The sequence below is a fragment of the Aeromonas sp. QDB30 genome (genome assembly GCF_027707645.1).
GTDB lineage: Bacteria > Pseudomonadota > Gammaproteobacteria > Enterobacterales > Aeromonadaceae > Aeromonas > Aeromonas caviae.
Genome location: NZ_JAPCIY010000009.1, coordinates 1 through 54,607 on the forward strand (window position 1 = coordinate 1; position 54,607 = coordinate 54,607).

A 54,607-nucleotide genomic window follows, 5' to 3' on the forward strand; every position below is an offset into this window, starting at 1 on the left:
GGCAAGCGATTGGGCCGCTGCCCACAGGAGTGGTTGAGGGCCGTGGTCAGGGCGTGCATCGAGAAGACAGATTATCCCATCCCGGCAGAACTGATGCCGTCAACCCCGTCCTGGTGAATAGATACTCGTCCAGGCTCTCCCTGATCAACGCCAGCGCCGTCGTCTTGTCGAGGGGAGCCGGCCCGAGCGACACCAGACGCCCGTTGACCTTGAGGGTCGGGGGGGCATCGACCGTGATGAAGAGATCCGAGCCCTTTTGTTCAACCAGTGCGGCGAGCAGAACATCCATGTTCATGGCGATTCCTTGGGTGTGCGAGCTTAAATGGTATTGGGATCGACAGCCTTGGCCTTGGCATCAAGGGAGGCGACGACCCCCCGGTTGACCAGCTGCTTGAGGCTCTGGTCCATGGTCTGCATGCCGTGGGTCATCCCGGTCTGGATGACGGAATAGAGCTGGGCCACCTTGTCTTCCCGGATGAGGTTTCGCACCGCCGGGATCCCCAGCATGATCTCGTGGGCCGCCACCCGGCCGCCACCGATACGCTTGAGCAGGGTCTGGGAGATGACCGCCCGCAGGGATTCGGAGAGCATGGATCGCACCATGTCCTTCTCCGAGCCGGGGAAGACGTCGATGATGCGGTCGATGGTCTTGGCGGCCGAGGAGGTGTGCAGGGTGCCAAACACCAGGTGACCGGTTTCGGCGGCGGTCATGGCGAGGCGGATGGTTTCGAGGTCCCGCATTTCACCTACCAGGATGATATCCGGGTCTTCCCGCAGGGCCGAGCGTAGGGCGTTGCTGAAGCTCTTGGTGTCGCGGTGTACTTCCCGCTGGTTCACCAGGCAGCGCTTGTTCTCGTGCACAAATTCGATGGGATCCTCGATGGTGAGGATGTGGTGGTGGAAGTTGTCATTGATGTAATCGACCATGGCGGCCAGGGTGGTGGATTTGCCCGAGCCGGTGGGCCCAGTCACCAGCACCAGGCCGCGAGGGTACTCCGCTATCTTGCGAAATATCTCCGGCGCCCCCAGATCGTCCAGGGTCAGAACGGTGCTCGGGATGGTACGAAACACCGCGCCCGAGCCGCGCGCCTGCTGGAAGGCGTTGACCCGAAAGCGTGCCATGCCGGGTACTTCGAAGGAGAAGTCCACCTCGAAGTTCTCCTCCAGCTCCTTGCGCTGGTGGTCATTCATGATGTCGTAAATGAGAGCATGGACTTCCCGGTGATCCAGGGCGGGCAAATTGATCTTGCGAACCTCCCCATCAACCCTGATCATCGGGGGGACCCCGGCCGAGAGGTGTAGATCCGAGGCCTTATGCTTTACACTGAATGCCAATAACTCTGTGATATCCATAGATTTGTTATTCTCCCATCACAAGATTACGAACGAAATATGAGCCAGATTGCCCAGCACCTGCTTCAGGTAAAGGAACGTATTGTAGAGGCTGCCCGGCGTGTTGGCCGCAGCCCAGATCACATCCAGTTGCTTGCTGTCAGCAAAACCAAGCCGCTGGGGGACATTCAGGCTGCCTATGCCGCCGGTCAGCGGCGCTTTGGCGAATCCTACGCCCAGGAGGCCGCGCTCAAGATTGATGCCTTGCGCGAGCAGAACGCCTGTACAGACATAGAGTGGCACTTTATCGGCCCGCTGCAATCGAACAAGTCCAAGCTGGTGGCGGAGCGGTTCGACTGGGTTCAAAGTGTCGATCGCGACAAGCTCATCGAACGCCTCAACAACCAGAGACCGAGTGGGCTCGCGCCGCTAAATATCTGTCTGCAAATCAATATTAGCGGAGAGAGCAGCAAATCCGGTACGTCGGAGCAAGAGATTTTCCGCCTGGCCTCCCTGGTGGCCCAAAGCGAGCGGCTGCGGTTGCGCGGTCTGATGGCCATCCCCGAGCATACCCGCGACGAGGGGGTGCTGGCGGCCCAGATGGCGCGCATGCAGGCTCTGTTCACCGAACTTGCGCAACAATACCCGAGCGTCGACACCCTTTCGATGGGGATGACCGAGGATCTCGAGCCGGCCATTGCCCATGGCAGCACCATGGTGCGGGTCGGGACCGCCATCTTCGGGGCCCGTGACTATTCATGAGCAAGAGCCGGGGCGAGAAACATCCCGGTCGTGCTTTTTTCAGGTAAACAGGCGCGTGTGATGCTGTCAGCCCGCACAGGCTGGGTCGGCATCCGCTGCGATGTCAGTAACAGGAGTGTTTGATGCAGCAGAGAACCCTCGCCTTCATCGGGGCAGGCAACATGAGCCGCAGTATCATTGCCGGCCTCATCCAGGCGGGTTACCCGGCAGAGCGTATCATCGCCGCCAATCCCAGCCGTCCCAAGCTGGACGAACTGGCCAGCCAGTTCGGCATCCGTATCACCCAGGACAACGCCGAGGCGGCCCGGGAGGCCGAGGTGATCGTGCTGGCGGTCAAGCCCCAGCTGATGGCGGGCATGCTGACGGCACTGGTGGCCGAGCTTGGCTCGCTGGATGGCAAGTTGCTCATCTCCATCGCTGCCGGCATTCGCGTCGCGCGCTTGCAGGAGATGGCAGGCGGTCACGATCGCATCATTCGCACCATGCCCAACACCCCCTCCTTGCTGGGGCTGGGGATGACCGGGCTCTATGCACCGCCCGCCATCGGGCAGGCCGATAGGGCGGTGGCCGAACAGATGATGCAATCCGTGGGCAAGACCCTCTGGGTGGAGCAGGAGGCCGGCATCAATGGCGTCATTGCGGCGGCGGGCAGTGCCCCGGCCTACTTCTTCCTGTTCATGCAGGCGATTGCCGAGGAGGCCGAGGCCATGGGCTTTACGCCGGAGCAGGCTCGTCTGCTGGTGCAGCAAACCGCCCTGGGGGCGGCCGCCATGGTGGAACAAAATCCCGATCTGTCGCTGCAGACCCTGCGCGAGCAGGTGACCAGCAAGGGCGGGACCACGGCCGAGGCCGTCAAGACATTCCAGGAGCAGGGGCTGATGCCGCTGACCGCAAGAGCCATGCAGGCGGCCGTTACCCGGGCCGGCGAAATGGAAACCCTTTTCTGAATCCCTTTTAGCAAGGAGCCCGGATGAACACGGCTTACTTTTTGATTAACACTGTCTTTGATCTCTACCTCATGGTGGTGCTGCTGCGGGTCTGGCTGCAGTGGGCGCGGGCCGACTTCTACAACCCCATGAGCCAGATGGTGGTCAAGCTGACCAACCCGCTGGTGGTGCCCCTGCGCCGCGTCATCCCGGGTTTTGGCGGGCTGGACATGGCCTCTGTGCTGCTGGCGCTGCTGATCGCCTTTGGCAAGTTGGTCCTGCTCAAGAGCATGAATGTGCTGCAGGCGGACTGGCTCACTCTCTGTCTGTTTGCGACGCTCACCGTGTTGAAGAAGGCGGGTTCCATGATCTTCTGGATCCTGCTGATCCGCGCCATCCTGAGCTGGGTCAGCCAGGGTCGCAACCCCATTGAATACGTGATGCACCAGCTCACTGAACCCTTCCTGGCCCCCATTCGCCGCATCCTGCCTGCACTGGGCGGGCTGGATCTCTCCGTGCTGGTCGCCTTCATCGCGCTGCAGGCCATCAACTACCTGATGGGGGATCTGTTCGGCCAGTTGTGGTGGATGATCTGATGCCCGCTGTCCTGCTGGAAGGGGACGAGCTGGTGTTGCATCTGATGATCCAGCCCAAGGCGAGCCGGGATCAGATCATCGGATTGCACGGTGACGAGTTGAAAGTGGCCATCACGGCACCGCCGGTGGATGGTCAGGCCAACAGTCACCTGATCAAGTACCTGGCCAAGCAGTGCAAGGTGGCCAAGGGGCAGGTTCGCATCCTGCGGGGGGAGCTGGGTCGGCACAAGACGGTCGCCATCGACGCGCCAAAACAGATCCCCGCCGAGATTGCCGCTCTGCTCGATAATCAGGGTTGATACGAGAGGGATGACATCATGAAAACAGCCTGGATGAGTTGCCTGCTGGCACTCCTGATGACGCTGCCGCTGCGGGCTGAGCAGATGCAGGAGCTGGGCCCCTGGAAAGTGCACTACAGCGCGTTCAACTCCAGCTTCCTCACCCCCGAGGTAGCCAGGACCTATGGCCTGGAGCGCAGCCGCTATAACGGCATCGTCAATATCGCGGTGCAGAACAAGCAGGGGGTGGCACAGGCGGTGGGGATCAGCGGCGAAGCCCGCAATCTGACCGGCACCCTTCGCCCCCTGAATTTTCAGGAGGTGAAAGAGGGGAATGCCATCTATTACCTGGCAGTGCTGCCCTATCGCAATGAGGACACCTACCAGTTCACCCTGAAGATCATGGGGGAGGGGCAGCAGCAGACGCTGACCTTCCAGCAGACCTTCTACGTCGACTAGATTGCAGGGTGAATGCAGATGCCCTGCCCCCACGGGGGCGGGGCATTTTTTTGCCCGGTGAACCTGTGCTCGACGTCAGTGGCTGGCCAGGGGATAGGTAAACAGGGCCAGGTGGGCGAAGTTGAACAGGAAGTGGAGCAGGATGGCGACACTGAGGCGCCCGCTCAGCTGGAACGCCAGGCCATAGCAGGCCCCCGCCAGCGCGGCGAACAACACCAGCAACGGGCCACCGGCAAGATGGGCTGCGCCGAACAGCAGGCTGGCGACCAGGAGACCTGCCCAGGGCGTGCTTCGGCTTGCCACCCCTTGCTGGATGCATCCCCGGAACAGCGCTTCTTCCGCCACGCAGGTGAACAGCAGGTTGTTGAACGCGAACAGCCACCACCAGTGGGGCAGTCCCGCTTCGGGTTTGAGGGCGCCCAGTTGCCAGGCGGTGATGAGCAGGGCAGCGAGCGGCAGGATGAGCAGGGCCAGCGGCCGCCAGCGCATCGTTCCACCCGGGCCGAGCAGGCCGGGGATGGCCAGCAGCAGGGCGAAGAAAATGAGCGGCTTGTCCAGATTGAGGTAGAGGGTGAAGGGCACGCTGGCCGGGCCCGCCTGTACCTTGTCGAGCACCCTGAGATTGTCAAAGCCTGGCACCAGATGCAGCGTCAGGGCGAGGGACCACAGCAGTACCAGCGTCAGTGCGACGCCGCGCCAGGGTGGGGGCAGGGTGGGGGTACGCCAGGCCAGCAGCAGACCGGCGAGGCTGACAAGAGCGGCGAGGGGCGCGAGTCGCTCAAGCCAGAGGGCGGTAAGCAGGGCTAGTCCCAGCAGGAGCATGCCGGGCCTGGTCCGGCGGGCGAGGCAGCAGAGTACGGCCAGCCCCAGGACGAGCCAGATGAGGATATCGGGGAGTGGTAACATCGAGTCTCCTTGTATGAATGAAGGGCGCACCTTAACGATCCCCATGGTCTGGTTCAAGGAAAAGGGGGTGGCCGAGACTGGCCGGCAGAAGACGCGCAATGAAAAGCCGGAGCTGGGCTCCGGCTTGGACGGCGGCAAGATGCCACCGAGAGAGGCGATGGCCTTCCCGTATCAGCGACCGGACTCGGCGATGACCCGGGCGATGATGTCGGCGCGTTTGCTGGCTTCCAGCTCGCCCAGGGCGATGAGACCGGCCTTGAAGATGACGTTCTTCGGCAGACTGACGTCATCCAGGGTGGTGATGGCCTCGACGTGCATGCCGTTCAGGCGGCTGGCATCGCGCGGGCTCAGGTTGACCTGGGTGTTCAGCACCTGCTTGCCCTTCTTCTTGGGCTGGGCGGGTTTCTTCGGTTGATCCAGCTCGTCTTCCGGCAGTTCGTCATCAAAATCGTAAATGGACATAGTCAATCCTGTTGGGTTGCAAGGGGCATGCTCGCCCGAATGGGGGTAATCAGCCCATATCCTCGTTGCGGATAAAGGCGCGCCAGGAGCCGAGTACCTGGGCAAAATCTTCCAGCCCGCACATGGCCAGCTGTTCATCATCGTAGTAGGCGAGATCGTCGAGATCCTCGTCCTGCTCGATATTGAGGACATTGGCCTTCACCTCGGCTTCCTCGTGGGTCAGCAGCAGGGAGTAGTCGCCCCCCAGCAGCCGGTATTCGGTGCGGGTCCGGCTGGAGAGCTGGTCGATGATGGCGAACAGCTCGTCGAGCTTCTCCTCGTCCTTGCCCACCTCGTCGATCAACCACTGGCCGATGGCTTCATGGCCCATGGAGAACCGGGCGCGATAGCCACCGAACGGGTCGCGGCGAAATTCATAATCCATAGCGGAGTCCATATCGGAGGGTGAAACCACCACGGCGCAAAGCGGCATGATGCCGGATCCTTGATCCATGGTGGGGCACTGATAGCGTAAAGTGGCCTATTCTAGCGATCCCCCCCGCGCTTGTCTTGATGATGTGGGATCTTTAACGGGTGATCCCGGTGATGGCGCACGCCGGGGACCCTGTCAACGAATGGTATGGAGAGGTAATGCAGCTCAACGACGCGCTCGCGCATCAGATAGTCAGCCGGGCGATGAAGATCCTCTCGTTCTCGGTCAACGTCATGGATGAACGGGGACTCATCATTGCGTCCGGCAATCCGGAGCGGCTGCACCAGCGCCACGAGGGGGCCGTGCTGGCCCTGACCGAGAACCGGGTGGTGGAGATAAGCGAGGCCACCGCCCGGGAGCTCAAGGGGGTGAGGCCCGGCATCAACCTGCCCATCGCCTATCAGGGGGAGCTGCTCGGTGTCATCGGCATCTCTGGGGATCCGGACATCGTGCGTGCTTACGCCGAGCTGGTGCGCATGACCGCCGAGCTCATCCTGGAACAGGCGGCGCTCACCGAGCAGTTGCAGTGGGACAAGCGCCACAAGGAGGAGCTGGTGTTGCAGCTCATTCGCGACGAAGGGCGGGCCGATCAATTGCAACAGGTGGCCCGCTTCCTCGAGCTGGATCTCGCCCAGCCCCGGGTGGTGGCCGTGCTGGCGCTGGAGGAGGCCGAGCCCGCCCAGGTGAGGGAGCTGGTTCACCTGCTGGAAAACCCGGAGCGGGACAACCTGGTGGCCATCAACGGCCTGGACGAGATAGTGGTGCTCAAACCCGCCCAGCTCAGCGACGGCGTCTGGCAGTCGGCGCAGGAGCGCAGCCGGATCCGGCAGCTGCTCTCCCGTATTCCCCATTTCAAGGTTCGCATCGGGGTGGGTGATTACTTCGCCGGCATCCCCGGGCTGGCGCTCTCCTACCAGACGGCGCGAGACACCTTGCGCCGTGGCATGCGCCAGTCGCCCCGCAAGCAGGTCTATTTCTTCGAGGATTACCGGCTCTCAGTGCTGCTCGGCACCCTGGCGGACTCTTGGCAGGCGGATCAGCTGCGGGCTCCGCTGCAAAAGCTGGCGCAGGAGGACACAAAGGGAACGCTGCAAAAGACGCTGCGCCAATATTTCTTGCAGGATTGTGATCTGCATCCCTGTGCCGAAGCCCTGTTCATTCACCCCAACACCCTGCGTTATCGACTGACCCGGATAGAGCAGATAACCGGTTTGAATTTCAACAAGTTAGATGACAAATTTCTGCTCTATCTCGGGCTCAGTCTCGATAGCTGATTTGTCTTTTCCAACAAAAATACAAGGCCGGTAAATGCTTTTTTTGGTTTTATGGCCAAAGCATTCCAGGCGGGGATCCCCATAATGGCGCCACTCATTACAACAACAAGGTGCCCGTCATGATCCCAGTCTCCGCGCTCGGCGCGCTCGCCGCGCTCTCCATCGCCATCTTCCTCATCCTGAAGAAGGTGCCGCCCGCTTACGGCATGATTGTCGGTGCCCTGGCCGGTGGCCTGATCGGTGGCGCCGACCTGACCCAGACCGTCGCCCTGATGATCGGCGGCGCCCAGGGGATCACCACGGCAGTGATGCGGATCCTGGCGGCGGGTGTGCTGGCCGGGGTGCTCATCGAATCGGGCGCCGCCACCACCATCGCCGAGACCATCGTCAAGAAACTCGGCGAAACCCGCGCCCTGCTGGCCCTGGCGCTGGCCACCCTGATCCTGACCGCGGTCGGCGTCTTCGTGGACGTGGCCGTCATCACGGTCGCCCCCATTGCGCTGGCCATCGCCCGCCGTGCCGATCTCTCCAAGGCGGCCATCCTGCTGGCGATGATCGGCGGTGGCAAGGCGGGCAACGTCATGTCTCCCAACCCCAACGCCATCGCGGCAGCCGATGCCTTCCACCTGCCTCTCACCTCGGTGATGGCGGCGGGCATCATTCCCGGCCTGTTCGGTCTGGTGATGGCCTACTGGCTCGCCAAGCGCCTCAACAACCGGGGCAGCAAGGTGGCCGCCGACGAGGTGGTGAGCTTTGACGGTGCCAAGTTGCCCGGCTTTGCCGCCGCCATCAGTGCGCCCCTGGTCGCCATCCTGCTGCTGGCCCTGCGTCCCATCGCCGGCATCGTGGTGGACCCGCTCATTGCGCTGCCTCTCGGCGGCCTGGTCGGTGCCCTGATGATGGGCAAGTTCACCAAGGTGAACCAGTTTGCCGTCTCGGGCCTGGCCCGCATGGCGCCGGTGGCCATCATGCTGCTGGGGACGGGTACCCTGGCGGGCATCATCGCCAACTCCGGCCTGAAAGATGTGCTCATCAGCGGCCTGACCGCTTCCGGTCTGCCCTCCTATCTGCTGGCCCCCATCTCCGGTGCCCTGATGTCGCTGGCGACCGCCTCGACCACGGCCGGGACTGTGGTGGCCTCCAACGTGTTCAGCGCCACTCTGATTGAACTGGGGATCAGCAGCCTGGCAGGGGCCGCCATGATCCACGCCGGCGCCACCGTGTTTGACCACATGCCCCACGGCTCCTTCTTCCATGCCACCGGCGGCAGCGTCCACATGGGCGTCGGCGAGCGGCTCAAGCTCATCCCCTACGAAACCGCGGTCGGTCTGACCATCGCCGTTGTCTCCACCCTGATGTTTGGCGTGTTTGGCCTCGCCTAAGGAACTGATATGAAAATTGTGATCGCCCCCGATTCATTCAAGGAGAGCCTGAGCGCCATGGCGGTGGCCGATGCCATCGAGGCCGGTTTCAAGCAGGTGCTGCCGGATGCCACCTACGTCAAGCTGCCCATGGCCGATGGCGGCGAGGGGACGGTGCAGTCTCTGGTGGATGCCACCGGTGGTCGCATCCTGCCGGTCGAGGTGACCGCCCCCCTCGGCAACAGGGTGCAGGGCTTCGTGGGCCTGCTGGAGGATGGCAAGCGCGCCGTCATCGAGATGGCGGCGGCCTCCGGCCTTCATCTGGTGGCGCCCGAGCTGCGCAATCCGCGGCTCACCTCCAGTGTCGGCACCGGGGAGCTGATCCTGGCCGCGCTGGAGATGGGGGTGAACCACCTCATCCTCGGCATCGGCGGCAGCGCCACCAATGACGGCGGTGCTGGCATGATCCAGGCACTCGGCGGCAAGCTCCTGAAAGCAGATGGTACCCCCATCGCGCCGGGCGGTGCCGGTCTGGCCGAGCTGGCCACCATCGACCTGAGCGGGCTGGATCCCCGTCTGACCGGACTCACCATCGAGGTGGCCTGCGACGTGGACAATCCGCTGTGCGGCCCGAAAGGGGCGTCCGCCGTGTTCGGTCCGCAGAAGGGGGCAACTCCCGAGATGGTGGCCGAGCTGGATGCCAATCTGGCCCGTTACGCGGACTGCATCGAGCAGGCGCTTGGCAAGCAGGTGAAGGAGATCCCGGGAACGGGGGCCGCAGGCGGCATGGGGGCAGCCCTGGTGGGGCTGCTCGGCGCCGAGCTCAAACCCGGCATCCGGATCGTCATCGAGGCGCTGAACCTGGCCGAGGCGGTGGCCGATGCGGATCTGGTCATCACCGGCGAGGGCCGCATCGACAGCCAGACCATCCACGGCAAGACGCCCATCGGGGTGGCTCGCTGTGCCAAGCAGTTCGGCAAGCCGGTGATCGGCATCGCCGGATGCCTCACCGATGACTGCGGCGTGGTGCACGAGCACGGGCTGGATGCGGTGTTCGCCGTGGTCAATCGGGCCATGTCCCTGCCGGAGGCGCTGGCCACCGCCACCACCAACCTGCAGCTCACGGCCCGCAACGTGGCGGCTCTCTACCTGCTGCGCAAATGACCCTCTCTCCTGGCCGATGCGGTGCATCGGCCTGACCCTGCCCCGTGCAGCAGAGTGAGCGGCCCGGCGTGGCACCTCTGACGCACTTGCCGATCCTTGGGTCGGCTTTTTTTATTATCCTGCTGTCTTTCATATGGTTTTTGTATTCTGACAAGGGGCTTTGCGGCATAGTGATCTCCCGACAGTGAGGGAGCCACGAGAAACAAGGCCCGCCTGAGGGAGGGCTTCCCATTCCGGGGGGCAATATGCGAGGAGCGAGCCATGATCCTGCTGACCCTGGGGGTGGTGTTGTTCACCCTGACTCATCTTTACCCCTGTTTCGCGGCACAGCACCGCGCCCGTCTGCGGGAGCGGCTGGGGGAGAACCGCTACAAGGGGCTCTTCTCGCTGCTGGTGTTCGTCGCCATCGGCGGCATCCTCGCAGGCTGGCGCAGTGCCAGCCCCATGCCCCTCTATTTTCTGCCTGTCTGGGGGCCCACCCTGGTGATGGGGATCATGCCGATCGCCCTTGTCCTGCTGTGTGCGGGGCAGGGGGCGAACCATTTCCGTCGTTGGCTGGTGCACCCCCAGCTGCTCGGGGTGCTGCTCTGGTCGGGGGCCCATCTGGCGGTGAACAGCGAGGCGCGTTCCCTGGTGCTGTTTGGCGGGCTCGGTCTCTGGGCTCTCATCAGCATCGCCTGGATTTCGATGCGGGAGTGGGGCCGTCACCCCCGTGCCGCCGCCACCTGGCAGGGGACGGGGATCAGTCTGGGGGCGGGGCTGGCCCTCACGGCTCTGCTTATCTTCTGGGGACACGGCTGGCTGACCGGGATCCCCCTGCACTGATCCCTGAACCAGATTCCGGGGTCTTGCGTATGATGGACAAAACAATGGGAGTCACGTCGATGAAATGGTTCACCCTGCTGCTGATGCTCGGCTCGGGTGCGGTCTCCGCCGCCTGCCCCGATTACTTCAACGTGGAGATGCGGGAGCTCAACAGCACCCAGCGCCACAACCTCTGCCAGTTGACCGAGGGCAAGGTGGTGCTGGTGGTCAACACCGCCTCCTACTGCGGTTACAGCGGTCAGTTCCGGGATCTGGAAGCCCTCTATCAGGGCTACAAGGAGAAGGGGCTGATGGTGCTGGGCTTCCCTTCCAACGATTTCTGGCAGGAGGCGGGCAACGAGAACAAGACCGCCGAGGTGTGCCGCCGGGACTACGGGGTGACCTTCCCCATGTTCAACCGGGTGGCGGTGCGGGGTTCGGATGCGGTGCCGCTGTTCAAGGGGCTGGCCGCTGCTGCCGACGGTGATGCGCCCAACTGGAACTTCCACAAGTACCTGGTCGGGCGGGACGGCAAGCTGATTGCGAGCTATGGCGCCAACCAGAATCCGTCGGATGATCCTCTCAAACAGCAGATCATCGATGCCCTGGGGCACTGACCCTACCCCATGGCGAGCCGCTCTGGAATAATGCGGCCCCGCCATCCACTCCGGTGACTCCGTGCTGCAACGTCTTCCCCAAATGGTGATCTTCGATGCCCTGGTTCGTGAACAGGGCATCTCGGCGGCTGCGCGCCGCCTCGGGGTCTCCAAATCCCACATCAGCAAGCAGCTCGCCCTGCTGGAAACCGCGCTCGGCGCCCAGCTGGTACAGCGCACTACCCGCCGTTTCGGGCTCACCGAACTGGGTCAGGAGTATGCCCGCCACTGCCGCGCTCTGGTGGCGGTGGCACTGGAGGCGGAGTCCATGGTGGCGGAGCGCCGTGGCAAGGTGAGCGGCGTGCTCCATCTGGGGGTTGGTCAATCCTTCGGGAGGTTGCACGTGATCCCGCGCCTCAAGGCGTTTCAGGCACGTTATCCGGATCTGGAGCTGGAGGTGTCCCTGTTCGATCACCGCACCAATCTGGTGGATGAGGGGCTGGATCTCTGGATCACCACCTACGAGGACAAACCCGAGTCCCTGGTAGGGCAGCGACTGGCAGACATCGGCTTCGTGCTGGTGGCCTCGCCGGATTATCTGCTGAGTCACGGCACGCCACTGCACCCCAGGGATCTGGCCCATCACAATTGCATCACCTACCAAAGCCGGGAGCGGCGCTACCACGAGTGGTCATTTCGCCAGGGCAAGGAGCGCCAGACGGTGCAGGTGGCGGGCAACTATCGGGTGGATCTGGCGGAAGCGGTGCGGGACGCCGCCCTGGCCGGGCTCGGCATCGCCTATGTGGCCAACTACCTGCTGGACAAGGAGCTGCAATCTGGTCAGCTCATCCCTCTGCTGCCCCAGTGGCAACCGAACCAGAAGATGGCGGTGCACGCCGTCTATGCAAGGCGAGAGCATCTGGATCCCAAGATCCGCCTCTTCATCGACTTCCTCAAGGAGAGCTTCGGACCCGGGCCCTACTGGGCGCAGCGACTCGCACCCTGGCTCGGGGGGAAATTGTCCTGCACCGAGGAATAATCGTTTCCATACAAGAACACTGGCGTGAGTGCGGTTTCAAAGTTGTGTCAAATCAGTCAGTTGGCGCAACCGATATCGTGCAAACGTTTTTGCTAACAGGGTTGTAACCCGGCGGGGTTGCGGCGGTGAGGGGAGGGGAGCAGAATCCGCGCCCATCTTCAGCCTCACTGGATGGAATCCCCATGATTGCCCTGCTTGGTATCCTGAGCATCCTGGCCCTGGCCGCACTCTGCTCTGATAATCGTCGTCGTATCCCGTTGCGAACAGTGGGCTTTGCCCTCTGCCTGCAAGTGCTCTTCGCCGCCCTGGTGCTCTGGCTGCCCGCCGGTCAGCAGGTCTTGAACGGTGTCAGCGAGAGCGTCAGCAGCGTCATCGGCTACGGCCAGGAGGGGATTGCCTTCCTGTTCGGGGATCTGGCCAAGTTCAAGCTGGGCTTCATCTTCGCCTTCAACGTGCTGCCGGTGATCATCTTCTTCTCCGCGCTGATCGCCATCCTCTATCACATCGGCCTGATGCCCAAAGTGATCGCCCTGCTCGGCGGCGGCCTGCAGAAATTGCTGGGCACCGGCCGCGCCGAGAGCCTCTCTGCCACCGCCAACATCTTTGTCGGCATGGTGGAAGCGCCGCTGGTGGTCAAACCCTATCTCTCCAGGATGTCCGATTCCCAGTTCTTTGCGGTGATGAGCTGCGGGCTGGCCTCGGTAGCTGGCGGCACCCTGGTGGGCTACGCCAGCATCGGGGTCGAGCTGAAATACCTGATTGCGGCGGCCTTCATGTCCGCCCCTGCCGGGCTTGCCATGGCCAAGATCCTGGTGCCGCCCGCCGCGCAAGAGGAAGATCACCACGAAGACGTGGAGATCCCCCGCGCCACCAACGTCATTGAAGCGGCCGCCGATGGTGCCATGGCGGGTCTCAACATCGCCGTCGCCGTGGGGGCGACCCTGCTGGCCTTCGTCGGCGTGATCGCCCTGCTCAACGGCCTGCTGGGCTGGGCCGGCGACCTGGTGGGGCTGGAGCTGAGCTTCCAGATCATCCTGGGCTGGCTGTTTGCCCCCGTCTCCTGGCTCATCGGCGTTCCCTGGGATCAGGCCCAGGCGGCTGGTGCCCTGATCGGCACCAAGATCGTCATCAACGAGTTCGTCGCCTTCATCGCCCTGGTGCAGGATCAGACCCTGAACGAGTCGAGCAAGGCCATCGTCACCTTCGCCCTGTGCGGTTTCGCCAATATCTCTTCCATGGCGATCCTCATCGGCGGCCTGGGGGCCATGGTGCCGGAGCGCAAGTCCTTCATCGCCCGCTATGGCATGCGCGCCATCCTGGCGGGGGTGCTGGCAAACCTGATGAGCGCCTCCCTGGCAGGCTTGTTCCTCGCCCTCTGATAGACCCTGGAAGTCAGCACCTTCCAATCATTGCCCGCTTCGGCGGGCTTTTTTGCACCCGCTTGCAGGCAAAAAAAAGCGCCTCTGGGGAGGCGCGGGGAAAAGACAGATTGGAAGCGTCACATGGGTGCCACCTGAATGAGGGATGAGCCGTCCCATCCAAGTGTGAAGCCATGATGCCTGATGCTCTCTGAAGCGCTTCTGAGGCGATTCTTCATACTGTGTTCATTTTCAAAATGCTGCTGCAATGTGATTTTTAAATGTTTGATGCTGAAATAAAATAAATAATCGGTGATTTATTTTGTTGTGCGGCTCAAAGGAAAGATGAATCGGGGCGGTGGGCACGCTCCTGCCATGGGGCGGATCCGGCGACAGATTATCCCGGTGCCGGCTCAACGCATCATGTAACCATGCTGCCAGATGGCAAGCAACCAGCATGTGATTGGGGTGTTTCCCGTCATGGGCAGTGCAACGCCGCCTGCGGTCTGTTGTTGGGACCAGCAACTCGTATGTGATGGAGATGCCGCTCGTCAGAGGATCCGCGCGAGTGGCCTGTGGTCTGTGGTGCCTGCACCCGCAATCCGCATTTGACAGGAGGCGCGCCCTTTCATGGGGTCAGCGCGAAGTGGTCTGCGGTCTCCTGCTCCAGTGCCAGCAACCAGCGCTTGATGGGGATGCCTCCTCCGTAGCCGATCAGTTCACCGCTGCGCCCTATGACCCTGTGGCAGGGCACTATGATGCTGAGGGGATTGCGGCCGTTGGCGGCGCCCACCGCCCGCACCGCCCTGGGGTTGCCGATGGCCTCTGCAATCTGGAGGTAGCTGACGGTCTCGCCGTAGGGGATGTCGCACAGCGCCTGCCACACGGCCTGCTGGAATGGTGTGCCCGTGGCGGCCAGGGGGAGATCGAAGCGCCGCAGGCGGCCGGCAAAGTAGGCGGCAAACTGCTCGACGAAGGGGGCCAGGGCGGCATCATCCCGCTGCCACTCCGGTTGCGGCAGGACGGGGCGCTCCCCTTGCATGAATTCCACGTGGCGCAGCCCGGCTCCATCGATGGCGATGAGCAGGGGCCCCTTGGCGCACTCACAAAAGCTGTACTGCATTCTCTTGTCCTCGGGGTTGTGGCAGGTCACTCCAGCACGGGCTTGCCGCGGGTGGATTTGATCTCTCCCTTGCGTTTCTTGGCATCGACCCGCTTGCGCTGGGAGCTGCGGGTCGGCTTGGTGGCGTGGCGGGCCTTGGGGCGCCACGCGGCTTTTTTCAGCAGCTCGGTCAGGCGGCTCATGGCCTCCTTGCGATTCATGTCCTGGCTGCGATGGGTCTCGACCCTGATCTGGATGAAGCCGTCGTGAACCCGGCTGTCGCTGAGCCGCTCCAGTCCCTCCTTGTAGAGCGGCGGCAGGCTGGGGGAGTCGCGATAATCGAAGCGCAGCCAGACGGCGGAGTCGGTCTTGTTGACGTGCTGGCCGCCATTGCCCTGGGCCCGCATGGTCTGGAATTGCAGTTCATGCCAGGGGATGATCACGCTGTTGGAGATGACTAACATGGGGTGATGCTCTCATTTGGTGCATCAAGGGAGTCTGGTGCAGCTTGGTGCCTCATTATGGGGCGAGATGCGCTTCCTTGGTGATCCTGAGCCTTTCTGGCTCAGAATGTCATATCTATCTATATGAAAATAAACGATAAAAATACTTGGCACAAGAATTGATGACCCATTCGTGACATACCATGGATTGGGAGCAACCAGATGAAGCTGATTACTGCGATTATCAAACCTTTCAAGTTGGACGACGTGCGCGAGGCCATCGCCAACCTGGGGGTGGAAGGCCTGACCGTCTCCGAAGTGAAGGGTTTTGGTCGCCAGAAGGGGCACACCGAATTATATCGGGGGGCCGAGTACCAGGTCGACTTTCTGCCGAAGGTGAAGCTGGAGATCGCCACCGCAGACGAGAACGTCGAAGGGGTGATCGAGGCCATCTGCAAGGCGGCCTATACCGGCAAGATCGGTGACGGCAAGATTTTCGTCTATGACCTGCTGCAAGCGGTGCGTATTCGTACTGGTGAGAGCGACGACGAGGCGCTCTGAGTACGCTCCTTTGCCCGGCCGGGTCGGGCAAAGGTCCGGGCAGGTTCTGCCGACAGTGTAAATGGGTGGTCGTCGAAAGACCGGATGGGATTCCATCCGGTCTTTTTGTTTGGCCGCTGATTAAATAGATCGTTCCAACCCAGCAAACCGCCTTGATCCTCTCCTCCCGATTCATGCAGAATACAAACGAAAATGGTTATCACTCTTTACGCAGACAAGGAACGGATGATGAAAATGAAGATGTTGGCACTGGCTTTCTCCACGCTTGTCGCCCAGTCGGCGTTCGCCGCCCAGGAGGTAAACGTCTATTCGAACCGTCAGGATGAGCTGATCAAGCCCATCATCCAGCAGTTCGAGAAGGAGACCGGGATCAAGGTCAATGTGGTGTTTGCCAAAGAGGGGCTGAACGAGCGTCTGGAACGGGAAGGCAAGCTCTCTCCGGCCGATCTGATGCTGACCGTGGACATCAGCCGTCTGACCGAGCTGGTGGACAAGGACCTGGTGCAGCCGGTGGACAGCAAGACGCTGCAGGAGAACATCCCCGCCATCTATCGCGATCCGGACAACCGCTGGTTCGCCCTGACCACCCGGGTGCGTGCCATCTACTCCAGCAAGGAGCGTCTCGGCAAGCTCGACACCATCCGCTACGAAGATCTGGTCAAGCCTGAATTCAAAGGAAAAATTTGTACCCGTAGCGGCAAGCACGAGTACAATGTGGCGCTGGTTTCGTCCATGATTGCCCATCACGGCATGGCGGATACCAAGACCTGGCTGGAAGGGGTCAAGGCCAACCTGGCGCGCAAGCCCCAGGGCAACGACCGTGATCAGGTCAAGGCGATCAAGGACGGCATCTGTGATGTCTCCCTGGGCAACAGCTACTACCTGGGGGCCATGTTGAAGGACCCGGCGCAGAAGTCCTGGGCCGACGCGGTGGAAATCAACTTCCCGAACCAGGGTGATCGCGGTGCCCACGTCAACGTGAGCGGCGTGGCCATGACCAAGTATGCCAAGAACAAGGAAGCAGCACAGAAGCTGATGGAGTTCCTCTCCGGGGATACCGCCCAGCACATGTATGCGGATGTGAATGCCGAGTACCCGGTCAAGGCGGGGGTCGAGCCTTCTGCCATGGTCAAGTCCTGGGGCACGTTCAAGTCTGACCCCATGCCGGTCAGCGATTATGCCAAGCACCGCAAGGACGCCTTGCAACTGCTGGATGAAGTGAAATTCGACTTGTAATCAGATGGGGCCAACGGCCCCATCAACTTCTGTGGACTCATGAAACATTTTGGATGGATTGCCGGCAGTTGGGCCACCGCCCTGCTGCTGGGTTTGCCGGTACTCGCCCTGGTCTTCTCCGCCTTCTCGGCTGATGGGGAACTGTTTGCCCACCTCGCCGATACCGTACTGCCCGACTATCTGCGAAACACGTCCGGCCTGGTGCTGGGGGTGGTCTGCCTCAGCCTGCTGTTCGGAGTGCCCACCGCCTGGCTGGTGGCCATGTGCGAGGTGCCGGGGCGCCGCGCCCTGCAATGGGCGCTGATGCTGCCCATGGCGATGCCCTCCTATATCGTTGCCTACGTCTATACCGACCTGCTCGACTACTCGGGCCCGCTGCAGGCGGGGCTGCGTGCCCTGTTTGGCTGGCAGGGACCGACCGACTACTGGTTCCCGGCCATTCGCTCCCTCGGGGGCGCCGCCTGGGTGCTGGCGCTGGTGCTCTTCCCCTATGTCTATCTGCTGGCACGGGCCTCCTTCCTGGAGCAGTCGGTCAGCCTCATTCACTCCAGCCGTCTGCTCGGCTGCACCCCCTGGCAGAGCTTTCGCCGCCTGAGCCTCCCCCTGGCCCGCCCGGCCATCATGGTGGGGGCATCTCTGGTCGCGATGGAAACTCTGGCGGACTTTGCCACCGTCCACTTCTTTGCCATCAACACCCTGACCACCGCCATCTACGACACCTGGCTCGGCTACGGCAGCCTGGCGACCGCCGCCAAGCTCTCCTGTCTGATGCTGCTGGCGGTGGTGCTGCTCATCGCGCTGGAGCGCCGCTCCCGCCAGCGCCAGCAGGTGTTCCAGAAGTCCATGGGCTTCGAGCAGCCCCTGCGTTACCCCCTCGGGGGCCTGAGGGGCGTGCTGGCCGGGCTCTGGTGCTGGGGCCTGGTGCTGGCGGGGTTCGCCCTGCCGTTCGTCATCCTGCTCGATTACGGGGTGCGTTACTTCGCGCTGTCGTGGACGCCCGAATTCGTGCGCTTTGCGGGCAACAGCCTCGCCATCTCGGCCCTGACCGCCCTGCTGGCCATGGCCATTGCCCTGCTGCTCGGCTTCTTCCGTCGCCTCGATGGGGGGACTCGCAGCCTGCTGCCCCTGCGCCTCGCCGCCATGGGCTATGCCATGCCGGGGACCGTGCTGGCCATCGGCGTGCTGGTGCCGCTCACGGCCCTGGATTTTGGCATCAACGATCTGGCCGAGTGGCTCGGGATGCCGGGCCCCGGTCTGCTCCTGACCGGCACCCTCACCGCCATCGTGTTCGGCTATCTGGTGCGCTTCGTCGCCATCGCCATCGGGTCGGTGGAGAGCAGCATGAGCAAGATCTCCCCCAGCCTCGACATGGCGGCCCGCTCTCTGGGGCAGGGGGCGGGCGGCATGCTGCGTCGCATTCACCTGCCGCTGGTACGCCGCGGCCTCTTTGCCGGCGCCATGCTGGTGTTCATCGAATCCATGAAGGAGCTGCCCGCCGCCCTGCTGCTGCGGCCGTTCAACTTCGAAACCCTGGCGACCCACGTCTATCAGTTCGTCTCGGACGAGATGCTGGAGCGGGGGGCGCTCGGTGCCATCGTCATCGTGCTGGTGGGGCTGATTCCCCTGCTGTGGATAAACCGTACCCTGGATGGTCCAGGCCATTGAGCGGCCCCGTCCGGCATCACTACGCGAGAGGAAAAGAACCTTGTCCTGCCTGAATATCGAGAAGGTCAGCTGTCACTACAATGGCCGCCCCGTGCTGGAGCAGCTCTCCCTGCAGGTGGCCGACAACGAGATCGTCTGTCTGCTGGGGGCCAGCGGCTGTGGCAAGACCACGCTGCTCAAGGCGGTGGCCGGTCTGCTGCCCCTGGCCCAGGGGGAGATCCGGCTGGGAGAGACCCTGCTCGATGCCCCCGGCGTGAGTGTGCCGCCGGAGGCCCGCCATATCGGCATGATCTTCCAGGATTACGCTCTCTTTCCTCACCTGACGGTGGCCGAGAACGTCGGCTTCGGCCTGACCGGGCAGGATCGCGGCAGCCGCCTGCAGCAGGTGGAAGAGGCGCTGGCGCTGGTCAACCTGCAGGGATTGGGGGAGCGCTATCCCCATCAGCTCTCCGGCGGCCAGCAGCAGCGGGTGGCCATCGCCCGCGCCCTGGTGTGCAAGCCGCGCCTGATGCTGCTGGACGAGCCCTTCTCCAACATCGACACCCAGGTGCGGATGAAGCTGATCCTCGAGATCCGCACCCTGCTCAAACAGCAGGGCATTGGCGCCATCTTCGTCAGCCACAGCAAGGAAGAGGCCTTCGCCTTCGCCGATCGGCTGGCCCTGTTTCGCGCCGGTCGCATCGAGCAGGTGGGGGAGCCGGAGCAGCTCTATCGCCGCCCCGGGAACCGCTTCGTGGCGGAGTTTCTCGGCGGGGTCAACTATCTGGCGGCCGAGGTGGTGGACAGCCACTGCGTGCAGACCCTCCTTGGAACCATCTGCGGTCAGGAGCCCCATGGCCGCGCGGTGGGGGAGCGGCTGCAGCTCATGCTCAGACCCCAGCAGTTGGCGCTGACGGCGGCGGATGACGGTGAGCTCCGGGTGCGTGAGCAACAGTTCCTGGGCCATCACTGCCGGGTACTGGTGGAGTGTGGCGGCCAGCAACTGGAAGCCAGCATCGGTGAGCCCCTGGAAGGGGAGCGCGCGCGGGTGACCGTGGCGCCTCATGCCCTGGTGTTGTTTGACCCCTTGCCCTGAGTGCGTGGTATTGTCATGAAATCAATGAACTGGAAGCGCGCTGGTTTATAATCGCGCCACGCCCATAGCCAACGCACTTGGAGAGAGACATGAAAGCCCAAGCCGGGATCTGCGCAGAGCCGAATCTGCACGCCCTCTATCTGATGTTCAATCGCACCGGTGACGCCGCTGCCCTGACCTCCCGCCTTGCCAGCCTGCCAGCACTCTGGGAGGCGGTGAGCGCCGACTTCCCCGATGCGGCTTTCAGCGGTCTGGTCGCCGTCGGGGCCGACGCCTGGGATGATCTCTATCCTGCCGCCCGGCCGCCCCAGTTCCGCGGTTTCATGGCGCAATCCGCCAACGGTCAGGAGGCCCCCAATACCCCGTTCGATCTCTTCGTACAATTGCGTGCTGATCGGGTGGACGTGCTGCATCATGCCGGTCATCGCGTCATGGCCCTGCTGGCCGGGCTTGTTGAATTGGCCGAGGAAGTCCGCGGTTTTCGCAACCAGGATTGCCGGGATCTGACCGGTTTCGTCGACGGCACCGAGAACCCGCAGGATGAGCACCGAGCCGAGGTGGCGTTGCTGGACGGCGGCGAGTTCGCCGGTGGCTCCTACATCCACGTGCAGCGCTGGGTCCACGCCATGAGCGACTGGGAGAAGCTGGCCCTGAAGGAGCAGGAAGACATCATAGGCCGCACCAAGGTCGACAACATCGAATACGAGTCCGCCGACAAGCCGCTCACCTCCCACATCAAGCGGGTCAACCTCAAGACCCCGAAGGGGGAGTCCATGGAGATCCTGCGCCAGAGCATGCCCTGGGGCACCATGAGCGAGCAGGGGCTCTACTTCATCTCCTGCTGCCGCACGCCGCTGCACTTCAACGCCATGCTGGCCAGCATGTACAAAGGGGAAGGCAGCCACTTCGACCACCTGCTGCGCTTCACCCGGACGGTGACCGGCGCGGCCTTCTTCGCCCCTTCCGTCGATTTTCTGGTGGCCGAGGGCAAATAAACCCGGCCTGCCGACCGCTCAAAACAAAAAATCCCGGCCAAGGCCGGGATTTTTGTGCGGATCGCCCAAGGCGATCGGATCAGGGCGTCTGCTCGAACAGCTCGAGGGCGGAGAGGTAGAGCTCCTCGATGTCGGTATCGCTGGTCGGGGTGATGAAGATGGTGTCATCACCGGCGATGGTGCCGAGGATCCCTTCGGCCTTGCCGAGGGAGTCAAGCAGGCGGGCGATCAGCTGGGCTGCGCCGGGACTGGTGTGGATCACCACCAGAGCGCCGTTGTGGTCGACATCCAGCACCAGGTTCTTGAGGGGGCTGGAGGTGGTGGGCACGCCCAGTTCCACCGGCAGACAGTAGACCATCTCCATCTTGGCATTGCGGGTGCGAACGGCGCCGAAGCGGCTCAGCATGCGCGAGACCTTGGATTGGTTGATGTTCTCGAAGCCCATCTCTTGCAGGGCAGTCACTATCTCTGCCTGGGAGCCGAAACGCTCCTCTTTCAGCAAGGCTTTAAAGGCCTTGGCCAGTTTTTCTTGCTTGTCGTTATGTTTCATCTTGGACTCACGAATGAGGGGAGTGACCGCCTGTCACGCTCAGGCGGTAGATACGAACAGCGCTGCTATTTTGCATTCATATGCCTGTTTTGGCAAGGAAGCGGCGCTTGTTCTGCATATTGATTCAAATATAGCTTGCATCAACTTATGCTGGCGCTAGAATCAGGACGAAATTTTGAAAACTTATTCAATTGGGCTGTATGGGTATCGAATTAATCGGCATCGAAAAATCCTGGCACAAGGTGCCGGTACTGCAGCAGGTGAGCTTTCGGACTGCTCCCGGCGAGACCTTGGTATTGCTGGGCCCGAGCGGGGCAGGCAAGAGCTCTCTGCTGCGCATGATGAACTTGCTGGACACGCCGGATGCCGGTGTGTTGCGCATCGCAGACTGTGAATTTTCTTTCCCGTCCAGCCTCTCAACTGCCGAATTCAACCGTCAGGCACAGGCGCTGCGCCGCAAGGTGGGCATGGTGTTCCAGCAGTACAATCTGTGGCCGCACCTCACCGTGATGGAGAATCTGATTGAAGCGCCCGTCAAGGTGCTCGGCATGAGCCGCGACGCGGCCATCGAGAAAGGGGCCTATTTGCTGGCCCAGCTGCAACTGGCCGACAAACGGGACGCCTGGCCCGCACGGCTTTCCGGTGGCCAGCAGCAGCGGGTCGCCATTGCCCGGACCCTGATGATGGATCCCCAGGTGCTGCTGTTTGACGAACCGACGGCTGCCCTGGATCCCGAAATTACCAAAGAGGTGGCGGAGATCATCCGCACTCTGAGCCAGACCGGCATCACCCAGGTGGTGGTGACCCACGAGGTGGAGTTCGCCCGCAAGGTGGCCAGTCAGGTGATCTATCTGGAGAAGGGGCGGATCATCGAATCCGGCACCGCCGCCATCTTCCAGTCCCCGCAAACCAGCCGGTTTGCCGAATTCTTGATGCATTGATATTGAGTCGATAAGGAAGCTGTCATGAAAAAGAGTCTGTTGCTGATCGCCGCCATGGGTCTGCTGAGCACTTCTGTGCTGGCCAAAGAGATCAAGTTCGCCACCGAGGCAACCTATGCGCCGTTCGAATACCTGGATGACAAGAACGAGTTCCAGGGGTTTGACATCGATCTGGCCCGCGCTGTCTGCGAGCAGGCCAAGCTGGAGTGCAGCTTCCACAACCAGGCCTTCGACAGCCTGATCCCCAGCCTCAAGTTCCGTCGCTATGACGCCGTCATCGCCGCCATGGACGTGACCCCGGAGCGGGCTGCCCAGGTCGACTTCTCCGACATCTATTACGAGAACTCCGCGGTGTTCGTCGCCAAGAAAGAGACCTTCAAGGGGCCGGACGATCTGGTGGACAAGACAGTTGGCGTGCAGAACGGCACTTCTCACCAGTCCTATCTGGTGGACAACTGGGTGAGCAAGGGTCTGCTGACCGTGCCCTACGCCAGCTACCAGAGCGCCTTCCTCGACATGATGAATGGCCGCACTGACGGAGTGTTTGCCGATACGGCGGTGGCCGCCGACTGGCTCAAGCAGCACAAGGAATACGCCGTGGTCGGTACCCCGGTGACCGACGCCAAGTACTTCGGTACCGGTTTTGGCATCGCGGTGGCCAAGGGCAACCAGGAACTGCTGACCCAGCTGAACAAGGGGCTGGCCGAGATCAAGGCCAACGGCACCTATCAGAAGATCTATGACAAGTACTTCGCGCAGTAAGCCATGTTGAGCCTGTTGTTGGATGCAGCCTGGATGACCCTCGGGCTGGCCCTGGCATCCCTGGTCGGTGGCATGGTGCTGGCACTGGCATTCAGTGCGGCTGAGTTGAGCAAGCAGCGTGCGTTGGTGTGGCCCGTGGCCACCCTGACCACCTTGATCCGTGGTCTGCCCGAGTTGCTGGTGGTGCTCTTCATCTACTTCGGCTCGACCCAGGTGCTGTTCCTCATCACCGGGGAGTATGTGGAGTTCAGCCCGTTCGCCTGCGGTGTGCTGGCGCTCTCCCTGCTGTTTGCGAGCTACGCCACCCAGACCCTGCGTGCCGCCCTCAATGCGGTGCCCACGGGGCAGCGGCTGGCGGCGCAGGCGCTCGGCCTGGGCAAGGGGCACACCTTCTTTCGCATCGTGCTGCCCCAGGCCTGGCGTCACGCCCTGCCGGGGCTGGGCAACCAGTGGCTGGTGCTGCTCAAAGACACCGCTCTGGTCTCCCTCATCGGGGTAAACGAGATGATGCGTCAGGCACAGATGGCGTCGGCCAGCACCTATCAACCCTTCACCTGGTACGCCGCTGCCGCCCTCATCTATCTGGCCATCAGTCTGGTGAGTGAATTCGGCTTGAAGCAGGCGTCCCGCTATACCCGCCGTTACGGAGGCTGACCATGCAGGATTACCTGATGACCCTGCTGGGAGGGCTGGCGATCACCTTGCAGCTCACCGCATTCAGCTTGCTCCTGGGCGTGCTGATGGCGGCCGGCATGACCTGGGTGCTGGAGCGTCGCATTCCGGTGGCGACCCAGCTGGTGCAGCTCTGGGTACTGGTCTTTACCGGTACGCCGTTGCTCATCCAGATCTTCCTCATCTACTACGGGCCTGGTCAGTTTGAATGGCTCAAGGCGGGGCCGCTCTGGCCGCTGCTCAAGCAACCCTGGTTCTGCGCCGTGCTGGCGCTCGGTTTCAATACCGCAGCCTACTCCACCCGGCTGTTTAAGGGGGCGCTCGACGCCATCCCCGCCGGTGAAGTGGAGGCCTGCCGTGCGCTCGGCTTCTCCGTCGGACAGACCCTGTGGATGAAGGCCCGCCATGCCGCCCGTCGGCTGGTCCCCGCCTATTCCAACGAGGTGATCCTGGTGCTCAAGGGGAGTTCGCTCGCCAGTACCATCACCATCATGGACATCATGGGGCTGGCCCAGCGTCTCAACGCCCAGACCTATGACACCCTGGCGGTGTTCACCGTGGCCGGAGCGCTCTATCTGACCATGAATGGATTGTTAACAATTGGTTTCCGCTGGTGTGAGCGTCGGGCACTGGCTTTCCAGTCCTGAAGCAGTCACATTTACCTCTTAATGGTGAGGGGGGCACAGGAAATCTGTGTCTTTCCTCCCATTTATCGCATATTCCTCTCCGCTTTCATCGCCGCTTGTTCCCTGGCTCACAGAACCCGTGATTACAACTGTTATCAGATTGTTTTTTAGGAGGGGATCCTTTAAGGTGAGGCGCACAATAAGAATCAGCATTAACCCAACTAGAAACAACCTTAAACCTACGCTTAGACATGGAGTTGATCATGAAAGTTGCCGTTCTGGGTGCCGCCGGTGGCATCGGCCAAGCCCTCGCTCTGCTGTTGAAAAACCGCCTGCCTGCCGGTTCCGAACTGAGCCTGTATGACATTGCCCCGGTCACTCCGGGCGTGGCGGCGGACCTGAGCCACATCCCGACTGACGTGAAAGTAAAAGGTTTCTGCGGTGAAGATCCGAGCCCGGCTCTGGTCGGCGCCAATGTCGTGCTGATCTCTGCCGGCGTGGCGCGCAAGCCCGGCATGGACCGTTCCGACCTGTTCAACATCAACGCCGGGATCGTCAAGAACCTGGTGGAAAAGTGTGCTGCTTCCTGCCCGAAAGCACTGATCGGCATCATCACCAACCCGGTCAACACCACGGTCGCCATCGCCGCCGAAGTGCTAAAGAAAGCCGGTGTCTATGACAAGCGTCGCCTGTTCGGCGTGACCACCCTGGATGTGATCCGTGGCGAGACCTTCGTGGCCGAAGCCAAGGGCCTGAACGTTGACAAGGTACGTGTCAACGTCATCGGCGGTCACAGTGGCGTGACCATTCTGCCGCTGCTCTCCCAGGTTGAAGGCGCCAGCTTCACCGCTGAGGAAGTGGCTGCCATGACCAAGCGCATTCAGAATGCCGGTACCGAAGTGGTGGAAGCCAAGGCCGGTGGCGGTTCCGCCACTCTCTCCATGGGTCAGGCAGCCTGCCGTTTCGGTCTGTCGCTCATCAAGGGTCTGCAAGGGGAAGCCAACGTCATCGAGTGTGCCTATGTGGAAGGCAACGGTGAGCACGCCACCTTCTTCGCGCAGCCGGTGCTGCTCGGCAAGAACGGTGTCGAAACCGTGCTGGACTACGGCAAGCTGAGCGCCTTCGAGCAGGAAGCGATGGACAGCATGCTGGCCACCCTGAAGGCTGACATCCAGCTGGGCGTCGACTTCGTCAAGTAAGTTGCTACGTCGACCGCAAGGGGAGCCCAGGCTCCCCTTTGTCATTTTCGGGGTTGGGTGTAGCGGGCTAAGGAGATGGCCCTGGCTGCCGATAACAGAAGGCAGCAGGAGATCCCTATGATAAAACCAAGAACCCTCATCGCCATTATCGGTGTGTGCAGCTTCCCTTTGCAGGGTGCGGAGCCCACCTCGGCCGCTGCGCAACCCCAGTCGGCGGCGGTCACGGCCGCTCCCGTCCCGACGCCCTCGGCGGCCTTGCCATCGACCGCCCCGGTCCCAACACCGGTTGCGGAGCCCTCGGCCAGTCCGGCCACAGCACCGACGCCCTCGGCGGCCTTGCCATCGACCGCCCCGGTCCCAGCACCGGTTGCGGAGTCCTCGGCCAGTGTGGCCACAGCTCCCATGCCGTCAACCGCGGTGCCGGCCGCTGTCGCCCCCGTGGCATCTGCCCCGGCCCCGGCGCCGCTGCCCAGGGCGACGACGCAGGCATCCGCTGCTGCGGGAGAGTTGCAGGCCGTGCCGCTCTATCGCCAGGACGAACTGCTCAACTGGATAGAGCAGGGGCGCCATCTGGCCCGGGTGAAGCAGGACAGGTGCCAGCTCACCCAGGATATCGAGGCGAGGGCCTCGGTGATGAAGATCCCTGCCTATCAGTTCCTCTGGGGAGACATGCTGGCCTGGGGAGTTTGCACCAAGCCGGATGCCCAGATCGGGGTGCAGTACATGTGGGAGGCCGCCAACCAGGGGCTGGCGCCGGCGCTGGAACAGCTTGGCCGCTATTACTGGAAGGGGATCCTGGTCCAGAAGGATCTGGTGCGGGCCGAGACCCTGATGCGGGAAGCCGCGAGCCTCGGCTTCTTGCGGGCACAGATGGAGTGGGTGGAGATGTTGCTGCAGGGCATGGGGAGTCCCCTGGATTATGAGGAGGCGTATCACTGGCTGCACGGCGCCGTCATCGGCGACAAGGCCATGCACCAGAAGGCGGCGAGCCTGCTCAGCCGGCTCGGCAACCGGATGCCCGCCAATGCCATCGCCCGTGCCAAGGCGATGCACTGAGTTCTGGTAGCCCGCTTTGATATTACAAGGCCCACGAAGCTGTGCTTGTGGGCCTTGTGCATTTTCCCGGTCAGGGGAGGGATCAGAGGCCCTGATGGGGGCCGAAGACCTCGTAGTGCATCCGCTCGGCAGGCACGCCCACATTCTCCAACTGAGCTTTGACTGCCTTCATGAACGGGACAGGGCCGCAGAAATAGTAGTGGGCGTCGGCCGGAATGAGGTCGGTGACCTGCTCCAGTGCCAGAGTGCCGCTGAAGTCGTAATCCTCTCCTTTGACATCCTGCTCCCCCGGCTCCCGATACCAGATCCGGCTCTCCAGTTTCCCGTGTTGCCTGCTCTTTGCCCGGATCTCGTCCCTGAACGCGTGGTGGGCGCCGTGTTCGCAGGCGTGAAGCCAGCGAATATCCACATCCGGGCCCTCGGCCAGCAAGTGGTTGAGCATGCTCAGCATGGGGGTGAGGCCGACCCCGGCGGAGATCAGCACCACGGGCGTGTCTGTCTCCTCTTGCAGGAAGAAGTCGCCGGCCGGCGGCATGATGTCGACCGTGTCACCGATGTGAAGATGATCATGCAACAGGTTGGAGGCCTGACCCCTGGGTTCGCGCTTGACGCTGATGCGGTAGTCGCGGCCATTGGGGGCGTCCGAGAGGGAATACTGGCGGATCTCCTGATGCTCGAGGGCGGGATGAACCAGCTTGATACTGAGATATTGCCCCGGTTTGAAACGCAACACGGGGTTGCCATCGAGGGGGGCCAGGACGAAAGAGGTGATGAGTTCACTCTCCTGACGCTTCTCCTTGATGATGAAAGGACGGGTTCCCTGCCAACCACCGTCCTGGCTTGTCTTCTCCCGATAGAGCTCGCTCTCCCGGCCGATAAAGATGTCGGCCAGCACACCGTACGCCTTGCCCCAGGCGGTAAGTACCTCCTCCGTGACAGCGTTGCCACCCATTTCTTTGAGCGTGGCCAAGAGATGACTACCCACAATGTGATATTGTTCCGGCTGGATCAGGAAACCCGTGTGTTTGTGGGCGATGCGTTCAACGGCTCCGGCCAGGGCCCCCAGATTGTCGATGTTTCTGGCATAGGCCGCCACCGCACTGAACAGTGCCAAGGGCTGTCCCCCGCTACGCTGGTGAGCCAGGTTGAAGAGATCCTTCAACTCGGGATTGTGGCTGAACATGCGCTGATAAAAGTGCCGTGTGAGGTCAGGGCCCGCCGATTCGAGCAAAGGAATGGTGCTCTTGATGACGGCGATGGTGGCTTGGTCTAACATAGGAGGTCCTTTCTAATTGAACATCTGGAATGTCACTTATTAAGTTGCATCCTAAATGTTTAATTGATCTGGATCAATCATCAATTCTTCGCGCTAGGCGCTACAGGCACTATGAGACTAACGAGCTATACCGATTTTGGATTGAGAGCCCTGCTCTATCTGGCCACCCTGCCGGAGGGGGAACTGTCGAGCGTGGCCAAGGTATCCGCCTTGTACGACGTATCCCGCAACCACATGGTGAAGGTGGTGAACCAGTTGGTAAAACTGGGCTATCTGCAGTCCCAGCGTGGCAAGAATGGTGGCATCCGCATGGCGCGCTCCCCCGACGAGATCAATATCGGGCAAGTGATCCGGGCATTGGAAGGCAATCTGGACGGGATCGACTGCAGCTCCCCGGTCTGCCATATCGTCTCCGTCTGTCTGCTCAAGAGTGCCTTGAAGGAGGCGATGAACGCCTTCCTCGCGGTGATGGATGGCTATACGCTGCAGGATTTGCTGGCAAACCGTGACGAGTTGCAGCAGGTGTTCGGTGAGCTCATCCCCACTCTGGTGCTGGAGCCGGATGACGAGAGCGAGTGAAACAAAAAGGCTGCCATCGGCAGCCTTTTTTCAATCCTCGTACTCTGAATCGTCCCGGTACAGGTGCGGCATGATCCTCGCCATCTTCACCATGTTGTTCTCCACTTCGAGAATCTCGATAGGGTAGCCCGCCAGCCTGACACTGATGTTGGGTTGGGGGATCTCCTCAAGGTACTCCAGGATGGCGCCATTGAGGGTCCGTGGGCCGTCCATGGGCAGGTGCCAGTCCATCTCCTTGTTCAGCTCGCGGATGCTGGCGGAGCCTTCGACCAGGAAGGAGCCGTCCGGCTGGGGATGGATCTCGTCACTCGGGGTCGGTGTCATGGAGGTGGTGAAGTCACCGACAATCTCTTCCAGGATGTCGTCCAGGGTGATCAGCCCCTGAATATCGCCATATTCGTCGACGATAAGGCCAATTCGCTCCTTGTTGCGCTGGAACTTGGCCAACTGCACGTTGAGGGGGGTCCCCTGGGGGATGAAATAGATGGGGTCGACTTCCCGCAGCAGGCTGGACTTGCTGAACTGATCCCGGGCGACCAGTCTCAGGGCATTCCGTGAGTGCAGGAAGCCGACGACGTCATCGATATTGTCGCGATAGAGCAGGATCTTGGTGTGGGCGCAGTGGGCCAGCTGGCGCAGTATGATCTTCCAGTCGTCATTGATGTCGATGGCGGAGATCTCGCTGCGCGGGACCATGATGTTCTCCACCGTCATCTTGTCGAGATCCAGGATGCTTATCAGCATCTCCTGGTGGTGCTTGGGAATGAGATTGCCCGCCTCGTTGACGATGGTGCGCAGCTCTTCGGAATTGAGGGAGTCATCCTTGTTGTGCTCTAGACGCAAGAGTTTCAGCAGCAGGTTCGTGATGCTGTTGATGAGCCAGACAAGGGGAGCGAACGGCACCATCAGCCCCTTGAGGATCCAGGAGGCAGGATAGGCTATCCGCTCGGGGAACATGGCCGCCAGTGTCTTGGGGGTGACTTCCCCGAATACCAGCACCACCAGGGTCAGCCCGAAGGTGGCAATGGCGACGCCGAGATCCCCGAACAGCCGGATGCAGACGATGGTCGCGATGGCGGAGGCCAGGATGTTGACCAGATTGTTGCCGATGAGAATGAGGCCAAGCAGGCGGTCCGGCCTGGCCAGCAGCTTCTCGACCCGGCGGGCAGCCTTGTGCTTGGTCTGGGCCAGATGCCGCAGCTTGTAGCGGTTGAGCGACATTAGACCGGTTTCGGAACTGGAGAAGAAGGCTGACAAAAGGATCAAGATAACGAGAACAATCAGCAATGTACTCGTTGAGATACTGTCCAAGAAGGGCTCCTGTAAGGATGGTTGGGGAATGTGCGTGTGTCAGCTAAGCAGCACTTCCTTGACGAAGCGGCTGCCAAAATAGGCCAGTGTCAGGATGAAGCTGCCGATGAGGCTCAGCATGATGACCTTGCGGCCGCGCCAGCCACGGGTATGGTGACCCCAGAGCAGCAGAGCGTAGACGCACCAGGCCAGGATAGAGAGGATGGCCTTGTGGGACTTGCCCTGGGCAAACATGTCTTCCAGGAAGAACAGGCCGGATGCGATGGAGAGAGTCAGCAGCAGCAGACCTGCGGAAATGAGCTGAAACAGGCGCTTCTCCACCGTCATCAGGGGTGGCATGGCTGGCAGGTGACTGATCTTTCTGGATTTCAGTTGCCTGTCCAGGCAGGCAAGCTGGAGGGCAAACAAGCAGGCGATCATCAGTACCGAATAGGCCATCAGCGCGAGGCCTATGTGCAGCAGCAACTGGGGGTGCGCTTCCAGATGGGTGATGTAGCGCCCGGGAATGAGCGCGCTGGCCGCCAGCAGCAGGGCTGAAAAACTGTAGACGACGGGCAGCAGGATCCAGCCGTTGAAGCGTCGGGTGACGCAGGTCATGAAGCAGCTGATGATAAGGCTGACCAGGGACGCCACGTTCAACATGCTGAGATTCTGGCCGGAATGGGTGACCAGCACTTCGCTGCCCACCGCCATGCCATGGGCGGTCAGGGCCAGGCCGACACAGGCGAACAGCGATACTTGCCCGACGGGCTTGGCGCTGAGCAGCATGTGCAGTGAGGCGATGATGGCCAGCAGGTAAAACGCCAGGGCCAGAACAGAGATCACGATCATAACCAGGTCGTTGTCAAACAAGCTTTATGGATAAGAGGGGCAGTATACCTTGCACAAGATATGCTCGCCAGTTGTGCCAGAGGCTAACTGCCCACATATAAGTAGGCGTTGATGGTCACCGTGCGGCGAATAATCGTCCTCCGGCGTTGACTGGGGTATACTGCCCTCCATTTGTTGACCTGCCCGTTCGATGGCAGGCCGCCGCGGCAAGCGGCGAGTAATCGTCCCTAGAGTGCTGACCGGGGTATAATGCCCCCAGTGTCACGCCAAGAACCGGAAAGCGTCATGTTTGAGAATTTGACTGAACGACTCTCGCGCACCCTGCGCAACGTCAGCGGCCGCGGCCGTCTGACCGAAGAGAATATCAAGGATACCCTGCGCGAAGTCCGCATGGCGTTGCTCGAGGCGGACGTCGCCTTGCCGGTGGTGCGCGATTTCGTGGCGCGCGTCAAGGAACGAGCCGTGGGCCAGGAAGTGGCCAAATCCCTTAGCCCGGGCCAGGCCTTCATCAAGATCGTCCATGGCGAACTGGTCACCGTGATGGGGGAGGCCAACGAACAGCTCAACCTGGCTGCCCAGCCGCCGGCCATCATCCTGATGGCAGGTCTTCAGGGGGCCGGTAAGACCACTACGGTCGGCAAACTGGCCAAACTGCTCAAGGAGCGCAGCAAGAAGAAGGTGCTGGTGGTCAGTGCGGACGTCTACCGTCCGGCGGCGATCAAGCAGCTTGAGACCCTTGCGGGCGACATCGGTGTCGACTTCTTCCCGAGTGATGCCAGCCAGAAACCGATCGCCATTGCCACTGCTGCCATCGATCAGGCGCGCAAGAAGTTCTATGACGTGGTGATCGTCGATACTGCCGGTCGTCTGCACGTCGATGGTGAAATGATGGCGGAGATCCAGGATCTGCACGCCACCATCAAGCCGGTCGAAACCCTGTTCGTGGTGGATGCCATGACAGGCCAGGATGCTGCCAATACCGCCAAGGCCTTCAACGAGGCGCTGCCGCTCACCGGTGTGATCCTTACCAAGGCAGACGGTGATGCCCGCGGTGGTGCCGCACTGTCGGTGCGCCACATCACCGGCAAACCGGTCAAGTTCATCGGTATGGGCGAGAAGACCGACGCGCTGGAGCCGTTCCACCCGGATCGTCTCGCCTCCCGCATCCTCGGTATGGGGGATGTGCTCTCTCTCATCGAAGAGGTGGAGCGCAACGTCGATAAAGAGAAGGCGGCCAAGCTGGCCAGCAAGGTCAAGAGTGGCAAGGGCTTCGACCTGGAAGACTTCCGTGAGCAGCTGGCCCAGATGCGCAACATGGGTGGCATGATGGGGATGCTCGACAAGCTGCCTGGCATGTCCGGCCTGCCGGACAACATCAAGGATCAGATGGATGACAAGCTCACCGTGCGGATGGAGGCCATTATCAGCTCCATGACGCCGAAAGAGCGTGCCCATCCCGATCTCATCAAGGGCTCCCGCAAGCGCCGCATCGCTGCGGGCTCCGGCATGCAGGTCCAGGATGTGAACAAGCTGCTCAAGCAGTTCACCGAGATGCAGCGCATGATGAAGAAAATGTCCGGCAAGGGCGGCATGCGCAAGATGATGGGCCAGATGAAGAACATGCTGCCCCCCGGATTCGGTGGTGGCAGTCGCGGTCCGTTCTGATTTTCCTGCTGGTCAGGTAGAAAGGCTCACCCTGGTGAGCCTTTTTCATGCCAATCCCTGCGCAAAAAATAGCTGGCTTGGTTGCAATTATTACGAATCCAAGTAGAATTACGCGGCTTATTTTAAGCTAGGGTCTGCGTATTTGCAGGCCTTGTTCATTAGATGTTTATGAGGACGATATGGTAACCATTCGTTTACAACGTGGTGGCGCGAAAAAGCGTCCGTTCTACCAGGTAGTAGTTGCTGACAGCCGTAACGCCCGTGACGGTCGTTTCATCGAGCGCGTCGGTTTCTTCAACCCGGTTGCTGCTGGTAACGCTGAAAAGCTGAACCTGGACCTGGCTCGTATCGAGCATTGGGTTGCTACTGGTGCCGCTGTTTCTGACCGCGTTGCCAAGCTGATCAAAGACGCTGCCAAAGCTGCTTAATCAGCCAAACGGTAGGGAGTTAAGGTGGAAAAACCTGTAGTTCTGGGCACCCTGGGAACCGTTTACGGGATCAAGGGCTGGCTTAAAGTGAACTCCTTCACCGATGTTGCCGAAGCGATTTTCGATTACAACCCCTGGCTGATCAATCAGAACGGGGCGTGGCGTGAAATCCGGGTGTCATCCTGGAAGCGTCACAACAAGGGTCTGATCTGCAAACTCGATGGTATCGATGTGCGTGAGGATGCCCTGGCATTGACCAACGTCGAGATTGGCGTCCCCGCCGATCTGTTGCCTGCGTTGCCCGAAGGGGAGTTCTACTGGCGTGACCTCATTGGTTGCACCGTGGTAACCACCAAGGGATACGACCTGGGCAAGGTGACCGAATTGATGGAAACCGGCTCCAACGATGTGTTGGTGGTTGAGGCCAATGTAAAAGATGCCTTTGGTGCAAAGGAGCGGTTGATACCGTTCCTGGAAGAGCAGGTGATCAAGAATATTGATCTGACTGCTCGAACAATCGAAGTTGATTGGGATCCTGGTTTCTAGTTTCCCGCGCTAACACGGGTGCCGGAGGTTTCTTATGTGGATTGGGGTCATTAGCCTCTTCCCGGAAATGTTCCGAGCCATTACCGAGCACGGGGTAACGGGTCGGGCCGTCAAGAGTGGCCTGCTGCAAATTGAGTGCTGGAACCCTCGGGACTTCACCCACGACAAACACCGTACGGTCGATGATCGTCCTTATGGTGGTGGGCCCGGCATGTTGATGATGGTTCAGCCGCTGCGTGATGCCATTCATGCAGCCAAGCAAGCGGCGGGAGACGGGGCGAAAGTCATCTATCTCTCTCCTCAGGGACGCAAGCTGACTCAAGCGGGCGTGACCGAGTTGGCGACGAATCAGAAACTGATTCTGGTCGCCGGTCGATACGAAGGTATCGATGAGCGCGTGATACAAACCGAAGTCGACGAAGAGTGGTCTATCGGGGATTACGTGTTAAGTGGTGGTGAGTTGCCTGCCATGACCCTGATCGATGCGGTTTCGCGTCTGGTCCCGGGGGTCTTGGGCGATCAGGCCAGTGCCGAGCAGGACTCCTTCACGGATGGGCTGCTGGATCATCCCCACTATACTCGGCCGGAGGTGTTGGATGGGCTGACGGTGCCCGAGGCGCTGACAAGCGGCAATCACGAAGTGATTCGGCGCTGGCGACTCAAGCAATCGCTCGGACGAACCTGGCAGAGAAGGCCGGAACTTATTAACAACCTAGCTCTGACTGACGAGCAAGAATCACTTCTTGCCGAGTATGTCCGCGAAGTGCGTGACAGCGTTAAGTAGAGTTTTCAGTTTATCCTAGGTAAGGAAAGACAATGAGCAAGATTATTCAGCAGCTTGAACAAGAGCAACTGCGTACCGACATCCCGGCTTTTGCCCAGGGCGACACCGTACGTGTTCAAGTTCGTGTTAAAGAAGGTGGTAAAGAGCGTCTGCAGGCTTTCGAAGGCATCGTGATTGCCAAGCGTAACCGCGGTCTGCACTCTGCTTTCACCGTTCGCAAGATCTCCAACGGCGAAGGTGTTGAGCGTGTATTCCAGACTCACTCTCCGCTGATCCACAGTGTAGAACTGAAGCGTCGTGGTGATGTTCGCCGCGCCAAACTGTACTACCTGCGCAACCTGTCCGGCAAAGCTGCTCGTATCAAAGAGAAGCTCAACTAATTCGATTCGAATTGGTGTCGGTATGTCGGCGAAAAGCTCGACAGGTAGTGAAAAGGCTCGCCAATGGCGAGCCTTTTTTGTATCCGCTTTCGGGTGTTCCAGCTCAACCTGGCTGGCTGACCCGCACCACCGAGTTGTCACGCCCGAAGGGGCCAGGCACATAGTCGTCCGCCTCCCAGTCGTTGTCATAAAGGGTTTCACCATCGGGTTGCACTAGCTGATAGCAATACTCGAAATGGCTGGGGCCATCGGTCGGCAGGTTGAGTGTCGCCTTGAACTCCCCGTTTTTCATCCTCTTCAGTTCAATGGGCTGCCACTGGCTGAATTCACCCAGCAGCAAGACCTGCTCGGTATCACCGGCGGCCTCCTTTTCGACGGCAAAGGTCACCTTGACCTCGGGACGCGATTTGAGAAATTGCTTGTTGATCGGCATATGGACTCCTTGTCACTGGCTGCGAAGAAAGTAGCGCTGGTTATTTTTATATCACTTTATGACAAGGATGTTGATAAACAGGATCAAAGGGGGAGGGCAAAATGGCGCTGCAGGAGTTGATGGGTGAACTCGATCTTGAGGTAGAAGCCCCGTGGTAGCGTCATGATGGGTTGGCCATTGCGGCCGATGGCGCGGGTCAGCGCCTTGCTGTTGGCCGCCTTGGGGCGCAGCTGCAATACCTGGCCGTGGCGGGCGCTGATCTGCTCCACTTCCCCCAGCACTATCATGTCCATCAGCTCTTCCCAGTCCTGGCGCAGCAGTATTTCTTCCTCTTCATTCGGGCTCCACAGCAGCGGCATGCCGACGCGACGGTCGCCGACAGGGATGTCGCGGCTGCCTTCCACCGGGATCCAGAGCACCCGCGACAGCTTGTTACGCACGTTCGACTCCTCCCAGCGCTGGCCGCTGACTCCGATGAGGGGGGCCACGCAGACAAAGGTGGTTTCCAGCGGGCGCCCTTGAGGATCGACGGGGATCGTCTTGAGCTCGATACCGAGATCCGGAAAATCCTGCTCGGGACGGCTACCTGCACTGGCCCCCAGCTGCCACTCGATCAACTGCCCTGTCCAACCCTTGTCACGTCTGAGATCCCGCGGTACGAGGATGCCTGCCGTTGCGGCAAGCTGGGCCAGAGTGAAGCCAGCCATGGCGTAGGCTCGACTGAGCAGCTCTTGTTCTGACTGGGGATTGGCGGGCATGAGGGCTCCTCTGGAGATAATAGACATCGCAATACGGATCCTTGCATGGTATCGCTGATTTTATAACCGATCCTCGCCCGACTATACACAGGGAGATATGGGTGACAGAATTCAACATATCTAAATGATTTTAAAGGGTTTTACTTTATTTATCCAGTATGTTGGCCCGCCGGTTCCCCGCATAAACGAGTTGTCCAAGGGTTTGTGCGAGCTGTTGCACACAGTTATCCACAGAAATCTTGGATAACTGGCGTAAAGTGGTGAAAGGAAGCGTGGCACCAGAAATAAATGTGAGAGTACGCCGATTTTCAGCGCCATTTCGGTGCAGATAATGCGCCATATCTGTGGATAAATCCGTCTTGGTGGATCTTTGAGCAGTCGAACTTGTTCACAATTGACAGGCTGGATCCTCTTAGGCAAAAGACATGGATCTTGATCCAGCAATTAAACTATAACCTTATGTATTTAAATGTATATTTTGTTTTTAAGTGAATCGGGTATGATATGCTTCCGTGCAATGCCACAGTATAAAACTACTGTATATACCTGCTTGATCACAGGTTTATGCACAGTCTGGGTGGGCAACTTGCCTAGCATGAACCTTCAATTTGTTTATAACTTTGCTTGAAATGCCAAGTTATTCATGAATGGAAGATGACAGTCCCTGTTTGCCGCCACGGGGTGAATGTGGAACAATCTCGTTATAGATTCAGCCTTTATAAGGTGATCACGTGATAGATGGTGACGGATTTCGTCCCAATGTCGGCATCGTGATCTGTAACCGTGACGGACAAGTATTGTGGGCTAAGCGCTATGGGCAGCACTCCTGGCAGTTTCCGCAGGGGGGGGTTGATGATGGTGAATCGCCGGAACAGGCCATGTATCGTGAGCTGTATGAGGAGATAGGCCTCAAGCAGGACGATGTGACCATACTGGCGACCAGTCGCAACTGGCTGAAGTATCGCTTACCCAAACGACTCGTCCGCTGGGACAGTTCACCGGTCTGTATTGGCCAGAAGCAGAAATGGTTTTTGTTGCAGCTCGATCCTGGCAAAGAGTCCAGGATCCAGTTTGGCTGTCATGGTCACCCGGAATTTGATGATTGGCGTTGGGTCAGCTTCTGGTACCCGGTTCGTCAGGTCGTCTCCTTCAAGCGGGAGGTTTACCGCCGGGTGATGAAAGAGTTTGCCCCGCTGGCCATGCCAGTCCCCGTGGTGCAGGCTAACCGAAAAGATGGGCGGCGCAACCGCTCGCGTTAAGGAGCACAACTAGTTGCTGACGGAACTCAGACGCATCGTGGAAAGCATGGCCGAGGCCAACACCCTCGAACAGGCCTTGCAAGCATTGGTGAGCCAGACCCGGCTCGCCATGACGGTGGACTGCTGCTCCGTCTATGTGGCCGAGCCCGACATGCGCCGCTATCGACTGGCTGCGACCGATGGTCTGGCCGAATCGGCCGTGGGCAAGGCCACCCTGCCGTTCGAGCAGGGTATTGTCGGCCTGGTGGGTCAGCGTGAAGAGCTGATCAACCTGGCCGATGCCCCCTCTCACCCCAGTTTCAAGTTTCTGCCCGATGTGGCGGAAGAGGCGTTTCGCTCCTTCCTCGGCGCTCCCATCATGCATCAGCGTCAGGTGGTGGGGATTCTGGTCGTGCAGCAGAAGGAGAGCCGCCTCTTCGATGAGGGGGAGGAGTCCTTCATGGTCACCCTGGCGGCTCAGCTGGCTGCCCGCATCGCCCAGGCCCAGGCCAAGGGGTGGCTGCAGAAGACCGACTGGAGCAAGCCGCTGCGCGGTATTGCCGGGGCGAGTGGCATCGCCATCGCCAAGGCCTGGGTGTGGCGTCCGCGCAAGGCGCTAAATACCATCACGCCGCGCAAGGACGAGGATCATGCCAAGCAGCTTGCCCGTCTCGAGCTGGCGGTGGAGGAAGTGCGCCATGATCTGGAGAGCCTGGCACTGCGCTTTCGCGAGAGCTACAGCCAGGACTCGGTCGCCATCTTCGACATCTATCTGCACCTGTTGAACGATCCCGGCTACATCAAGCCCATCCGCAACAAGGTCAGCAAGGAACACTGGACGGCGATCTCGGCGGTCAAACTCATCAGCGATCGGCTGATAGAGCAGTTCAAGGGGATGAAGGATCCCTATCTGCGGGAACGCTCCACCGATGTGAAAGACATCGCCCAGCGGCTCATCAGCCGGCTGGTGCAGGACGAACCCGAGCAGCTCACCATCGGCGAACCCGTGGTGCTGGTCGCCGATGAAGTGACGGCCACCATCCTTGCGGAGATCCCGAGGGAATTTCTGAGCGGTGTGGTGTCGCTCAAGGGCGGGACCAACTCCCATGCCGCCATCCTGGCCCGTGCCATGGGGGTGGCGGCCATCATGGGGGTGGATTTGCCCCTCGGTGACATCGGCGGTCGCACCCTGGTCATCGATGGCTACAGCGGCGATCTCTTCATCGAACCCAACCAGGTGATCCTGACCGAGTACCGGCAACTGCTGAGTGAGGAGCGGGCACTCGACACACTGGTGCGTAGCGTCGACAACCAGCCCTCCGAGACCGCCGACGGCACCAAGGTCTCTCTGCTGCTCAACGCAGGGCTGAGTGCGGATACCGAGATCTCCCTCAATCATCTGGCGGACGGGGTCGGGCTCTATCGCACCGAGATCCCCTTCATGCTGCAGGACAGCTTCCCTTCGGAGTGGGAGCAGACTGCCCGCTATCGCGGGATCCTGGAAACCTATCGGGATCGCCCGGTTTGCATGCGGACTCTGGATGTGGGGGGGGACAAGCAACTGCCCTATTTCCCCATCGTGGAGGAAAATCCCTTCCTTGGTTGGCGGGGGATCCGGCTCACCCTGGATCACCCCGAACTCTTCCTGGTGCAGCTCAAGGCCATGCTGCGGGCCAGCGAAGGGCTGGACAATCTGGCCATCATGCTGCCGATGATCAGCAGCGTCAGTGAGATCAAGGCCTCCCGCCGGTTGCTGGATCAGGCCTGGCGCGAGGTGTCGGAGGAGGCGGCGAGCCGCGATGCGGTGATCCGCTACCCCAGCCTCGGAGTGATGATTGAAGTCCCCTCCGCCCTCTATATCCTGCCTGAGATGGCGCCTCTCATCGACTTCTGGTCAGTGGGCAGCAACGACCTGACCCAGTATCTGCTGGCTGTGGACCGTAACAACGCCCGGGTCGCCAGCATCTACGACGCCTTCCACCCCGCGGTGATCCGCGCCCTGCAGCTGCTGGTCGATGCCTCTCAGCGCTACCACAAGCCGGTCTCGGTCTGTGGCGAGCTGGCCGGCGATCCGGTCGGCGTGCTGCTGCTGCTGGCCATGGGCTATCGCCGCTTCAGCATGAATACCCACAATATTTCGCGCATCAAGTACGTGCTGCGTCAATCCGACCTCGGGGAGCTGAAGACGCTGCTGGCCGATGGCCTCAAGCACGACAATCCCCACGTGCTGCGCGGCCTGTTTGCCCGCTACCTGGAAGAACACGGGCTGGGCGGCTTGCTGCGGGCGGGCCACAAGGTCAGGCTGCCAGATTGATATTCAGTCTTGTTCCTGCTGGCGAATGATCGGAGAATGCGGCTTTTCCTATGACTGGGGCCGCTTATGCAGCACGACGGATATTGGATTTTCTCGCAGATTGATCCCGTAGCATTCAGTTTGGGACCACTATCGGTTCGCTGGTATGGTCTCATGTACCTGTTCGGCTTCGCCTTCGCCATGTGGCTGGCGGGCCGTCGCGCCGATGCGCCGAACAGCGGCTGGACCCGCAACGAGGTCTCCGACCTGCTGTTCTACGGCTTCCTCGGGGTGATCCTGGGAGGGCGCATCGGTTACGTGCTGTTCTATAACTTCGATCTCTTCCTCGCCGACCCGACCTACCTGTTCAAGATCTGGACCGGGGGCATGTCGTTCCACGGTGGTCTCATCGGGGTCATCACCGCCATGATCTGGTTTGCCCACAAGACCCAGCGCCACTTCTTCACCGTGGCCGACTTCGTGGCGCCGCTCATCCCCTTTGGCCTCGGCGTCGGTCGCATCGGCAACTTCATGAATGGCGAGCTGTGGGGGCGGGTCACCGATGTGCCCTGGGCCATCATCTTCCCGGAGGCGGGCCCCGAGCCGCGCCATCCGTCCCAGCTCTACCAGTTCGCCCTGGAAGGGGTGGTGCTCTTCATCATCCTGAACCTGTTCTGGCGCAAGCATCCACCCCGCGGCGCCATCTCAGGCCTGTTCCTGCTGTTCTACGGCCTGTTCCGCTTCCTGGTGGAGTTCGTCCGTCAGCCGGACAGCCAGCTGGGCCTCTACTTCAACGAGATCAGCATGGGCCAGATCCTCTCCACCCCGATGATAGTGGCGGGGGCGCTCATGGTCTGGGCCGCCTATAAACAGCCCCGTCTGTTCGGCAATGCGCCCAAGGAGGCCAAGTAATGCGTGCCTATCTCGACCTGATGCAGAAGATCCTGGACGAGGGGACAGTCAAATCCGATCGTACCGGGACCGGGACCGTTTCCCTGTTTGGTCATCAGATGCGCTTCAATCTGGCGGAAGGCTTCCCGCTGGTGACCACCAAGAAGTGTCACCTGCGCTCCATCATTCACGAGCTGCTCTGGTTCCTCGACGGCGATACCAATATCGCCTACCTCAAAGAGAACGGCGTCAGCATCTGGGACGAGTGGGCCGACGAGCACGGTGATCTGGGGCCTGTCTATGGTGCCCAGTGGCGCTCCTGGCCGGCAGCCGATGGGTCTGTCATCGACCAGATCCAGAAGGCGGTGGACGACATCCAGCACAACCCGGATTCCCGCCGCATCATCGTCTCCGCCTGGAACGTGGGCGAGCTGGACAAAATGGCGTTGGCACCCTGCCACGCCTTCTTCCAGTTCTATGTGGCGGATGGCAAGCTCTCCTGCCAGCTCTACCAGCGTAGTTGTGATGTTTTCCTTGGCCTGCCGTTCAACATTGCCAGCTATGCGCTGCTGACCCACATGATGGCGCAGCAGTGCGATCTGGAAGTGGGTGACTTTGTCTGGACCGGTGGCGATGTGCACCTCTATTCCAACCACATGGAGCAGACGGCACTGCAACTCACCCGCGAGCCGCGCCCCCTGCCGCAACTGGTGATCAAGCGCAAACCTGACTCCATCTTCGATTACAGATTCGAGGATTTCGAGATCCAGGGCTATGATCCTCATCCTGGGATCAAGGCGCCTGTCGCTATTTGAGTAGGTAATGAGCCTGGGGCGAGTATCGTCTCCCAGGTGACGATGAGTCGACACTCAGCTGTTAGAGGCACCTTCGGGTGCCTTTTTGCATTTTCTGTGAATTAATATGCAACATTCCGGGTGGAGAGATGGCTCCTGAAAAGGGGAAATAACCTGCTTATAGCAGGCATTATCTGTTTTGCTTTCGGTTTTTTCGTTGTTATCGGCCGTTAGAAACGATTTTTCATTGAGCTACTCGGGCCCTATACTGAAAAAATGGAATCTTATGGGTAGTTAGATATGAGCGATGTATTCAAGCGTTTTCTCAAACTGGAGTCTGCTTCCGGGATCATTCTGATCCTGGCCGCCCTGCTTGCCATCGGCTTGGCCAATTCGGCGCTGGCGCAACACTATCAGAGCTTCCTCAATACCGAGGTGCAGGTTCGCATCGCGGCGCTCGACATCAACAAGCCGCTGCTGCTCTGGATCAACGATGGCTTCATGGCGATCTTCTTCCTTCTGGTGGGTCTCGAGGTGAAGCGAGAGATGCTGGAGGGGGCGCTTTCCTCCCGGGTGCAGGCAACCTTCCCGGCCATTGCCGCCGTGGGTGGGATGTTGGCACCGGCCCTCATCTATAGCTTCTTCAACTACGGAGACGAGGCTACCCGTGCTGGCTGGGCGATTCCGGCCGCAACCGACATCGCCTTCGCTCTCGGGGTCATGGCGCTGCTGGGCAAGCGGGTACCGACCAGCCTCAAGGTCTTCTTGCTGGCGCTGGCCATCATGGACGATCTGGGGGTCATCATCATCATTGCCCTCTTCTACACCCAGCAACTGTCGCTGACTGCGCTGGCGATAGGTGTGGTGGCCACCCTGACCTTGCTCTGGATGAATCGCCGTGGTGAGGACAGGATTGGACTCTATATGCTAGTCGGCCTGGTGCTCTGGGTTGCCGTGCTCAAGTCCGGTGTCCATGCGACTCTGGCGGGGGTCATCGTGGGCTTCATGATCCCCCTCAACGGCAAGCGTTACGCATCGCCACTCAAGCATCTGGAGCATGTGCTGCACCCCTGGAGCGCCTTCCTGATCCTGCCGCTGTTCGCTTTCGCCAACGCCGGGGTATCGCTGGAGGGGGTCTACTTCTCGGCTCTGCTCAATCCGCTCCCCATGGGGATCATCCTGGGGCTCTTCGTCGGCAAGCCGCTCGGGATTTTCACCATCAGCTGGCTGGCAGTGAAATCAGGCATTGCCCAATTGCCGCAAGGAGTGAACTTCAGACAGATCTTTGCCGTCAGCATCCTGTGTGGCATCGGCTTCACCATGTCGATGTTTATCGCATCGCTGGCATTCGAGCATGGCGGACTGGACTACGGCAGCTACTCGCGCCTCGGGATCCTGGCAGGTTCCACACTCGCGGCCGTGATCGGTTACATCGCTCTGCGGATATCGCTGCCCAATCGGGAGGCGAATCAAAGTACGGAGGGGTTATGAGAAAACTAGGATGGTTAGTCATGCTGGCAAGCCCTGCACTCTGGGCAGATAGTCTGGCCGATTGTCAGCGGGATGCCACCTCGGCAAGTTGTTCTGCCTATCTCAACGGGGTGGTCGACAGCGCACTCATGCTGGGGGACTCACAGGTAAAAGCCCGGTTCGGAGAGACCTTCGCCGAACGGGCACTGAGCAGTCGTGCCGGCGAGCGAGTCAAGCTGTCCAACAAGCGCTATTGCACCGAGCGAATGCCGGATGCCGGTCGTCTCAAGGCCCATCTGCAGGCACAGTTCGACGCGAACAAGGTTGACTCGATCAGCGACATGTATGACATTCTGGCGGTTGAACTCAGCTGCTACCGGAGCCCGCCTGGCGCGGGAACCCCATCGGATGTCACACCTTAACTACAACCATCTCAAGTATTGGAAAAGGTTAAATTGATTAAAAATCAATGATTTATGATTTGTTCTTTGTGGCGTGGCGACAAAGTGGCGGCAGAGCGTAGATCCGTTGCGCTTTCCATCAGATTTCTCGAATCACCTCAATGAAGAAGACAGGAAGATATTGTTTTCCTGTCTTCTTACACCTCAATCCCACCACCTTTTAGATCAATACGTTATCTGCCTGGGTAGTCAAAGCATTGCTTTTGTCTATTTTGGCCTGCTCTTCTTGGGCTTTGAAATCGTTGTATGTATCTTTATCAAAGAGGGACATACTTTCGATTTCTTTGGCTGGTATCACTACTCGGAATGAGTTTATTGATAGTGTGTTTGGGCCCATTGGGATGCCTGAAAGCAAGCCGCGTTTAGAGTAATGATCGTGGTAGTTGGTTGTAAGATGCAGGGTCAACTCATCTTTATCCCTAAACCCGCTCATGATTGGGAGGAGTTCAATGTATTCAACAGACCCGTTCTCTAAGGCCGGCATGGTTAAAACACCAATGTAAACCTTACGGCTAGATAGCGTGACCACGAGTGGGAAGCGGGTGGAGGCTGCGTAAACTAGTAGACTTTCTTCTGGGCTGTGGCGGACGTTCTGGCTCAACCAGTTAGCCCTAGTTATTGGGTCATTAAAGCGGTAGCGACTGAGCATACCACAGGCACCAGCAATCGCTGTTGATACCGCGATCCAAGCAAAGGTCTTCAATACCTCATAGTTAATCAAGGCCTTTTCGACAGGCACTAGCTTCTCAATATCTTGTTTAACAAACCCTAATGTATTGGCAATCCACCTTAGTAGGCCAAAGTAGCTCATCCCAGATGTCACAAACCATCCTGCGACTAGGAATACTCCACCCCAAGATGCCACATAAAAATAAGCGTCCCATCCATTGGAACGCTTATATCTATATCGAGTTTTTGGAGACCTGCTTGCGAAGATGTACCCACAAATTAAGGCGATAGCAATGTAAATCGGGGCCATTTAATTCGCATGACTCCTTGACCGAGGCGGTTCAGTAGAGATGTCCTTGAATCCTTTGATCAGATCAACCAAATCTTGCTGAACGTCCGGGTTTTCCATGTTCATGGATACTACGCCATCTTTAGATACGATGACTTTAGTGTTGTTGGCTGCGATGACCTTAGCAAGGTTGTCAACCGGAGCCCTATCTAAGCGTAATAAATAGTATTTGATGAAATCTGACATGATCCAACCCTCCTCTGCACATTCCACAGCTTTCAGACCTAGTGGTTAGTGCTCCCTGCTGTAGGTACATACAGGGGCTCTATCGGTGTCTTTGCACCGTTCTTGTGCACAACATATAGTGGTCACTTTATAAGTATTGCACTATATGTAGTTTGATATGCGTTTTTAGAGGCACAAAACCCCACTTTTAAGCGGGGCTTGGCGAAAGTGGTTACTAACAGCGCCTGTTGATAACCTGTATATAACTTTATTTGTTATCTTGAGTATATCCCTTACCCCTAGAAATAATCAAGGCAGCCCGATGTAACTTTGAACAACCACAGTTCAAAAATGAGAGGTAGATTGGTTAACTTGACTGAACCGAAAGGGCTTCAAATGGGGTTATTTTGCGTGCCTTTTCTCTATGGTGCAGGATGAATGACCTTGTTACTCCGGTAGTTCTTCAAGCTTCACTTCGAGTTGGATGCGGTTGGTGTAGCCCTGGTTGGTGAGGTCGTGCACCACCTGGGTGAGTAGCCAGTCTGCCTCGTCTATCTGGGGCTTGAACCCCCTGACGGTGGTGGGTTGTTCCGGGTAGAGCTCTGGCCGGCCCCTGGCCAGGGTGATGTCGAACTCGGCCACCCCGCGCTGGATCCGCTCCCACTCTGCCCTGGCCGCCCGCATGGCATTGGCCTGGTTGGCGTAGACGTGGCGCAGTTCCTTGACGTTCTCGCTGCTGCCGACCAGCAGCTCGTTCTCTTTCTTGTTGACCACGACGCCCGGCGGCAATGGCCGCTCAGGCTTCGGTTTGGTCTTTCTCTTGCGCTTCACCTCGACTTTCTTTTTCTCTGCGGCTTTGTTGTCTTGCCAGTAGGCCGTCACGCCGGTGTAGGCGTCTCGGTCTGCCACTGAGAAGCGGTGCTGATCGCCATCTTGGCGGGTGATGGTGATGGCCGGCAGTGGCTGGCCGCTGGCGGTGGTGCCCTGGCCTGCCTTGATGAACATCAGGCGGCCAGATTTGACGGTGGCGATGGCATCGCACTGGCCAGCCAAGCGGGTGAGGAAGGCCAGATCGCTTTCGTTGGCCTGGTCGATGTGGTCGATCAGCTGCCCCTTGAGCGAGTCACCCACGCAGGGGGTGAGCTGGTAGGTGGTGGCCACCTGCTCGACGATGCTGCCTACGGTGGATTGGTGCCAACTGCGCTCGCGCAGCTTGTTCATGCTGCCGCGCAGGTCAGCCGATTTGCCCCTGATGGTGAGCACATCCGGGGCGCCGCCGTGCTCCACTTCGTCAATCTTGTAGGTGCCCTTGTCGACCAAGGCGCTGCCTTGCCAGCCGATGAGGACGCGCAGGGTGGCCCCCCGGCGCGGCATGTCGAGCTGACCGTCGCTGTCATCGAGGGTGATTTCGATGGTGTCGGCAGTGAAACCCCGGTTGTCGGTGATGGTCATCGACATCAGGCGCGGGCGGATGGCGGCCGAAATGTCTTTGCCATCGACCAGCACCTGGTAGGCCGGAACTGGATGCCCTTGGCGCAGTGCATCGAGCGAGTTGGTGATGCCGAGATTCTCGGCTAGGCGGCTGCCGAACTGGTCAAGTGCCCCCATCAGAGGATCCCCCCCAGCTTGCCGCCGATGCTACCCATGAGTTTGCCCACCCCCAAGCGGCCGAGCAGGTTGCCGGCGGTGCGCCCCAGCAGGGTGTTGCCCAGCGTGCTGTCGTTGTCGTCGACCCGCTTGAGCTTGATGCTGAACTCTATCTTGCGGGCGGCACCATCGCTGAAAAACTCGGTGCGGGTGGTGCTGATGCCCTCTATCACGAACGAGCCACGCATCACGCCATCGCCCTGGATCAGGGGGAAGGCTTCACCGCTGTCACCCATCTGGCGCAGCATGTCGAGTGACACCGGGCCTCCGGTCAACTCTGGGTAGAGCACCCCACTCAGGGTGCTGGTTTCATCGTCAGGGCCGAGAAATTGGTAAGCCGGGCGAGCGCCGACCCGGTTATTGCCCGGGTGGCGCCATGCCCATTCGTCTTGCTGGGATTGTGGGGCAACGGTCGAGCGCATAAACACGAACCAGCCCAGGGTCATCATCATGGTGGTTGCTCCTTAGTTGCGGTCGCCCAGCGTGGCGCGGCCACGGGCTGCGGCCTGCCGCTCGCGCTGTTCTATCCGTTGGTCAATCTTGCGAACGAGATCATCAGGTGTTTCCCCCGGCTGCTGCACGATAGTCCACTGATGAGTGGTCGTTGAGTTGCCACCTCTGGCCGCGACTGGTTTGGGTACTGGTGTCGGTACAATTCGGGGGCCGTAGCCGCTGGCGCCAGCCAGTGCCGGCTGGGGGAGATTACCCGTCAGATAACCCGGCCCTGTCGACTTGTCCTGGCCGATGGTGACGTTACCGCCGGTAAACCAGTCAGGCAGGTATTTGGTGAATTCCTTGACCTTCTCCATCAGGGTCTTCCATTTGGCGGTGATGCCGTCGATCAGCCCCTGCACGATGGCTTTGCCCTTGTTGACCGCACCGTCTGGCAGAGTGTCGAAGAAGGCCCAGATGTCGTTCCAGTGGGCAATCAGCATGCCGATGGGAGTCCATGAAAACAGCTCTTTGAGCAGATCCCACCAGGCTATCAGCGGGGCTTTGCATTTCTCCCAGAGTTCACTGAACCACTTGGCGATTCCGTCCCAGTTTTTGTAGATGAGGTAGGCGACACCGGCGATAGCGGCAATCCCCATGATGAACCAGCCTACCGGGGTGGTGAGCATGGCCATCCCCAGCCTGAAAATGCCGAGGGTGAGCCACTTGAGCGGGGCCAGCAGCATGGTGATGGCCTTGCCGAGGAAGGTGCCTTTGATGCCCAGGATCCCGAACGTCAGTTTCATGATGGCCATGGGCCCCAAGACGGCGGCCACTGCCAGCGACAGACCGCCGAAGGCGATGGTCACGGCGGAGAGGATGCCGCCGACCTTCATCAGGGTGTTGGAGAGTTCCGGGTTTTTCTTCGCCCAGTTACCGAGGCGCTCGGACAGTTCGGCGATCCATTCTGTGATGGCCTTGATCTCGGGGGCGATAGCTTCGCCAAAGTTGACCATGGCGTTGGTAAAGGTGCCGGTGGCGGCATCCCACAGGCTGCCCAGGGTGCCAAGCTGGGCGTTGACCCGCTCTTGCAGGGCGGCTTGGTCGGCCATCTTCTTCTGGGTTGCGCGATAGCCATCCATCCCTTTGCTGATGATCAGCTCCAGCACCTGCAGGGTTTCAGCATCGTCGCCGTAGATGCCCTTCAGGACTTGCAGGCGGCGCTCGGTGTTCAATCCCTTCAGCTTGGCGAGCTGGGCAAACATGTTCTCCATCCCTGCGAATTCACCCTTGCCGTCGGTGAAATTCAGCTTCAACCCGGTGCCTTTCGTGGCCTTGGCAATCTTGCCGGTGTTCATGCTCATCTGGAAAACTTTGCGGTAGGCGTTCCCTGATGACTCGCCCGCCATGCCAGCCTGATCGGCCATGATGACCAACGGGGCCAGTACCTTGGCGGCCTCGAGCCCTGACTTGCGCAAGATTCCCATGGCCGGGGTGAGTTTGGTGAAGGCGCCCAGCATGTTGCCGCTGTCAACGCCGAGGTAGAACGAGCGCTGGATGGTATCCATCAGCCCCATCATGTCTTGCTCTGCGGTGCCGGTGGCATCCTGCAGTTTGGCCGCAAACAGCGCTGCTTGGTCGAACGGCATTTTCAGCTGCACACCGAGGTAGGCAGTCGCCTCCCCCAGGCCACCCAGGATGGATTTTGCGCTCATCCCCTGCTGGATCAGCGTGCTCATCATGTTCTGGAAGTCCGCCGTGGTGCCCGGCAGTTTGTTGCCGAGCTTGGTGGCCAGATCGCTGATGGCTTGGAACTCCTGCCGCACCTGGCCGCCCTTGCCCATCATGGAGACCTTGAGGTCTACGACCGATGTTTCAGCTCTGGCGAACTCGATCACCGGCTTGAGGGTGGTCAAGCCCATGGCAGTGCCGGTCGCCAGGGCTGTGGCGCCGTGGCCTGCTATCTGGCCGCGCAGCTCCTGGGTTTGGCGGTAACTGGCTTTGACCTGGTTGAGGCGCTTTTGCTGGTCGGCCAGTTGGCCCAGCTTGGCGCGCTGCTGGTCGAGCTGGGCATTGGCGGAAGCCAGATCGGTCTTGAGGCGGCGCTGGTGTTCGCCGAGCTGCTTGGTGTTGATGCCTGCCTCGCCCAGGGCCCGTTTCAGGCTGCCGTGACGGGCGACCATTTCCCGCTCTTGTTGGGAGAGGTCGCGCACCTTCTGTTTGGCCTGCTCCATGGCGCGGGTCATGGCCTTGGTTGGTTGCTCGACCTTGGCAAGTTGCTGGGCCATCTGCTGGGCATCGCGCTGGGCTGCTGTGAGCTGGGCGCGGGTAGCGCCAATTTGGCTTCCCAGGGAGCGATAGCCGTCAATCTGGCCGCTCTGGGTCTCGAGCTCCTTGATGCGCTTTTTCGTCTCGGCGAGGTCTTTGGCGGTGATGCGGCTCTGGCCGCTGACTGCTTTGAGGGGGGCGGTCAGCTTGTCGACCGCCCCGAGCAGGATTTGAAGTTTGAGAGGGTTCATTGTTCTTCTGCCCCGTTGATGCGGTTGTGAATCTCAACGAGGCGTTGGTGCCAGCCCATCAGCTCGCTGATGTCCATGGCCGCCATCTCGGACGGCGGCCAATGGGCGATGATGGCGATCTCGGCCATCAGATCGTCTATGCAGTGAGGTAGGCCTCCTGCTGCGAGCCCATCAAAAAACCGACCACCACTACCCCGGCTTTGAGCAGGTCAGCCGGGTCCATATCGTTCACTTCCTTTTCGGTCAGGTCGGTGATGCGGGGCAGCAGTTTGATGAGGGTATCCACGTTCATCTGGACGATGTCCATCGTGTTGAGCCCGCGCAGGTGGCCCGCCTTCTTGGGGCTGCGGATGATCAGGCTGTTGAGGGTGTTCTCGCCGCGCTGGATCGGGGTGTCGAGGGTGATTTCTTTCTGTTCCATGGTGCTTGTTCCTGTTGTGGATGTGGTGAGGGCGGCTGTTGGCCGCCCGTTGGATGGGGGAATGGGTTAGAGGCCGATGGCTTTGCGGTGCTCGGCCATGCGATCGACGCCATCGGGGCCGATTTCGATCATGTTGATGAGGTCAATCTCATGGATCACCTGACCGTTGACGGTCTCTTTGTAGTAGGTGTTGACCATGCTGACCTTGGCCTGGGTGTTGTCACCGGCCTTGAGGGTGCCGCGATCGAGCTCTTTGAAGCGGCCACGACAGACGATCTCGACGGCGACCACTTCGCCGGTGTCATCACGCTGGACTGAACCGGCAAAGCGCAGGCTGGTGCCGTCGGCTTTGGGCTCACCCATGCAACTCAGCAGGGGTTCGCCGTAGCCACCGAAGGTGAAGGAGACATCGAGGGCGCTGTCATCCAGCCCCATGTCGATGTTGACGGCACCCCCCATGCCGCCACCGCGATAGGCTTCAAACTTGCGGGACAGCTTGGCCGGGGTGATGTCTTCCGCTTCACCGACCCAGTTATCGCCGTTGAGGAAAAGGTTGAGTCGTTTGAGTTTGCGTGGCAGTGCCATGGGGGCTCCTTATGCGGCGGCCGCGACGCGGGCGCCGAAGTCGATGAGGTAGGTGTCGGTGATGCGCTGGATGAAGCCGAGGTCTTCGAGCGGCGGCACCGGTGTGTAGTTGTAATCGATGCGCAGCTTGCCGGCCTTGAGGGTGTCTTTGTCGTTGAGCTCCTCGTTGTACCAGCAGTCAAAGCCGAGCAGGTAACCGCCCGTCACCAGTTCGCGGCCCTTGGCCTTGATGCCCTCGATGATGTCTTTCACCAGGGTGGGGGTGAGCGGCTTGTCGTTGGCCCACATGTGCGCCTCGGCCATGGTGTCGGCCAGGATCTGGGCGGTGCGGGTGTAGTTCTCGAACTGGAACAGGGGATCATCGGAACAGGTGCGGTTGCCCCAGTAGCGGAAGCCGTCCGCCCTGATGAGGGCCGTGATCTCGTTGGCGTTGAGCAGGCCGACTTCGGTATCGGGGTCTTGCAGATCCCAGAACAGGGCCTTGGTCATGCCGTCGACCCCGGTCACGCCGACGTTGGACAGGGTCTTGTGCCAGCCGATCTCCTTGTCGATGAATGCCCGCATGGCGGCTGCCTTGAGGCAGGCATCGAGCTTGATGCTGGCATTGGCGGCGGTGTCCCAGGCGGTCCAGTCGCCGTGGATCGGCATCAGCTCGCGGCTGGAGAAGTTTTCGCGGTAGGCGAGTGCCGCCTCGACGGTGTCGGCGATGGTCGGCACATAGGCGAAGGCGCGCAGCTTTTTGGCCGCACCTGCCAGGGCGGTGGCTACGGCTAAGGTGCAGTTGTCCGGCACACAGAGGATGCGCGGCTTGACGCCCGTGACCGGGGCGGCCCGCTCCAGCGCCTTGAGGCCGGTATAGCTGCCATCCGGCAGGATGGTGCCGATGATGTTGCTGGTCAGTTCTGCCGCGTCGGCGCCATCCGCCACGCGCACGGCGATGACGATGGTGTTGACGGTGTCATAGATGGTTTGCAGCGAGCGCTTAAGGTTGCCCTTGGTGCCTGCCTTGGCGATGGCTGCCGGCAGGTTGGCAATCAGCACGGGTTTGTTGAGGGGGAAGTAAGCGGCATCCGCATCGCTGCCGGTGCAGATGATGCCGATCACCGCCGTGGCGACGGTGCGGATGGTGCGCGTGCCCTCGTTGACTTCCACGACGCGCACGCCGTGGTGAAATTGGTCCAGTGCCATAGGTTCTCCTGTTGTCCGGACGGAGCATTCTGTGCGTAGGTAATGCATGTGATGCGAGCAGGCTCAGGATGCAGGGGCAGGGGATGACACGCGAGCGGCGGCCAGTGTGTGAGGGCCGTACACACTGGCGAGACGGTGACAAGGTAATGGACGGCGGCAGTAACGAAACACCCCGCACAGGGCGGGGTGTTTCGTTAGATTATGATTTAAGTTCCATAGAAATGGGGTCAGCTCAATAAGTTATGTTCAATTCCCATGCGGCATATCGCCCAGCCGAAGGTAAATTTAAATTGTGGAAGGTAATATCAACCCCTTCATAATCAGGCAGCCCGCAAGTGAGGATGGTCTGAGCCCCGCGAAGAGGTTGGGTAAGACCTGCCTGCAACACCCCCCACGATGCGATAAAAGCCAATTTTCCGGTCGTTATGGTAACTGGCCATGTAATACGCTTATCAATCCGCTCAGTAAGTTCGGCCGGTCTAATTGTCCCCCATATCCTGACAATCCTGCCATTCTTTGTTTCATAACCACCATACCAAGGATGTGCGGTTATAAATGAGCCGTCAGCCATGGAGAAGTCACATGCCTCTAGCGCTGTGGTAAATATGGCGATACCCATTGTTGTTAGGTGATTGATGCCATTACCACCATATGGCAACTTGGTATTTGCTGCACCATTCCCCACCCCCCACATCTGGCTGTTGGTCAATGACGGCATGTATCGGACATGCTCACCATAGTTAAAATTTTCCAAAAATGTCAGCCCACCAGAGGTATACCCACCATTGTACCCGCCGATAGCGGGATAGTAGAGCCCCGCGCCAAGATGAAGGTTTACCCAGTCGGGTAATTTGTCAGTTTCAGTTGTTGAAACGGACACGCGAACTTTCTGGTTATATACCTCAACTTGCAGTTTGTGCGGGGTGTCAGGGATGATCTGTGATGGTACGAGAACAACCTGACTACCAGCGGAGTTATAGCATGTCAATTTCAAAGTATTATCGGTGTGCACCCCTATAAAAACAGCATCATTGTTTCCGACACCTACTTTTAATGATAGCGGGTTCCCACCTATTTTATAAGCCGCTCTATTTGGCAGACCAAATATGGCTGACCAGTTTCTACACTCCACTGGCGATATAAATGCGCCATTCGTGGAGGCGGCCCCAATTAATCGGACATTGTAACTATCAAGAATATCAAAGCCGTCCCTCATTACATTAAAAACTCGGTTTACATCGAGGCATGGAATTTTATCTTTTGCGCAGAGCGAGCGAATAAAACCAGCAGCTATATCGCGGCCTTCTTGCGCTGACTTGCTACCATAGCTGCCATCGTAGGCACCTCCACCATTCGTGCTTGGGACTGGGGGTGTGACCATGATCAAATCAGGATTGGTCGGGAATGCTTTTATCTTATTCACGACGCTATTCAAAGCGTTAATTGAGATGCTACTGCCATCATTCATCCCCATCGACACAATCACTAAATCAGGTTCCAGCGCCGAAACATAATCTAGCCAAGGAGTACTTTGATTGGTATACCAGTCCACAAACCCAGTAGGAACAGTATCAAGATCCTTGAACATCTGCCCACCAATCGCCCGATTGTAGAAAATCGGAGTTTTATCTGGGTTATCTCGTTTTATCTTGTCAATAATGCAACTGTACTGAGAGCTAACCCTGTCCAATGTATTTGGCTGATACGTCGAGATACTATCCCCGACAACGACCACAACCGGAGAGGATTTTGAGGAGAATTTTGGCAACTGCTTAGCCGATATTCCGTCGAGGATCGGCATGGACTGCTCATCGCCCCGTACGATACGCATCCGGTAAGAGCCCGGGCCAGTGATCTTGTGACAGCCTAAAAATATTACCTCCTGTCGATTGAGGATGGTGCCTGTCACGTTGTAGTCACGGTTAAATGTGACAAACAAAATCTTCTTGGTAATTGCGTCGTTGACGGCTGCCTGCAAGATGGCTGTGTCATTAGCCCCCGAATAGGATTCAGCAGACACATACGACAGCCCTCCAGTAATCTTATCCAGCTGAAAACCAAGTGCTGCGGTCTTATCATCCACGTATTTGCGGGTTGCCAGCACCACAGACGGATCGATCTTGAGCTCTACTGCACTGGTGTCGCTGACAACCAGCACCATTCGGATGGTCTGGGTGCGACCAGCTCCACTGGTCAGCAGTGGCTTGTAGGTGTCTGGTGTATTGGCTACGGCAATGAGAGTCCCGCTGTTGTCATAAAGTCCCACTTCACGGACCCACCAACCACCGATGTCCTCTGGGATAATTTGTTCAGCAACCAGTTGCGCCGGGTTGAGAGGATCCTGAAACAGGGTGTTGAGGGGAGCGCGGCGAACCTCTCGAGCCAGCGATGTTTGAGCCGGGTTGGGCGTAACCGGCTGGCCATTACCATCGCCAATCGCCATGTGCGTAATTTTCAGTGGAATACCCAGGGCGATGGCGTTGGCGATTCTTGCCTGACCAGCATTGGTTGGAATGGCGAAATAGATGGCGCTCATTGGCTGGCATCTCCTGTCTGTTGCGGATAAATAGTCATGGTGTCGATGGTGTGGGTGATGCCGCCGTGCCATTGCTGGCCAGGGATTTCGATGGACGCGGGGCTGTATGGGTAGATGGTCAACTCATCTCCTTGGTAGCTGGTTGCGCCCAGATAGAGTTGACCATGGGTCTCCATGCTGATGTCGAGACCCGTCAGATGGCGGGTCATGGGCTTGGCATTTGAGATCCGGCGTTCCAGTTCTTGATACAGGTCCTCGGTGATACCTATATCCCGCACATCGACGTCGAGTTTGAAGGTGCCAGGGGGGGCGGTCGGGGCCTCTTGCCACCATTCCTGCACTCTGATCTGAAAGCCCAGTGGCTCCACCGCACGGCGAATTGCACCGATGGTGCCTTTGCGGCTGTGTACGAAGTAGCTATTAGCGATGACCTGGCGCTTTGTGGCCTCAGGCCATTTGTCATCCCAGTAATCGACGCTCCAGCTGGCGGCCAGATAGGGCAGCAGGTGGGCGGGACAGGTCCAGGGTGACCATAGCGAGCGAAATGGGATCGGCAATTGTTGGGCGTTAGCCCCTGCTGTGGTCAGGTTGCGCTCGGTGCGTGTAGTACTGGGGGGCAACAGGGTGCTCATACTGCCCGCTCCACAGTGAAACTGGTGCAGTAGGCTGCCTGGGTGCTGCTCGGAATGATGTCGACCCAGCCAGTCAACTCAACCTTGCGCACGCCCTGCACGTGCAGGGCGGCATCAATGGCAGAGCGTGGCACCTCGACCCCGATGCGGCGGCGCGGATTGATAAAGGCGGCGAGCTGGCCACGGGCTGCCTGCAGGATCACATCCACCTCGGCCCCCTGGCTGTCGATGTGTAGCTTGGCGGCGATGGTGTAGTTGATGATGCCAGCGCTCTGCACCGTGAGCCGGTCGGCCACCGGGCGCCTGTCTTCCTGGCTCAGGGCTTGGGTGACTTTGGCGATCAACGCCGCATCGGCGCTGCCGTTCCCCTCGGTGCTGAGGATGGTGACCAGCGCTTCGGCGGGGGCGGGGCTGGAGCCTTTGGCATCGGCCACCTTGCCATCTGCCGAAAGGGCGAAATACTCATAGGCCCCGGTGGGGCCTGCCACGCTCAGGCCATCCCACGCCATCAGGGCGCGCAGGATCAGCGCCTCGTCATCCTCTTTGATTTCAGGCACCGGCGGGGTCGCGGTGTCATCCCCTGGCTGGATGATGAGTCGCTGCACCTTCCAGTTGGCCACCAGGTTGTCGAGGTCGCTCCCTTTGGCCCACGCC

59 protein-coding genes and 1 pseudogene (1 of these 60 cut by a window edge) are annotated in these 54,607 nt (G+C 59.9%); 35 read left to right on the forward strand and 25 right to left on the reverse strand.

All coding sequences use genetic code 11. The features are described from left to right. Positions 1–109: 109 nt before the first annotated feature. Both PG896_RS04310 and tapT read right to left on the reverse strand, forming a co-directional pair. Positions 110–295, reverse strand: a pseudogene (locus PG896_RS04310) (type IV pili twitching motility protein PilT); the annotation flags it as partial. A gap of 23 nt (positions 296–318) precedes the next feature. Continuing rightward, on the reverse strand, positions 319–1,353 hold the full coding sequence (gene tapT, locus PG896_RS04315) for a type IVa pilus ATPase TapT (protein ID WP_010673050.1): 1,035 nt from the start codon (positions 1,351–1,353) through the stop codon (positions 319–321). Between the two features lie 39 nt (positions 1,354–1,392). Here tapT and PG896_RS04320 point away from each other — a divergent pair, with 39 nt between their 5' ends. From PG896_RS04320 to PG896_RS04340, 5 genes are all read left to right on the forward strand, one after another. After that, on the forward strand, positions 1,393–2,094 hold the full coding sequence (locus PG896_RS04320; RefSeq protein ID WP_042864460.1) for a YggS family pyridoxal phosphate-dependent enzyme: 702 nt from the start codon (positions 1,393–1,395) through the stop codon (positions 2,092–2,094). A gap of 122 nt (positions 2,095–2,216) precedes the next feature. Next, positions 2,217–3,041 carry a pyrroline-5-carboxylate reductase gene (gene proC / locus PG896_RS04325; RefSeq protein ID WP_069652221.1) on the forward strand — a complete coding sequence of 275 codons (825 nt, stop codon included), beginning with the start codon at positions 2,217–2,219 and terminating at the stop codon, positions 3,039–3,041. Positions 3,042–3,064: 23 nt separating this feature from the next. After that, the gene (locus tag PG896_RS04330) at positions 3,065–3,616 is read left to right on the forward strand and encodes a YggT family protein (RefSeq protein ID WP_010673053.1); all 552 of its coding nucleotides are present in this window, start codon (positions 3,065–3,067) and stop codon (positions 3,614–3,616) included. After that, positions 3,616–3,915: a DUF167 family protein YggU gene (yggU, locus tag PG896_RS04335; RefSeq protein WP_010673054.1), complete on the forward strand. Its 300-nt coding sequence runs from the start codon at positions 3,616–3,618 to the stop codon at positions 3,913–3,915. Before PG896_RS04330 ends, yggU begins: the two co-directional genes overlap by 1 nt. An 18-nt stretch (positions 3,916–3,933) precedes the next feature. Further along, the gene (locus PG896_RS04340) at positions 3,934–4,353 is read left to right on the forward strand and encodes a DUF4426 domain-containing protein (protein ID WP_049636470.1); all 420 of its coding nucleotides are present in this window, start codon (positions 3,934–3,936) and stop codon (positions 4,351–4,353) included. Between the two features lie 75 nt (positions 4,354–4,428). On the opposite strand, the gene PG896_RS04345 is transcribed toward PG896_RS04340, so the two are convergent. From PG896_RS04345 to PG896_RS04355, 3 genes are all read right to left on the reverse strand, one after another. Continuing rightward, the gene (locus tag PG896_RS04345) at positions 4,429–5,259 is read right to left on the reverse strand and encodes a CPBP family intramembrane glutamic endopeptidase (RefSeq protein WP_042864458.1); all 831 of its coding nucleotides are present in this window, start codon (positions 5,257–5,259) and stop codon (positions 4,429–4,431) included. A 171-nt stretch (positions 5,260–5,430) separates the two neighbouring features. After that, complete coding sequence (locus tag PG896_RS04350) at positions 5,431–5,721, reverse strand: hypothetical protein (RefSeq protein WP_039039963.1); 291 nt, start codon at positions 5,719–5,721, stop codon at positions 5,431–5,433. A 49-nt stretch (positions 5,722–5,770) separates the two neighbouring features. Then, positions 5,771–6,145, reverse strand: a complete 375-nt coding sequence (locus tag PG896_RS04355; RefSeq protein ID WP_171864935.1) for a YacL family protein — start codon at positions 6,143–6,145, stop codon at positions 5,771–5,773. A gap of 206 nt (positions 6,146–6,351) precedes the next feature. On the opposite strand from PG896_RS04355, the gene PG896_RS04360 reads away from it, so the two are divergent. From PG896_RS04360 to PG896_RS04390, 7 genes are all read left to right on the forward strand, one after another. After that, positions 6,352–7,467 (forward strand): sugar diacid recognition domain-containing protein, encoded by a 1,116-nt coding sequence (locus PG896_RS04360; protein WP_171864934.1) that lies wholly within the window; start codon positions 6,352–6,354, stop codon positions 7,465–7,467. 119 nt (positions 7,468–7,586) lie between these two features. Then, on the forward strand, positions 7,587–8,849 hold the full coding sequence (locus PG896_RS04365; RefSeq protein WP_039039966.1) for a GntP family permease: 1,263 nt from the start codon (positions 7,587–7,589) through the stop codon (positions 8,847–8,849). Between the two features lie 9 nt (positions 8,850–8,858). Continuing rightward, entirely contained in the window at positions 8,859–9,992 is a 1,134-nt protein-coding gene (locus PG896_RS04370; protein WP_270835392.1) for a glycerate kinase, read from the forward strand. A 261-nt stretch (positions 9,993–10,253) separates the two neighbouring features. Next, positions 10,254–10,817 (forward strand): NnrU family protein, encoded by a 564-nt coding sequence (locus PG896_RS04375; protein WP_201955400.1) that lies wholly within the window; start codon positions 10,254–10,256, stop codon positions 10,815–10,817. A gap of 59 nt (positions 10,818–10,876) precedes the next feature. Continuing rightward, positions 10,877–11,413 carry a glutathione peroxidase gene (locus PG896_RS04380; RefSeq protein WP_010673063.1) on the forward strand — a complete coding sequence of 179 codons (537 nt, stop codon included), beginning with the start codon at positions 10,877–10,879 and terminating at the stop codon, positions 11,411–11,413. A gap of 82 nt (positions 11,414–11,495) precedes the next feature. Beyond that, a complete protein-coding gene (locus PG896_RS04385; RefSeq protein ID WP_069652342.1) occupies positions 11,496–12,431 on the forward strand; it encodes a LysR family transcriptional regulator in 936 nt (311 codons plus the stop codon). A 182-nt stretch (positions 12,432–12,613) separates the two neighbouring features. Next, positions 12,614–13,810, forward strand: a complete 1,197-nt coding sequence (locus PG896_RS04390) for a NupC/NupG family nucleoside CNT transporter (protein WP_041214468.1) — start codon at positions 12,614–12,616, stop codon at positions 13,808–13,810. Between the two features lie 607 nt (positions 13,811–14,417). Here PG896_RS04390 and PG896_RS04395 read toward each other — a convergent pair. Beyond that, positions 14,418–14,912, reverse strand: a complete 495-nt coding sequence (locus tag PG896_RS04395) for a methylated-DNA--[protein]-cysteine S-methyltransferase (protein ID WP_270835393.1) — start codon at positions 14,910–14,912, stop codon at positions 14,418–14,420. A gap of 26 nt (positions 14,913–14,938) precedes the next feature. Then, a complete protein-coding gene (gene arfB, locus PG896_RS04400) occupies positions 14,939–15,355 on the reverse strand; it encodes an alternative ribosome rescue aminoacyl-tRNA hydrolase ArfB (RefSeq protein ID WP_010673067.1) in 417 nt (138 codons plus the stop codon). Between the two features lie 201 nt (positions 15,356–15,556). Here arfB and glnK point away from each other — a divergent pair, with 201 nt between their 5' ends. From glnK to PG896_RS04425, 5 genes are all read left to right on the forward strand, one after another. After that, on the forward strand, positions 15,557–15,895 hold the full coding sequence (gene glnK, locus PG896_RS04405; RefSeq protein WP_005332325.1) for a P-II family nitrogen regulator: 339 nt from the start codon (positions 15,557–15,559) through the stop codon (positions 15,893–15,895). Positions 15,896–16,123: 228 nt separating this feature from the next. Then, on the forward strand, positions 16,124–17,131 hold the full coding sequence (locus PG896_RS04410; RefSeq protein WP_202040298.1) for a Fe(3+) ABC transporter substrate-binding protein: 1,008 nt from the start codon (positions 16,124–16,126) through the stop codon (positions 17,129–17,131). Positions 17,132–17,170: 39 nt separating this feature from the next. Then, positions 17,171–18,796 carry an ABC transporter permease gene (locus PG896_RS04415; protein WP_151027177.1) on the forward strand — a complete coding sequence of 542 codons (1,626 nt, stop codon included), beginning with the start codon at positions 17,171–17,173 and terminating at the stop codon, positions 18,794–18,796. A gap of 40 nt (positions 18,797–18,836) precedes the next feature. Then, a complete protein-coding gene (locus PG896_RS04420) occupies positions 18,837–19,871 on the forward strand; it encodes an ABC transporter ATP-binding protein (RefSeq protein ID WP_104455236.1) in 1,035 nt (344 codons plus the stop codon). A gap of 89 nt (positions 19,872–19,960) precedes the next feature. Beyond that, positions 19,961–20,866 carry a Dyp-type peroxidase gene (locus PG896_RS04425; protein ID WP_270835394.1) on the forward strand — a complete coding sequence of 302 codons (906 nt, stop codon included), beginning with the start codon at positions 19,961–19,963 and terminating at the stop codon, positions 20,864–20,866. A gap of 79 nt (positions 20,867–20,945) precedes the next feature. On the opposite strand, the gene argR is transcribed toward PG896_RS04425, so the two are convergent. Continuing rightward, positions 20,946–21,416 carry a transcriptional regulator ArgR gene (gene argR, locus PG896_RS04430; RefSeq protein ID WP_005308670.1) on the reverse strand — a complete coding sequence of 157 codons (471 nt, stop codon included), beginning with the start codon at positions 21,414–21,416 and terminating at the stop codon, positions 20,946–20,948. A gap of 200 nt (positions 21,417–21,616) precedes the next feature. Between argR and PG896_RS04435 the strand changes: the two genes are divergently transcribed. The 6 genes from PG896_RS04435 to PG896_RS04460 all read left to right on the forward strand — a co-directional run bounded on the left by PG896_RS04435 (position 21,617) and on the right by PG896_RS04460 (position 26,672). Next, positions 21,617–22,357, forward strand: a complete 741-nt coding sequence (locus PG896_RS04435; protein ID WP_041210949.1) for an ATP-binding cassette domain-containing protein — start codon at positions 21,617–21,619, stop codon at positions 22,355–22,357. Positions 22,358–22,381: 24 nt separating this feature from the next. Further along, positions 22,382–23,119, forward strand: coding sequence for an arginine ABC transporter substrate-binding protein (locus tag PG896_RS04440; RefSeq protein ID WP_010673073.1), 738 nt, complete (start codon positions 22,382–22,384; stop codon positions 23,117–23,119). A 3-nt stretch (positions 23,120–23,122) separates the two neighbouring features. Then, complete coding sequence (gene artQ, locus PG896_RS04445; protein WP_125117090.1) at positions 23,123–23,773, forward strand: arginine ABC transporter permease ArtQ; 651 nt, start codon at positions 23,123–23,125, stop codon at positions 23,771–23,773. Positions 23,774–23,775: 2 nt separating this feature from the next. Continuing rightward, positions 23,776–24,438, forward strand: coding sequence for an arginine ABC transporter permease ArtM (gene artM, locus PG896_RS04450; protein ID WP_270835395.1), 663 nt, complete (start codon positions 23,776–23,778; stop codon positions 24,436–24,438). Positions 24,439–24,680: 242 nt separating this feature from the next. Further along, positions 24,681–25,616: a malate dehydrogenase gene (gene mdh / locus PG896_RS04455; protein ID WP_270835396.1), complete on the forward strand. Its 936-nt coding sequence runs from the start codon at positions 24,681–24,683 to the stop codon at positions 25,614–25,616. Positions 25,617–26,018: 402 nt separating this feature from the next. Continuing rightward, complete coding sequence (locus PG896_RS04460) at positions 26,019–26,672, forward strand: tetratricopeptide repeat protein (protein ID WP_270835445.1); 654 nt, start codon at positions 26,019–26,021, stop codon at positions 26,670–26,672. An 82-nt stretch (positions 26,673–26,754) separates the two neighbouring features. On the opposite strand, the gene hmpA is transcribed toward PG896_RS04460, so the two are convergent. Further along, positions 26,755–27,948, reverse strand: coding sequence for an NO-inducible flavohemoprotein (hmpA, locus tag PG896_RS04465; protein WP_109113234.1), 1,194 nt, complete (start codon positions 27,946–27,948; stop codon positions 26,755–26,757). 111 nt (positions 27,949–28,059) lie between these two features. On the opposite strand from hmpA, the gene PG896_RS04470 reads away from it, so the two are divergent. Then, a complete protein-coding gene (locus PG896_RS04470) occupies positions 28,060–28,527 on the forward strand; it encodes an Rrf2 family transcriptional regulator (RefSeq protein WP_039039978.1) in 468 nt (155 codons plus the stop codon). A gap of 30 nt (positions 28,528–28,557) precedes the next feature. On the opposite strand, the gene PG896_RS04475 is transcribed toward PG896_RS04470, so the two are convergent. Then, positions 28,558–29,838 carry an HlyC/CorC family transporter gene (locus tag PG896_RS04475; RefSeq protein ID WP_270835397.1) on the reverse strand — a complete coding sequence of 427 codons (1,281 nt, stop codon included), beginning with the start codon at positions 29,836–29,838 and terminating at the stop codon, positions 28,558–28,560. A 39-nt stretch (positions 29,839–29,877) separates the two neighbouring features. Next, complete coding sequence (locus PG896_RS04480; RefSeq protein ID WP_104456054.1) at positions 29,878–30,669, reverse strand: cytochrome C assembly family protein; 792 nt, start codon at positions 30,667–30,669, stop codon at positions 29,878–29,880. Positions 30,670–30,954: 285 nt separating this feature from the next. Between PG896_RS04480 and ffh the strand changes: the two genes are divergently transcribed. From ffh to rplS, 5 genes are all read left to right on the forward strand, one after another. After that, the gene (gene ffh / locus PG896_RS04485; protein ID WP_104455239.1) at positions 30,955–32,334 is read left to right on the forward strand and encodes a signal recognition particle protein; all 1,380 of its coding nucleotides are present in this window, start codon (positions 30,955–30,957) and stop codon (positions 32,332–32,334) included. A gap of 179 nt (positions 32,335–32,513) precedes the next feature. Continuing rightward, the gene (gene rpsP / locus PG896_RS04490) at positions 32,514–32,762 is read left to right on the forward strand and encodes a 30S ribosomal protein S16 (RefSeq protein ID WP_010673084.1); all 249 of its coding nucleotides are present in this window, start codon (positions 32,514–32,516) and stop codon (positions 32,760–32,762) included. A 24-nt stretch (positions 32,763–32,786) separates the two neighbouring features. Further along, complete coding sequence (gene rimM, locus PG896_RS04495) at positions 32,787–33,308, forward strand: ribosome maturation factor RimM (protein WP_039039979.1); 522 nt, start codon at positions 32,787–32,789, stop codon at positions 33,306–33,308. A 34-nt stretch (positions 33,309–33,342) separates the two neighbouring features. Next, positions 33,343–34,092, forward strand: coding sequence for a tRNA (guanosine(37)-N1)-methyltransferase TrmD (gene trmD, locus PG896_RS04500; protein ID WP_010673086.1), 750 nt, complete (start codon positions 33,343–33,345; stop codon positions 34,090–34,092). Positions 34,093–34,124: 32 nt separating this feature from the next. Next, positions 34,125–34,472 (forward strand): 50S ribosomal protein L19, encoded by a 348-nt coding sequence (rplS, locus tag PG896_RS04505; protein ID WP_005313505.1) that lies wholly within the window; start codon positions 34,125–34,127, stop codon positions 34,470–34,472. A gap of 103 nt (positions 34,473–34,575) precedes the next feature. On the opposite strand, the gene PG896_RS04510 is transcribed toward rplS, so the two are convergent. Together PG896_RS04510 and mutH are read right to left on the reverse strand one after the other, a co-directional pair. Further along, positions 34,576–34,905, reverse strand: a complete 330-nt coding sequence (locus PG896_RS04510) for an isoamylase early set domain-containing protein (protein ID WP_270835398.1) — start codon at positions 34,903–34,905, stop codon at positions 34,576–34,578. Positions 34,906–34,988: 83 nt separating this feature from the next. Next, positions 34,989–35,663 carry a DNA mismatch repair endonuclease MutH gene (gene mutH, locus PG896_RS04515; RefSeq protein WP_042878856.1) on the reverse strand — a complete coding sequence of 225 codons (675 nt, stop codon included), beginning with the start codon at positions 35,661–35,663 and terminating at the stop codon, positions 34,989–34,991. A 731-nt stretch (positions 35,664–36,394) separates the two neighbouring features. Between mutH and rppH the strand changes: the two genes are divergently transcribed. The 6 genes from rppH (at position 36,395) to PG896_RS04545 (ending at position 42,771) form a co-directional block, all read left to right on the forward strand. Continuing rightward, entirely contained in the window at positions 36,395–36,922 is a 528-nt protein-coding gene (gene rppH / locus PG896_RS04520) for an RNA pyrophosphohydrolase (protein ID WP_010673089.1), read from the forward strand. Between the two features lie 13 nt (positions 36,923–36,935). Then, positions 36,936–39,215, forward strand: coding sequence for a phosphoenolpyruvate--protein phosphotransferase (ptsP, locus tag PG896_RS04525; protein ID WP_270835399.1), 2,280 nt, complete (start codon positions 36,936–36,938; stop codon positions 39,213–39,215). A 66-nt stretch (positions 39,216–39,281) separates the two neighbouring features. Further along, entirely contained in the window at positions 39,282–40,106 is an 825-nt protein-coding gene (gene lgt / locus PG896_RS04530) for a prolipoprotein diacylglyceryl transferase (RefSeq protein ID WP_042079291.1), read from the forward strand. Beyond that, on the forward strand, positions 40,106–40,900 hold the full coding sequence (gene thyA, locus PG896_RS04535) for a thymidylate synthase (RefSeq protein WP_109421859.1): 795 nt from the start codon (positions 40,106–40,108) through the stop codon (positions 40,898–40,900). Before lgt ends, thyA begins: the two co-directional genes overlap by 1 nt. Positions 40,901–41,179: 279 nt before the next feature. Beyond that, positions 41,180–42,370 (forward strand): Na+/H+ antiporter NhaA, encoded by a 1,191-nt coding sequence (nhaA, locus tag PG896_RS04540; RefSeq protein ID WP_049636461.1) that lies wholly within the window; start codon positions 41,180–41,182, stop codon positions 42,368–42,370. Between the two features lie 20 nt (positions 42,371–42,390). Next, complete coding sequence (locus tag PG896_RS04545; RefSeq protein WP_175429470.1) at positions 42,391–42,771, forward strand: hypothetical protein; 381 nt, start codon at positions 42,391–42,393, stop codon at positions 42,769–42,771. 199 nt (positions 42,772–42,970) lie between these two features. Here the strand turns inward: PG896_RS04545 and PG896_RS04550 are convergent, their stop codons facing one another. The 12 genes from PG896_RS04550 to PG896_RS04605 form a co-directional block, all read right to left on the reverse strand. Beyond that, on the reverse strand, positions 42,971–43,789 hold the full coding sequence (locus tag PG896_RS04550) for a hypothetical protein (RefSeq protein WP_139737712.1): 819 nt from the start codon (positions 43,787–43,789) through the stop codon (positions 42,971–42,973). Continuing rightward, complete coding sequence (locus tag PG896_RS04555) at positions 43,790–44,014, reverse strand: hypothetical protein (protein ID WP_104452356.1); 225 nt, start codon at positions 44,012–44,014, stop codon at positions 43,790–43,792. It abuts the gene before it with no gap. A 426-nt stretch (positions 44,015–44,440) separates the two neighbouring features. Beyond that, positions 44,441–45,601 carry a phage late control D family protein gene (locus PG896_RS04560; protein WP_270835400.1) on the reverse strand — a complete coding sequence of 387 codons (1,161 nt, stop codon included), beginning with the start codon at positions 45,599–45,601 and terminating at the stop codon, positions 44,441–44,443. After that, the gene (locus tag PG896_RS04565) at positions 45,601–46,092 is read right to left on the reverse strand and encodes a phage tail protein (RefSeq protein ID WP_017411157.1); all 492 of its coding nucleotides are present in this window, start codon (positions 46,090–46,092) and stop codon (positions 45,601–45,603) included. The genes PG896_RS04560 and PG896_RS04565 overlap by 1 nt, the downstream gene beginning before the upstream one ends. Before the next feature lie 12 nt (positions 46,093–46,104). Further along, positions 46,105–48,591 (reverse strand): phage tail tape measure protein, encoded by a 2,487-nt coding sequence (locus PG896_RS04570; protein WP_270835401.1) that lies wholly within the window; start codon positions 48,589–48,591, stop codon positions 46,105–46,107. Then, positions 48,588–48,719: a GpE family phage tail protein gene (locus PG896_RS04575; protein WP_025327470.1), complete on the reverse strand. Its 132-nt coding sequence runs from the start codon at positions 48,717–48,719 to the stop codon at positions 48,588–48,590. Before PG896_RS04575 ends, PG896_RS04570 begins: the two co-directional genes overlap by 4 nt. An 8-nt stretch (positions 48,720–48,727) precedes the next feature. Beyond that, on the reverse strand, positions 48,728–49,012 hold the full coding sequence (locus PG896_RS04580; RefSeq protein WP_104452360.1) for a phage tail assembly protein: 285 nt from the start codon (positions 49,010–49,012) through the stop codon (positions 48,728–48,730). 66 nt (positions 49,013–49,078) lie between these two features. Beyond that, positions 49,079–49,597 carry a phage major tail tube protein gene (locus PG896_RS04585; protein WP_270835402.1) on the reverse strand — a complete coding sequence of 173 codons (519 nt, stop codon included), beginning with the start codon at positions 49,595–49,597 and terminating at the stop codon, positions 49,079–49,081. A gap of 9 nt (positions 49,598–49,606) precedes the next feature. Continuing rightward, a complete protein-coding gene (locus PG896_RS04590) occupies positions 49,607–50,785 on the reverse strand; it encodes a phage tail sheath protein (protein ID WP_442866192.1) in 1,179 nt (392 codons plus the stop codon). 232 nt (positions 50,786–51,017) lie between these two features. After that, a complete protein-coding gene (locus PG896_RS04595; RefSeq protein WP_270835403.1) occupies positions 51,018–53,321 on the reverse strand; it encodes a phage tail-collar fiber domain-containing protein in 2,304 nt (767 codons plus the stop codon). Then, entirely contained in the window at positions 53,318–53,953 is a 636-nt protein-coding gene (locus PG896_RS04600; RefSeq protein WP_270835404.1) for a phage tail protein I, read from the reverse strand. The genes PG896_RS04595 and PG896_RS04600 overlap by 4 nt, the downstream gene beginning before the upstream one ends. Then, positions 53,950–54,607, reverse strand: partial view of a baseplate J/gp47 family protein gene (locus PG896_RS04605; RefSeq protein ID WP_270835405.1) — the 3' portion only. 242 nt of this gene lie beyond the right edge of the window; 658 of the gene's 900 nt are visible here — the last part of the coding sequence; its start codon lies beyond the right edge, outside the window; its stop codon occupies positions 53,950–53,952. Before PG896_RS04605 ends, PG896_RS04600 begins: the two co-directional genes overlap by 4 nt.

Excerpts from the sequence above, each read along its gene's own strand:
- trmD (WP_010673086.1), top strand. The coding sequence starts at position 33,343 with ATGTGGATTGGGGTCATTAGCCTCTTCCCGGAAATGTTCCGAGCCATT.
- PG896_RS04460 (WP_270835445.1), top strand. The coding sequence starts at position 26,019 with ATGCCGTCAACCGCGGTGCCGGCCGCTGTCGCCCCCGTGGCATCTGCC.
- PG896_RS04580 (WP_104452360.1), bottom strand. The coding sequence starts at position 49,012 with ATGGAACAGAAAGAAATCACCCTCGACACCCCGATCCAGCGCGGCGAG.
- PG896_RS04470 (WP_039039978.1), top strand. The coding sequence starts at position 28,060 with ATGAGACTAACGAGCTATACCGATTTTGGATTGAGAGCCCTGCTCTAT.
- PG896_RS04395 (WP_270835393.1), bottom strand. The coding sequence starts at position 14,912 with ATGCAGTACAGCTTTTGTGAGTGCGCCAAGGGGCCCCTGCTCATCGCC.
- PG896_RS04510 (WP_270835398.1), bottom strand. The coding sequence starts at position 34,905 with ATGCCGATCAACAAGCAATTTCTCAAATCGCGTCCCGAGGTCAAGGTG.
- PG896_RS04435 (WP_041210949.1), top strand. The coding sequence starts at position 21,617 with ATGGGTATCGAATTAATCGGCATCGAAAAATCCTGGCACAAGGTGCCG.
- PG896_RS04370 (WP_270835392.1), top strand. The coding sequence starts at position 8,859 with ATGAAAATTGTGATCGCCCCCGATTCATTCAAGGAGAGCCTGAGCGCC.
- arfB (WP_010673067.1), bottom strand. The coding sequence starts at position 15,355 with ATGTTAGTCATCTCCAACAGCGTGATCATCCCCTGGCATGAACTGCAA.
- rpsP (WP_010673084.1), top strand. The coding sequence starts at position 32,514 with ATGGTAACCATTCGTTTACAACGTGGTGGCGCGAAAAAGCGTCCGTTC.
- PG896_RS04340 (WP_049636470.1), top strand. The coding sequence starts at position 3,934 with ATGAAAACAGCCTGGATGAGTTGCCTGCTGGCACTCCTGATGACGCTG.
- argR (WP_005308670.1), bottom strand. The coding sequence starts at position 21,416 with ATGAAACATAACGACAAGCAAGAAAAACTGGCCAAGGCCTTTAAAGCC.
- PG896_RS04585 (WP_270835402.1), bottom strand. The coding sequence starts at position 49,597 with ATGGCACTGCCACGCAAACTCAAACGACTCAACCTTTTCCTCAACGGC.
- PG896_RS04440 (WP_010673073.1), top strand. The coding sequence starts at position 22,382 with ATGAAAAAGAGTCTGTTGCTGATCGCCGCCATGGGTCTGCTGAGCACT.
- PG896_RS04575 (WP_025327470.1), bottom strand. The coding sequence starts at position 48,719 with ATGGCCGAGATCGCCATCATCGCCCATTGGCCGCCGTCCGAGATGGCG.
- PG896_RS04410 (WP_202040298.1), top strand. The coding sequence starts at position 16,124 with ATGAAAATGAAGATGTTGGCACTGGCTTTCTCCACGCTTGTCGCCCAG.
- ffh (WP_104455239.1), top strand. The coding sequence starts at position 30,955 with ATGTTTGAGAATTTGACTGAACGACTCTCGCGCACCCTGCGCAACGTC.
- PG896_RS04550 (WP_139737712.1), bottom strand. The coding sequence starts at position 43,789 with ATGGCCCCGATTTACATTGCTATCGCCTTAATTTGTGGGTACATCTTC.
- thyA (WP_109421859.1), top strand. The coding sequence starts at position 40,106 with ATGCGTGCCTATCTCGACCTGATGCAGAAGATCCTGGACGAGGGGACA.
- PG896_RS04415 (WP_151027177.1), top strand. The coding sequence starts at position 17,171 with ATGAAACATTTTGGATGGATTGCCGGCAGTTGGGCCACCGCCCTGCTG.
- PG896_RS04595 (WP_270835403.1), bottom strand. The coding sequence starts at position 53,321 with ATGAGCGCCATCTATTTCGCCATTCCAACCAATGCTGGTCAGGCAAGA.
- PG896_RS04345 (WP_042864458.1), bottom strand. The coding sequence starts at position 5,259 with ATGTTACCACTCCCCGATATCCTCATCTGGCTCGTCCTGGGGCTGGCC.
- tapT (WP_010673050.1), bottom strand. The coding sequence starts at position 1,353 with ATGGATATCACAGAGTTATTGGCATTCAGTGTAAAGCATAAGGCCTCG.
- PG896_RS04570 (WP_270835401.1), bottom strand. The coding sequence starts at position 48,591 with ATGAACCCTCTCAAACTTCAAATCCTGCTCGGGGCGGTCGACAAGCTG.
- hmpA (WP_109113234.1), bottom strand. The coding sequence starts at position 27,948 with ATGTTAGACCAAGCCACCATCGCCGTCATCAAGAGCACCATTCCTTTG.
- PG896_RS04330 (WP_010673053.1), top strand. The coding sequence starts at position 3,065 with ATGAACACGGCTTACTTTTTGATTAACACTGTCTTTGATCTCTACCTC.
- PG896_RS04360 (WP_171864934.1), top strand. The coding sequence starts at position 6,352 with ATGCAGCTCAACGACGCGCTCGCGCATCAGATAGTCAGCCGGGCGATG.
- PG896_RS04350 (WP_039039963.1), bottom strand. The coding sequence starts at position 5,721 with ATGTCCATTTACGATTTTGATGACGAACTGCCGGAAGACGAGCTGGAT.
- proC (WP_069652221.1), top strand. The coding sequence starts at position 2,217 with ATGCAGCAGAGAACCCTCGCCTTCATCGGGGCAGGCAACATGAGCCGC.
- PG896_RS04355 (WP_171864935.1), bottom strand. The coding sequence starts at position 6,145 with ATGGATTATGAATTTCGCCGCGACCCGTTCGGTGGCTATCGCGCCCGG.
- mdh (WP_270835396.1), top strand. The coding sequence starts at position 24,681 with ATGAAAGTTGCCGTTCTGGGTGCCGCCGGTGGCATCGGCCAAGCCCTC.
- yggU (WP_010673054.1), top strand. The coding sequence starts at position 3,616 with ATGCCCGCTGTCCTGCTGGAAGGGGACGAGCTGGTGTTGCATCTGATG.
- nhaA (WP_049636461.1), top strand. The coding sequence starts at position 41,180 with ATGAGCGATGTATTCAAGCGTTTTCTCAAACTGGAGTCTGCTTCCGGG.
- artM (WP_270835395.1), top strand. The coding sequence starts at position 23,776 with ATGCAGGATTACCTGATGACCCTGCTGGGAGGGCTGGCGATCACCTTG.
- PG896_RS04425 (WP_270835394.1), top strand. The coding sequence starts at position 19,961 with ATGAAAGCCCAAGCCGGGATCTGCGCAGAGCCGAATCTGCACGCCCTC.
- PG896_RS04545 (WP_175429470.1), top strand. The coding sequence starts at position 42,391 with ATGCTGGCAAGCCCTGCACTCTGGGCAGATAGTCTGGCCGATTGTCAG.
- PG896_RS04390 (WP_041214468.1), top strand. The coding sequence starts at position 12,614 with ATGATTGCCCTGCTTGGTATCCTGAGCATCCTGGCCCTGGCCGCACTC.
- PG896_RS04590 (WP_442866192.1), bottom strand. The coding sequence starts at position 50,785 with ATGGCACTGGACCAATTTCACCACGGCGTGCGCGTCGTGGAAGTCAAC.
- PG896_RS04375 (WP_201955400.1), top strand. The coding sequence starts at position 10,254 with ATGATCCTGCTGACCCTGGGGGTGGTGTTGTTCACCCTGACTCATCTT.
- lgt (WP_042079291.1), top strand. The coding sequence starts at position 39,282 with ATGCAGCACGACGGATATTGGATTTTCTCGCAGATTGATCCCGTAGCA.
- rplS (WP_005313505.1), top strand. The coding sequence starts at position 34,125 with ATGAGCAAGATTATTCAGCAGCTTGAACAAGAGCAACTGCGTACCGAC.
- PG896_RS04320 (WP_042864460.1), top strand. The coding sequence starts at position 1,393 with ATGAGCCAGATTGCCCAGCACCTGCTTCAGGTAAAGGAACGTATTGTA.
- PG896_RS04380 (WP_010673063.1), top strand. The coding sequence starts at position 10,877 with ATGAAATGGTTCACCCTGCTGCTGATGCTCGGCTCGGGTGCGGTCTCC.
- PG896_RS04560 (WP_270835400.1), bottom strand. The coding sequence starts at position 45,601 with ATGGGGGCACTTGACCAGTTCGGCAGCCGCCTAGCCGAGAATCTCGGC.
- PG896_RS04555 (WP_104452356.1), bottom strand. The coding sequence starts at position 44,014 with ATGTCAGATTTCATCAAATACTATTTATTACGCTTAGATAGGGCTCCG.
- PG896_RS04365 (WP_039039966.1), top strand. The coding sequence starts at position 7,587 with ATGATCCCAGTCTCCGCGCTCGGCGCGCTCGCCGCGCTCTCCATCGCC.
- PG896_RS04385 (WP_069652342.1), top strand. The coding sequence starts at position 11,496 with ATGGTGATCTTCGATGCCCTGGTTCGTGAACAGGGCATCTCGGCGGCT.
- PG896_RS04600 (WP_270835404.1), bottom strand. The coding sequence starts at position 53,953 with ATGAGCACCCTGTTGCCCCCCAGTACTACACGCACCGAGCGCAACCTG.
- artQ (WP_125117090.1), top strand. The coding sequence starts at position 23,123 with ATGTTGAGCCTGTTGTTGGATGCAGCCTGGATGACCCTCGGGCTGGCC.
- mutH (WP_042878856.1), bottom strand. The coding sequence starts at position 35,663 with ATGCCCGCCAATCCCCAGTCAGAACAAGAGCTGCTCAGTCGAGCCTAC.
- glnK (WP_005332325.1), top strand. The coding sequence starts at position 15,557 with ATGAAGCTGATTACTGCGATTATCAAACCTTTCAAGTTGGACGACGTG.
- PG896_RS04480 (WP_104456054.1), bottom strand. The coding sequence starts at position 30,669 with ATGATCGTGATCTCTGTTCTGGCCCTGGCGTTTTACCTGCTGGCCATC.
- PG896_RS04565 (WP_017411157.1), bottom strand. The coding sequence starts at position 46,092 with ATGATGATGACCCTGGGCTGGTTCGTGTTTATGCGCTCGACCGTTGCC.